The 57521-nt window shown below is 62.3% G+C and carries 52 protein-coding genes and 1 pseudogene (2 of these 53 cut by a window edge); 24 read left to right on the forward strand and 29 right to left on the reverse strand.

What is annotated here, in order from left to right; all coding sequences use genetic code 11:
- The 6 genes from B2Y33_RS04565 to mreB form a co-directional block, all read right to left on the reverse strand.
- On the reverse strand, window positions 1-475 hold the start of the coding sequence (locus B2Y33_RS04565; protein WP_206405470.1) for a YhdP family protein. The gene continues 3335 nt to the left of window position 1, outside the view; only the first 475 of its 3810 coding nucleotides appear in the window; it begins with the start codon at window positions 473-475; its stop codon lies beyond the left edge, outside the window.
- Window positions 476-557: 82 nt separating this feature from the next.
- Entirely contained in the window at window positions 558-2015 is a 1458-nt protein-coding gene (rng, locus tag B2Y33_RS04570) for a ribonuclease G (RefSeq protein WP_027913731.1), read from the reverse strand.
- A gap of 55 nt (window positions 2016-2070) precedes the next feature.
- Window positions 2071-2700, reverse strand: coding sequence for a Maf family protein (locus B2Y33_RS04575; RefSeq protein ID WP_027913730.1), 630 nt, complete (start codon window positions 2698-2700; stop codon window positions 2071-2073).
- Between the two features lie 33 nt (window positions 2701-2733).
- Window positions 2734-3222: a rod shape-determining protein MreD gene (gene mreD / locus B2Y33_RS04580; protein WP_027913729.1), complete on the reverse strand. Its 489-nt coding sequence runs from the start codon at window positions 3220-3222 to the stop codon at window positions 2734-2736.
- On the reverse strand, window positions 3222-4250 hold the full coding sequence (gene mreC / locus B2Y33_RS04585; protein WP_376743995.1) for a rod shape-determining protein MreC: 1029 nt from the start codon (window positions 4248-4250) through the stop codon (window positions 3222-3224). The genes mreD and mreC overlap by 1 nt, the downstream gene beginning before the upstream one ends.
- Window positions 4251-4474: 224 nt before the next feature.
- On the reverse strand, window positions 4475-5512 hold the full coding sequence (gene mreB / locus B2Y33_RS04590; protein WP_003255163.1) for a rod shape-determining protein MreB: 1038 nt from the start codon (window positions 5510-5512) through the stop codon (window positions 4475-4477).
- Between the two features lie 206 nt (window positions 5513-5718).
- Here mreB and gatC point away from each other — a divergent pair, with 206 nt between their 5' ends.
- From gatC to B2Y33_RS04615, 5 genes are all read left to right on the forward strand, one after another.
- A complete protein-coding gene (gene gatC / locus B2Y33_RS04595; RefSeq protein ID WP_023533299.1) occupies window positions 5719-6006 on the forward strand; it encodes an Asp-tRNA(Asn)/Glu-tRNA(Gln) amidotransferase subunit GatC in 288 nt (95 codons plus the stop codon).
- 15 nt (window positions 6007-6021) lie between these two features.
- Window positions 6022-7473 (forward strand): Asp-tRNA(Asn)/Glu-tRNA(Gln) amidotransferase subunit GatA, encoded by a 1452-nt coding sequence (gene gatA, locus B2Y33_RS04600; RefSeq protein WP_027913726.1) that lies wholly within the window; start codon window positions 6022-6024, stop codon window positions 7471-7473.
- An 11-nt stretch (window positions 7474-7484) separates the two neighbouring features.
- Entirely contained in the window at window positions 7485-8930 is a 1446-nt protein-coding gene (gene gatB, locus B2Y33_RS04605; protein WP_206405471.1) for an Asp-tRNA(Asn)/Glu-tRNA(Gln) amidotransferase subunit GatB, read from the forward strand.
- A 119-nt stretch (window positions 8931-9049) separates the two neighbouring features.
- Window positions 9050-9424 (forward strand): septal ring lytic transglycosylase RlpA family protein, encoded by a 375-nt coding sequence (locus B2Y33_RS04610; RefSeq protein ID WP_288632773.1) that lies wholly within the window; start codon window positions 9050-9052, stop codon window positions 9422-9424.
- A 59-nt stretch (window positions 9425-9483) separates the two neighbouring features.
- Complete coding sequence (locus B2Y33_RS04615; RefSeq protein ID WP_028687044.1) at window positions 9484-10527, forward strand: calcium/sodium antiporter; 1044 nt, start codon at window positions 9484-9486, stop codon at window positions 10525-10527.
- Window positions 10528-10542: 15 nt separating this feature from the next.
- Here B2Y33_RS04615 and B2Y33_RS04620 read toward each other — a convergent pair whose 3' ends face one another.
- From B2Y33_RS04620 to B2Y33_RS04635, 4 genes are all read right to left on the reverse strand, one after another.
- Entirely contained in the window at window positions 10543-11904 is a 1362-nt protein-coding gene (locus B2Y33_RS04620; RefSeq protein WP_027913723.1) for an amino acid permease, read from the reverse strand.
- A 50-nt stretch (window positions 11905-11954) separates the two neighbouring features.
- Window positions 11955-12896, reverse strand: a complete 942-nt coding sequence (locus B2Y33_RS04625; protein WP_027913722.1) for an AEC family transporter — start codon at window positions 12894-12896, stop codon at window positions 11955-11957.
- A 216-nt stretch (window positions 12897-13112) separates the two neighbouring features.
- Entirely contained in the window at window positions 13113-13673 is a 561-nt protein-coding gene (locus tag B2Y33_RS04630) for a response regulator transcription factor (RefSeq protein ID WP_027913721.1), read from the reverse strand.
- Window positions 13673-14929 (reverse strand): ATP-binding protein, encoded by a 1257-nt coding sequence (locus B2Y33_RS04635; RefSeq protein ID WP_027913720.1) that lies wholly within the window; start codon window positions 14927-14929, stop codon window positions 13673-13675. Before B2Y33_RS04635 ends, B2Y33_RS04630 begins: the two co-directional genes overlap by 1 nt.
- A gap of 201 nt (window positions 14930-15130) precedes the next feature.
- Here B2Y33_RS04635 and B2Y33_RS04640 point away from each other — a divergent pair, with 201 nt between their 5' ends.
- From B2Y33_RS04640 to B2Y33_RS04680, 9 genes and pseudogenes are all read left to right on the forward strand, one after another.
- Complete coding sequence (locus B2Y33_RS04640; RefSeq protein ID WP_027913719.1) at window positions 15131-15847, forward strand: SIMPL domain-containing protein; 717 nt, start codon at window positions 15131-15133, stop codon at window positions 15845-15847.
- Window positions 15848-16221: 374 nt separating this feature from the next.
- Window positions 16222-17847 (forward strand): ABC transporter substrate-binding protein, encoded by a 1626-nt coding sequence (locus B2Y33_RS04645; RefSeq protein ID WP_206405472.1) that lies wholly within the window; start codon window positions 16222-16224, stop codon window positions 17845-17847.
- A gap of 138 nt (window positions 17848-17985) precedes the next feature.
- Window positions 17986-19577 (forward strand): annotated as a pseudogene (locus B2Y33_RS04650) (ABC transporter substrate-binding protein).
- A gap of 170 nt (window positions 19578-19747) precedes the next feature.
- The gene (locus B2Y33_RS04655) at window positions 19748-21127 is read left to right on the forward strand and encodes an OprD family porin (protein WP_027913716.1); all 1380 of its coding nucleotides are present in this window, start codon (window positions 19748-19750) and stop codon (window positions 21125-21127) included.
- A gap of 69 nt (window positions 21128-21196) precedes the next feature.
- Window positions 21197-22807: an ABC transporter substrate-binding protein gene (locus B2Y33_RS04660; protein ID WP_206405473.1), complete on the forward strand. Its 1611-nt coding sequence runs from the start codon at window positions 21197-21199 to the stop codon at window positions 22805-22807.
- Window positions 22808-22895: 88 nt separating this feature from the next.
- Window positions 22896-23906, forward strand: coding sequence for an ABC transporter permease subunit (locus B2Y33_RS04665; protein WP_206405474.1), 1011 nt, complete (start codon window positions 22896-22898; stop codon window positions 23904-23906).
- Between the two features lie 9 nt (window positions 23907-23915).
- Complete coding sequence (locus tag B2Y33_RS04670) at window positions 23916-24842, forward strand: ABC transporter permease subunit (protein WP_027913713.1); 927 nt, start codon at window positions 23916-23918, stop codon at window positions 24840-24842.
- A gap of 11 nt (window positions 24843-24853) precedes the next feature.
- The gene (locus B2Y33_RS04675; protein ID WP_027913712.1) at window positions 24854-25822 is read left to right on the forward strand and encodes an ABC transporter ATP-binding protein; all 969 of its coding nucleotides are present in this window, start codon (window positions 24854-24856) and stop codon (window positions 25820-25822) included.
- Window positions 25822-26790, forward strand: a complete 969-nt coding sequence (locus tag B2Y33_RS04680) for a peptide ABC transporter ATP-binding protein (RefSeq protein WP_206405475.1) — start codon at window positions 25822-25824, stop codon at window positions 26788-26790. Before B2Y33_RS04675 ends, B2Y33_RS04680 begins: the two co-directional genes overlap by 1 nt.
- A 221-nt stretch (window positions 26791-27011) precedes the next feature.
- On the opposite strand, the gene B2Y33_RS04685 is transcribed toward B2Y33_RS04680, so the two are convergent.
- Window positions 27012-27911 (reverse strand): hypothetical protein, encoded by a 900-nt coding sequence (locus tag B2Y33_RS04685; RefSeq protein ID WP_206405476.1) that lies wholly within the window; start codon window positions 27909-27911, stop codon window positions 27012-27014.
- Between the two features lie 210 nt (window positions 27912-28121).
- Between B2Y33_RS04685 and B2Y33_RS04690 the strand changes: the two genes are divergently transcribed.
- The 4 genes from B2Y33_RS04690 (at window position 28122) to B2Y33_RS04705 (ending at window position 31893) form a co-directional block, all read left to right on the forward strand.
- Entirely contained in the window at window positions 28122-28922 is an 801-nt protein-coding gene (locus B2Y33_RS04690) for a helix-turn-helix domain-containing protein (RefSeq protein WP_027913709.1), read from the forward strand.
- 63 nt (window positions 28923-28985) lie between these two features.
- On the forward strand, window positions 28986-30392 hold the full coding sequence (locus tag B2Y33_RS04695) for an NAD(P)/FAD-dependent oxidoreductase (RefSeq protein WP_206405477.1): 1407 nt from the start codon (window positions 28986-28988) through the stop codon (window positions 30390-30392).
- Window positions 30393-30420: 28 nt separating this feature from the next.
- The gene (locus tag B2Y33_RS04700) at window positions 30421-30762 is read left to right on the forward strand and encodes a cupin domain-containing protein (protein WP_028687039.1); all 342 of its coding nucleotides are present in this window, start codon (window positions 30421-30423) and stop codon (window positions 30760-30762) included.
- 51 nt (window positions 30763-30813) lie between these two features.
- A complete protein-coding gene (locus B2Y33_RS04705; protein ID WP_027913706.1) occupies window positions 30814-31893 on the forward strand; it encodes a polyamine ABC transporter substrate-binding protein in 1080 nt (359 codons plus the stop codon).
- A 109-nt stretch (window positions 31894-32002) separates the two neighbouring features.
- Here the strand turns inward: B2Y33_RS04705 and B2Y33_RS04710 are convergent, their stop codons facing one another.
- On the reverse strand, window positions 32003-33586 hold the full coding sequence (locus tag B2Y33_RS04710; RefSeq protein ID WP_181073669.1) for a peptide chain release factor 3: 1584 nt from the start codon (window positions 33584-33586) through the stop codon (window positions 32003-32005).
- Window positions 33587-33678: 92 nt separating this feature from the next.
- The gene (locus tag B2Y33_RS04715) at window positions 33679-34254 is read right to left on the reverse strand and encodes a hypothetical protein (RefSeq protein WP_206405478.1); all 576 of its coding nucleotides are present in this window, start codon (window positions 34252-34254) and stop codon (window positions 33679-33681) included.
- A 360-nt stretch (window positions 34255-34614) separates the two neighbouring features.
- Here B2Y33_RS04715 and B2Y33_RS04720 point away from each other — a divergent pair, with 360 nt between their 5' ends.
- The 6 genes from B2Y33_RS04720 (at window position 34615) to B2Y33_RS04745 (ending at window position 42430) form a co-directional block, all read left to right on the forward strand.
- Entirely contained in the window at window positions 34615-35328 is a 714-nt protein-coding gene (locus tag B2Y33_RS04720; RefSeq protein WP_027913703.1) for an ABC transporter permease, read from the forward strand.
- Window positions 35329-35341: 13 nt separating this feature from the next.
- Window positions 35342-36253 (forward strand): glycine betaine ABC transporter substrate-binding protein, encoded by a 912-nt coding sequence (locus tag B2Y33_RS04725; protein WP_027913702.1) that lies wholly within the window; start codon window positions 35342-35344, stop codon window positions 36251-36253.
- Window positions 36250-36903, forward strand: coding sequence for an ABC transporter permease (locus tag B2Y33_RS04730; RefSeq protein WP_027913701.1), 654 nt, complete (start codon window positions 36250-36252; stop codon window positions 36901-36903). The genes B2Y33_RS04725 and B2Y33_RS04730 overlap by 4 nt, the downstream gene beginning before the upstream one ends.
- Window positions 36900-38057, forward strand: coding sequence for a betaine/proline/choline family ABC transporter ATP-binding protein (locus tag B2Y33_RS04735; protein WP_027913700.1), 1158 nt, complete (start codon window positions 36900-36902; stop codon window positions 38055-38057). Before B2Y33_RS04730 ends, B2Y33_RS04735 begins: the two co-directional genes overlap by 4 nt.
- 469 nt (window positions 38058-38526) lie before the next feature.
- The gene (locus tag B2Y33_RS04740) at window positions 38527-39690 is read left to right on the forward strand and encodes a type III PLP-dependent enzyme (protein WP_023533340.1); all 1164 of its coding nucleotides are present in this window, start codon (window positions 38527-38529) and stop codon (window positions 39688-39690) included.
- Between the two features lie 190 nt (window positions 39691-39880).
- A complete protein-coding gene (locus tag B2Y33_RS04745) occupies window positions 39881-42430 on the forward strand; it encodes a PepSY domain-containing protein (protein ID WP_206405479.1) in 2550 nt (849 codons plus the stop codon).
- A 50-nt stretch (window positions 42431-42480) separates the two neighbouring features.
- Here B2Y33_RS04745 and B2Y33_RS04750 read toward each other — a convergent pair whose 3' ends face one another.
- From B2Y33_RS04750 to hscB, 16 genes are all read right to left on the reverse strand, one after another.
- Window positions 42481-43272: an amidohydrolase gene (locus B2Y33_RS04750; protein ID WP_027913698.1), complete on the reverse strand. Its 792-nt coding sequence runs from the start codon at window positions 43270-43272 to the stop codon at window positions 42481-42483.
- Complete coding sequence (locus tag B2Y33_RS04755; protein ID WP_206405480.1) at window positions 43260-44408, reverse strand: pyridoxal phosphate-dependent aminotransferase; 1149 nt, start codon at window positions 44406-44408, stop codon at window positions 43260-43262. Before B2Y33_RS04755 ends, B2Y33_RS04750 begins: the two co-directional genes overlap by 13 nt.
- Window positions 44409-44540: 132 nt before the next feature.
- Window positions 44541-45095: a hypothetical protein gene (locus B2Y33_RS04760; RefSeq protein WP_027913696.1), complete on the reverse strand. Its 555-nt coding sequence runs from the start codon at window positions 45093-45095 to the stop codon at window positions 44541-44543.
- Window positions 45096-45362: 267 nt separating this feature from the next.
- The gene (gene der / locus B2Y33_RS04765) at window positions 45363-46826 is read right to left on the reverse strand and encodes a ribosome biogenesis GTPase Der (protein ID WP_023533412.1); all 1464 of its coding nucleotides are present in this window, start codon (window positions 46824-46826) and stop codon (window positions 45363-45365) included.
- 115 nt (window positions 46827-46941) lie between these two features.
- Window positions 46942-48084 (reverse strand): outer membrane protein assembly factor BamB, encoded by a 1143-nt coding sequence (gene bamB, locus B2Y33_RS04770; RefSeq protein ID WP_027913695.1) that lies wholly within the window; start codon window positions 48082-48084, stop codon window positions 46942-46944.
- The gene (locus B2Y33_RS04775; RefSeq protein WP_027913694.1) at window positions 48085-48726 is read right to left on the reverse strand and encodes a tetratricopeptide repeat protein; all 642 of its coding nucleotides are present in this window, start codon (window positions 48724-48726) and stop codon (window positions 48085-48087) included.
- Between the two features lie 39 nt (window positions 48727-48765).
- Window positions 48766-50055, reverse strand: coding sequence for a histidine--tRNA ligase (gene hisS / locus B2Y33_RS04780; protein WP_028687033.1), 1290 nt, complete (start codon window positions 50053-50055; stop codon window positions 48766-48768).
- A 25-nt stretch (window positions 50056-50080) separates the two neighbouring features.
- A complete protein-coding gene (ispG, locus tag B2Y33_RS04785; protein ID WP_023533296.1) occupies window positions 50081-51190 on the reverse strand; it encodes a flavodoxin-dependent (E)-4-hydroxy-3-methylbut-2-enyl-diphosphate synthase in 1110 nt (369 codons plus the stop codon).
- A gap of 3 nt (window positions 51191-51193) precedes the next feature.
- Window positions 51194-52198 (reverse strand): RodZ domain-containing protein, encoded by a 1005-nt coding sequence (locus B2Y33_RS04790; RefSeq protein ID WP_028687032.1) that lies wholly within the window; start codon window positions 52196-52198, stop codon window positions 51194-51196.
- On the reverse strand, window positions 52195-52956 hold the full coding sequence (pilW, locus tag B2Y33_RS04795) for a type IV pilus biogenesis/stability protein PilW (protein ID WP_027913691.1): 762 nt from the start codon (window positions 52954-52956) through the stop codon (window positions 52195-52197). The genes B2Y33_RS04790 and pilW overlap by 4 nt, the downstream gene beginning before the upstream one ends.
- A gap of 13 nt (window positions 52957-52969) precedes the next feature.
- The gene (gene rlmN / locus B2Y33_RS04800) at window positions 52970-54115 is read right to left on the reverse strand and encodes a 23S rRNA (adenine(2503)-C(2))-methyltransferase RlmN (protein WP_027913690.1); all 1146 of its coding nucleotides are present in this window, start codon (window positions 54113-54115) and stop codon (window positions 52970-52972) included.
- Between the two features lie 28 nt (window positions 54116-54143).
- Window positions 54144-54569, reverse strand: a complete 426-nt coding sequence (gene ndk / locus B2Y33_RS04805; RefSeq protein ID WP_023533373.1) for a nucleoside-diphosphate kinase — start codon at window positions 54567-54569, stop codon at window positions 54144-54146.
- A gap of 88 nt (window positions 54570-54657) precedes the next feature.
- The gene (iscX, locus tag B2Y33_RS04810; RefSeq protein WP_023533289.1) at window positions 54658-54858 is read right to left on the reverse strand and encodes a Fe-S cluster assembly protein IscX; all 201 of its coding nucleotides are present in this window, start codon (window positions 54856-54858) and stop codon (window positions 54658-54660) included.
- Window positions 54859-54868: 10 nt separating this feature from the next.
- Window positions 54869-55210, reverse strand: a complete 342-nt coding sequence (gene fdx, locus B2Y33_RS04815) for an ISC system 2Fe-2S type ferredoxin (protein WP_027913689.1) — start codon at window positions 55208-55210, stop codon at window positions 54869-54871.
- A 3-nt stretch (window positions 55211-55213) separates the two neighbouring features.
- Entirely contained in the window at window positions 55214-57079 is a 1866-nt protein-coding gene (hscA, locus tag B2Y33_RS04820) for a Fe-S protein assembly chaperone HscA (RefSeq protein WP_027913688.1), read from the reverse strand.
- Window positions 57080-57121: 42 nt separating this feature from the next.
- Window positions 57122-57521: the 3' portion of a co-chaperone HscB gene (gene hscB / locus B2Y33_RS04825; protein ID WP_027913687.1), read on the reverse strand. Its footprint extends 122 nt past the window's final position; the window shows 400 of its 522 coding nt (coding positions 123-522); the start codon falls outside the window, past its right edge; the stop codon is at window positions 57122-57124.

Genomic DNA, 57521 nt, shown 5'->3' on the forward strand with positions numbered 1-57521 from the left:
CAAGCCGGCGCAGGTCCTTGAGCAATTGCTCGGGCTGCAAGGGTGCGTCGTCCTGCTTGGGCAGGCCCTCGAGCTTCCACTTGCCGGCTTCATCCTCTCGGGCGATCAGTTGCAGGCCAGCCAGCTGGATGCGCGCCAGGCGCACTTCACCTGCGACCAGGCTGCCCCAGACATCCGGCACCACGGTGACGTCATCGAGCCGCAAGGCCGTGCCGCCTTCACCGATTTGCAGGTCGCGTACGGTCAGCACCGGCGACAGCCTGCTCCAGCGGCCCTGAAGCGCGCCAATGTGCACCGGCACACCCAGCGCTCCGGCGACCTTGGCCTGCACCGTGCTGCGGTACTCGGCCGCCAGCGGCACCAAGGCCCGGCCAAGGCTGGCGTACAGCGCCACTGCGATGACCAGCAACGCGCAAGCCCCCAGCCCCCAACGGGTCAGGACACTCAGAACGCGGCTTAGACGTCCCATGGCCATGGCCCTCCAGGTCGTATATGCATAATGGCCCGTGGTGCCGTTTTCGCCATGCCGATCGAACCGGGTCGGGTTTCAGCAGGCCTCAGAGCAGCACCACGTCATACTGCTCTTGCGAATACATCGACTCGACCTGGAAGCGAATGGTTCGCCCGATGAAGGCCTCGAGTTCAGCCACGTTGCCAGACTCTTCGTCCAACAGGCGATCGACCACCTTCTGATTGGCCAGCACGCGATAGCCTTCCGCCTGGTAGGCGCGGGCTTCACGCAGGATTTCGCGAAAGATCTCGTAACAGATGGTTTCGGGCGTTTTGAGCTTGCCTCGCCCCTGGCAAGCCTGGCACGGTTCGCACAACACCTGCTCAAGGCTCTCCCGGGTGCGCTTGCGGGTCATCTGCACCAAGCCCAACTCGGTGATGCCGATGATGTTGGTCTTGGCGTGGTCGCGCTCCAGCTGTTTTTCCAGCGTTCGCAGCACCTGACGCTGGTGATCTTCGTCTTCCATGTCGATGAAGTCGATGATGATGATGCCGCCGATGTTGCGCAGCCGCAGTTGCCGGGCAATGGCGGTGGCGGCCTCCAGGTTGGTCTTGAAGATGGTTTCTTCCAGGTTGCGGTGACCCACGAAGGCGCCGGTGTTGACGTCGATGGTGGTCATCGCCTCGGCCGGATCCACCACCAGGTAGCCACCCGACTTCAACGGTACCTTGCGATCCAGGGCGCGCTGAATTTCATCCTCGACACCGTACAGGTCGAAGATGGGCCGTTCGCCTGGGTAGTGTTCCAGACGGTCGGCGATTTCAGGCATCAGCTCTTGCACGAACTGCGTGGTGCGCTGGAAGGTTTCCCGCGAGTCGATGCGGATTTTTTCGATCTTCGGGTTGACCAGGTCGCGCAGGGTACGCAGCGCCAGGCCCAGGTCTTCGTAGATGACCAGGGGTGCGCCACAGGTCTTGATCTGCGCCCCGATCTGCTCCCACAACCGCCGCAGGTAGCGAATATCCTGCAGGATCTCCTCAACCCGCGCGCCTTCGGCGGCGGTGCGCAGAATGAAGCCGCCAGCGCCTTGTATGTTCTCGCTGTCCACGCAATCACTGACCACGCGCTTGAGGCGTTCACGCTCGGCCTCGTCCTCGATCTTGAGCGAAATGCCCACGTGGCTGCTACGCGGCATGTAGACCAGGTAGCGGGACGGGATCGACAACTGGGTGGTCAGCCGCGCGCCTTTGCTGCCGATGGGGTCTTTGGTGACCTGTACCACCAGGGCCTGGCCTTCATGGACCAGGGCGGTGATGTTTTCCACGGCCGAGCCTTCGCGCTGCGAAATCTCCGAGGCATGGATGAACGCTGCCCGTTCCAGCCCGATGTCCACGAACGCCGCCTGCATGCCAGGCAGCACCCTGACCACCTTGCCCTTGTAGATATTGCCGACGATGCCGCGACGCTGGGTGCGCTCGACGTGCACTTCCTGCAGTACCCCGTTTTCCACCACCGCCACGCGTGACTCCATCGGGGTGATGTTGATCAGGATCTCTTCGCTCATGGCAGGTTCTCGTCCAGGGTCTTGTTCTAATGATGGATGGCGCAAACGGTGCTGGCTACTGCGGGCGCGTCACCTCAGGTTCCGAGGCCGCCTGTTGCCAGCAAGCGATGCCGAAGCGCTCGAGCAACTGTGCCGTTTCGCTCAATGGCAGGCCGACCACGGCCGAATAGCTGCCAATCAGCCCGGTGACGAATACCGCGCCCAGCCCTTGAATCGCATAGCCGCCCGCCTTGTCTGCCGGCTCGCCGCTGGCCCAGTAGCGCTGCGCTTCCTGCTGGTGGATGTCGCGAAAGCGGACGGTGCTGCTGACACACAAGCTCTCGACACGCGTGCCGTCATCGAGCGCCACGGCCGTCAATACCTGGTGTTCGCGGCCGGACAACCGGGCCAGCATGCCCAAGGCGTCGTCACGGTGCTCGGGTTTGCCCAGAATATGGCCGTCAAGCACGACGGCCGTGTCAGCGCCCAACACCACAGCGCCCTCGTTCGCGGTCTCGGCCGGTTCGAGACGGGCACGACCCGCTGCAGCCTTGGCTTTGGCCAGGCGCTGCACATACACCTCGGCGCTTTCGCCAGGCAGCGGGGTTTCATCGATGGGCGCGCTGGCAACCCTGAAGCGTACGCCGATCTGCGTCAACAGCTCGCGTCGACGTGGAGAGCCGGAAGCCAGGTATAGCGGGGTCATTCGGACATCTCCCTGTCAGCGGCCACCAAGCCGTCAATTGATGTGCAAGCGTCGGCGAAGGTCGCGCAAGGCAAAGCTGATCCACGGCCAGAGCAGCGCGCTGATCACGGCCGACCAGACCAGCGCCAGGGTAGGCAGGCGATTACCGGTCAAGGCACTGAGCCACAGCTGGAGCAACTGTGCAATGCCGAAGACCACCAGGATGATCAGGCTTTGCTGCCACATGGGGAACATGCGCAGGCGCTGTTGCAGCGACAGCACCAGGAATGTGATCAGGGTGAGGATCAACGCGTTCTGCCCCAACAGGGTGCCGTACAGCACGTCCTCGGCCAGGCCAAGCATGAACGCTGTGGCCATGCCGACCTTGTGCGGCACGTTCAAGGTCCAGAACGACACCAGCAACGCCAGCCACATAGGCCGAAAGACTTCCATGAACTGCGGCATGGGCGAGACACTGAGCAGCAGGCCAACGGCAAATGTCAGCCAGATGACCCAACCATTGTTGCGGCGCGATGCGGCCATCACTGCCTCCGGGATTGAGTGGGCGCAGCGGGCGCTGCGGCCGGGCTTGCGGACTGTGCAGCTGGCGCTGTGGCGGGCGTACTGGACTGGGTGGCAGGCGCAGGGGTTACGGCAGGCGCGCCGTTTGCAGGGGTACCGTTTGCGGGAGTGCCGTTTGCAGGCGCACCTTGACCGGTCGTACCAGCACCCTGAGCAGGAACCCTCTCGCCTTTGCGGTCTGCTTCTTCCTGGGCAATCGCGGCATCGGTGGCGCGCTGCTCGGGCGTACGCCGGTCGCTGAACACCAGCAGCATGTAACGGCTACGGTTGAGCGCCGCGGTGGGGATGGCGCGCACAATGGCGAATGGCTGGCCGGAGTCGTGGATCACCTCGTTGACGGTGGCCACGGGATAACCGGCGGGGAAGCGTTGGCCCATGCCGGAGCTGACCAGCAGGTCGCCTTCCTTGATGTCCGCCGTATCGGCCACGTGGCGCAACTCGAGGCGCTCCGGGTTGCCGGCACCGCTGGCAATGGCGCGCAAACCGTTGCGGTTGACCTGCACGGGAATGCTGTGGGTGGTATCGGTGAGCAGCAAGACCCGAGAGGTATAGGGCATCAGTTCGACCACCTGCCCCATCAGGCCGCGAGCGTCGAGCACCGGTTGACCGAGAAACACGCCATCGCGCTCACCCTTGTTGATCAGTATGCGGTGTGTGAAGGGGTTGGGATCGACGCCGATCAATTCGGCAACTTCGACCTTTTCGTCAACCAGCGCCGAGGAATTGAGCAGCTCACGCAGGCGCACGTTCTGCTCGGTCAACGCCGCCAGCTTCTGCAGGCGACCTTGCAGCAGCAGGGCCTCGGTCTTGAGTTTCTCGTTCTCGGCAATCAGCTCGTTGCGGCTGCCGAACTGGCCCGCCACCCCTTGCCAGGCGCGTTGCGGCAAGTCGGTGATCCAGTACGATTCCATGAGCACCAGGCCCATCTGGCTGCGAACGGGCTTGAGCAGGTCAAAGCGCGCGTCGACGACCATCAACGCGACCGACATCACCACCAGGACGAGCAGGCGAACGCCCAGCGACGGGCCCTTGGAGAAAAGCGGTTTAATGGGCCGTTCCTCGTGGACGACTCAGGAAGTCATTGGACATGGGACAAGGCACCAGCCTGGTTACGAATTGACGGATGAGGCGCCCGGACGGGCACCGGCCAGCACATACAGGTAGCACTGTGCGTGCTACCTGTAAACCGGGGCTCACGAGCCGCGAGGACGAATCACTCGCTCGAGAGCAGGTCCATTGCGTGCTTGTCCATCATTTCCAGGGCTCGACCGCCGCCGCGGGCGACACAGGTCAACGGGTCTTCGGCGACGATGACCGGCAGCCCGGTTTCCTGGGCCAGCAGCTTGTCCAGGTCACGCAGCAGTGCGCCGCCGCCGGTCAACACCAGGCCACGTTCGGCGATGTCGGAAGCCAGTTCGGGTGGCGACTGCTCCAGGGCGCTCTTGACCGCCTGAACGATGGTCGCCAGCGACTCCTGCAGCGCTTCGAGCACTTCGTTGGAGTTCAGGGTGAACGCACGCGGTACGCCTTCGGCAAGGTTACGGCCGCGAACGTCGACTTCGCGCACTTCACCGCCCGGGTAGGCAGTACCGATTTCCTGCTTGATGCGCTCGGCGGTGGATTCGCCGATCAGGCTGCCGTAGTTACGGCGCACGTAGGTCACGATGGCTTCGTCGAAGCGGTCACCACCGACACGCACCGATTCGGCATAGACCACCCCGTTGAGCGAGATCAACGCGATTTCGGTGGTACCACCGCCGATGTCGACGACCATGGAGCCACGGGCCTCTTCGACCGGCAGGCCGGCACCGATGGCGGCCGCCATGGGTTCTTCGATCAGGAACACTTCGCGGGCACCTGCTCCCAGGGCCGACTCGCGAATGGCGCGGCGCTCAACCTGGGTGGACTTGCACGGCACGCAGATCAGCACTCGAGGGCTGGGCTGCAGGAAGCTGTTCTCATGAACCTTGTTGATAAAGTATTGCAACATTTTTTCGCAGACGCTGAAGTCGGCGATCACGCCGTCCTTCATCGGACGAATGGCTGCGATGTTGCCAGGCGTACGGCCCAGCATGCGTTTGGCTTCGGTACCGACGGCGACGACGCTTTTCTGATTGCCATGGGTACGGATGGCAACAACCGAGGGCTCATTCAGGACGATACCGCGCTCACGCACGTAAATTAGGGTGTTGGCAGTACCCAGGTCGATGGACAGATCGCTGGAAAACATGCCACGCAGTTTCTTGAACATGGGAAAGTGACCCTGGGGAAAGCGTGGGTAAAAAAGTGCGGCAAACTCTAACAATGGCAGGGATTTTGGGCAAGGAGCCAATATGTTAAATTGGCTGTTTTTCCGAGCATGCCAGCCGATGATCGCGGCTATTGGACCGCCAAAAAGCTGACATGTTCCTCATTGCGGACACTGAATCCGTTCTTTCTATCCTTCTGGAGATCCCCATGGCGCTTGAACGCTGCGACGTGGAAAAGATCGCCCATCTGGCCCGACTGGGCCTAAATGATGGCGAACTGCCACGCATTACCGACGCCTTGAACAGCATCCTCGGGTTGGTCGACCAGATGCAAGCGGTGGACACCGCCGGCATCGAACCCCTGGCTCACCCCCTTGAGGCCAGCCAGCGCCTGCGCCCCGACCAGGTCACCGAGCACAACCAGCGTGACGCCTATCAGGCCGTCGCCCCACAGACCGAAAACGGTCTGTACCTGGTTCCGAAAGTCATCGAGTAAGGGATAGAGCCTGCCATGCATCAATTGACCCTGGCCGAGATCGCCCGCGGACTCGCCGACAAGTCGTTTTCCTCCGAAGAGCTGACCGGCGCCCTGCTGGCCCGTATCAAGCAGCTCGACCCACAGCTCAACAGCTTCATCACCGTGACCGACGAGCTGGCCCTGGGCCAGGCACGTGCTGCCGATGCCCGCCGCGCCGCTGGCGAAGGCGGGGCGTTGCTGGGCGCGCCCATTGCCCACAAGGACCTGTTCTGCACCCAGGGCGTGCGCACCAGCTGCGCGTCGAAGATGCTCGACACCTTCAAGGCGCCCTATGACGCCACCGTGGTGGCCAAGCTCGCCGAAGCTGGCATGGTCACGCTGGGCAAGACCAACATGGACGAGTTCGCCATGGGCTCGGCCAACGAATCGAGCCACTACGGCGCGGTGAAAAACCCCTGGAATCTCGAGCACGTACCCGGTGGCTCGTCGGGCGGCTCGGCCGCTGCCGTGGCAGCGCGCCTGCTGCCGGTGACCACCGGCACCGACACCGGCGGCTCGATCCGTCAGCCGGCCGCACTGACCAACCTCACCGGCCTCAAGCCCACCTATGGCCGCGTCTCGCGCTGGGGCATGATCGCCTATGCCTCGAGCCTGGACCAGGGCGGCCCCCTGGCCCGCACGGCCGAGGACTGCGCGCTGCTGCTGCAAGGCATGGCCGGCTTCGACGCCAAGGATTCGACCAGCATCGAGGAGCCGGTTCCCGACTACAGCGCCACCCTGGGTGATTCGCTGCAAGGGTTGCGTATCGGTCTGCCGAAAGAGTACTTCGGGGCTGGCCTGGACCCGCGCATCGCCGACCTCGTGCAGGCCAGCGTCAAGGAGCTGGAAAAGCTCGGCGCGGTGGTCAAGGAAATCAGCCTGCCGAACATGCAACACGCCATCCCGGCGTACTACGTGATCGCTCCGGCAGAAGCGTCCTCGAACCTGTCGCGTTTCGACGGTGTTCGCTTCGGTCATCGCTGCGAGGCGCCCAAGGACCTGACCGACCTGTACAAGCGTTCCCGCGGCGAAGGCTTCGGCGCCGAAGTGCAGCGCCGGATCATGGTCGGTACCTACGCCCTGTCGGCGGGCTACTATGACGCGTACTACGTGAAGGCCCAGCAAATTCGCCGCCTGATCAAGAACGACTTCATGGCTGCCTTCAAGGATGTCGACCTGATTCTCGGCCCGACCACGCCCAACCCGGCCTGGAAACTGGGCGCCAAGAGCAGCGATCCGGTCGCCGCCTACCTCGAGGACGTCTACACCATCACGGCCAACCTCGCGGGCCTGCCAGGCCTGTCGATGCCAGCCGGCTTCGTCGATGGCCTGCCGGTAGGCGTGCAGTTGCTGGCGCCTTACTTCCAGGAAGGCCGCCTGCTCAACGTAGCCCATCGCTACCAGCAGGTGACCGACTGGCACACCCGCGCCCCTAACGGCTTCTGAGGAACAGACACATGCAATGGGAAGTTGTGATCGGGCTGGAAATTCACTCTCAGCTCGCCACCCAGTCGAAAATCTTTTCCGGTAGTGCCACCACGTTTGGCTCGGAACCCAACACCCAGGCGAGCCTAGTCGACCTGGGCATGCCAGGTGTGCTGCCGGTCCTGAACCAGGAAGCGGTGCGCATGGCGTGCATGTTCGGCCTGGCCATCGATGCCGAGATCGGCAAGCGCAACGTGTTCGCGCGCAAGAACTACTTCTACCCCGACCTGCCCAAGGGCTATCAGATCAGCCAGATGGACCTGCCGATTGTGGGCAAGGGCCACCTGGACATCGCGCTGGAAGACGGCACCATCAAGCGCATCGGCGTGACCCGTGCCCACCTGGAAGAAGATGCGGGCAAGAGCCTGCACGAAGATTTCAGCGGCTCCACCGGCATCGACCTGAACCGTGCCGGCACCCCGCTGCTGGAAATCGTGTCCGAGCCCGACATGCGCAGCGCCAAGGAAGCGGTGGCCTATGTCAAGGCCATCCATGCGCTGGTGCGCTACCTGGGCATCTGCGACGGCAACATGGCCGAAGGATCACTGCGCTGCGACTGCAACGTGTCGATCCGGCCCAAGGGCCAGACCGAGTTCGGCACTCGCTGCGAGATCAAGAACGTCAACTCGTTCCGCTTCATCGAGCGCGCGATCAACAGCGAGATCCAGCGCCAGATCGACTTGATCGAGGACGGCGGCAAGGTGGTTCAGGAAACGCGCCTGTACGATCCGAACAAGGACGAGACCCGCTCCATGCGCAGCAAGGAGGAAGCCAACGACTACCGTTACTTCCCCGACCCGGACCTGCTGCCGGTGGTCATCGAGGACAGCTTCCTGGAAACCGTGCGCGCCGGCTTGCCGGAACTGCCCACCCAGAAAGTCGAGCGCTTCCAGAGCCAGTACGGACTGTCGGCATACGATGCCAACGTTTTGGCATCGAGCCGTGAACAGGCCGACTACTTCGAGGAGGTGGTCAAGCTCGGGGGCGACGCCAAAATGGCCGCCAACTGGGTCATGGTCGAGCTGGGCAGCCTGCTCAACAAGCTGGGCATCGAGATTGACCAGGCCCCGGTCACCGCCGCGCAACTGGGCGGCATGCTGGTGCGCATCCGCGACAACACCATCAGCGGCAAGATCGCCAAGACCGTGTTCGAGGCCATGGCGGCAGGTGAAGGCGACGCCGACACCATCATCGAAAGCCGCGGCCTCAAGCAGGTCACCGACAGCGGCGCCATCGAGTCGATGCTCGACGAGGTGTTGGCGGCCAACGCCGAACAGGTCGAACAGTACCGCGCCGCCGACGAGGCCAAGCGCGGCAAAATGTTCGGTTTCTTCGTCGGCCAAGCCATGAAAGCTTCCAAGGGCAAGGCCAACCCTGGGCAGGTGAATCAGCTGCTCAAGGCCAAGCTCGAAGGCTGACCGCACCCTTCAGCGGGGGCTCGCCCTCGCTGACAGACCAGCCGAGGTTGACCAGGACACAGGTCCACCTCGGCTTGTCCCGCGCCCGGCCAAATGCCCCGGCGCACCGGAGTACCTGTATGTTCAAACGTTCTTTGGCCAGCTTGGCCCTCTTTTCCTGTCTGGCAGGCTGCGCCAGCCATGACATCGACCCGCGAGGTTATGACCGCACGGGTACTGCCTCCTACTACGGCGCCCGCCATCACGGCAAACGCACCGCCAGCGGCGAGGCGTTCAATCAGCATGGCCTGACGGCGGCTCATCGCAACCTGCCGTGCGGCAGCCGGGTGCTGGTGACCAACCTGGCCAATCGGCGCAGCGTGGTGGTCCGCATCAACGACCGCGGCCCGCACGCCCGCAGCCGGCTGATCGACCTGTCTCGGGCTGCCGCTGAAAAAATCGGCATGGTGCGTAGCGGAACGGCGCGCGTGCGAGTACAAGGTCTTAGTGACTGACGACCAGGAGCTTTACCATTTTCGATCTGGCCACCCTCCCCACGTTCAGCCTGCTGCAGCTGGGCATCGCTTTGCTGCTGCTGGTCGCAGGCGCCGAACTGCTGGTACGGGCTGCACTGCGCCTGGCGCAACGCCTCCACGTGCGGCCGCTGATCATCGGGCTGAGCCTGGTGGCATTCGGCAGCACTGCCCCCCAGTTGACCCTCAGCCTGCAGGCCGCCTACCAAGGCGCACCGGACGTTGCCGTGGGCAGCGTCATCGGCAGCAACATCTTCAATGTGCTGGCCATTCTTGGCCTGGCAGCGCTGGTCATTCCCCTTCGCGTGTCTCGCCAGCTGGTACGCCTGGATATTCCGCTGATGATCCTGGCCAGCGCCCTGGTCTACGGGTTGGCTGCCAATGGCTATCTGGGCCGCGTTGAAGGCGTATTGCTGCTGATGGGGCTGGTGGGTTACCTGGCCATGCTCTGGCACCAGTCCCGTCACTACGCACGCACCTACCCTGCCCCGCCATCGGTGCCACAAAGCCCGGCACGCTTCTGGTGCGGGACGTTACTGTTGGTGATGGCAGGCCTGGCCCTGCTGAGCCTGGCCGGTCATCTGCTGCTCGACGCTGCCGTGGAAGTGGCCACTGACCTGGGCCTGTCCGAGCGCGTCATCGGCCTTACGGTGGTCGCCATCTGCACGTCGTTGCCGGAACTGGCAGCAGCCCTGATCGCTGCCTTGCGCGGTGAACGCGAGATCGCCGTGGGCACGGTGATCGGCAGCAACCTGTTCAACCTGTTGGGCGTATTGGGCCTGACCGCCGTGGTGACCCCCGAGCCCCTGTCGATTTCGCCCAATGCGCTGGATTTCGACCTGCCCGTCATGCTGGGTGTGGCCGCGTTGAGCTTGCCGGTGTTCTATTCAGGCTATCGCATCACCCGGGCCGAAGGGCTGGTGTTCCTGTGCCTGTACCTGGCCTACGGCCTGCACATCGCCGCGTTCACCATGGGCATGCCCCTGGCCGGGCGCCTGGAGCGCCTGATGCTGCTCTACGTATTGCCCGTGCTGGCGGTTGTCTTGGTGTACACCACGGTGCGCGCCTGGCGCCGCCAGCATTGAGCACCCCAAGTCAGATCAGCGGCTGGCCTGACGGGCCTTCTTCAATTTGAAGGCTACCCAGAGCAGCAGGATCCAGCCGGGGATCAGCATCACCGAGATGCGAATGGGCGGCGTCAGGTACATCACCACCAGGATAAGCACGATGAAGGCCAGGCACAGGTAGTTGGTGAACGGATGGCCCAGGCTCTGGTAGAACGGCTGTACCCCTGCCGCGCGCTTGGCCTTGCGGAACTTGAGGTGGGTGATGCTGATGCTGGCCCAGTTGATCACCAGCGCCGACACCGCCAGTGCCATCAGCAGGCCAAAGGCTTCGCCGGGCATCAGGTAGTTGATCACCACACACAGGCCCGTGGCCAGGGCAGAAATGCCTAAAGCTGCCAGGGGTACACCGCTGCGGCTGACCTTCAGCAGTTGACGCGGGGCGTCACCTTGGCTAGCCAGGCCGAACAGCATGCGACTGTTGGCGTACACGCAGCTGTTGTAGACCGACAGCGCCGCTGTCAGGACCACGATGTTGAGGATGGTCGCGACCAGGTCGCTGTCCAGCTCATGGAAGATCATCACAAATGGACTGCCGCCTTGTACCACCTTCTGCCAGGGGTACAACGAAAGCAGCACCGCCAGCGCGCCGATGTAGAAGATCAGGATCCGGTAGACCACCTGGTTGGTGGCCTTGGGAATGCTCTGGCGCGGATTGTCGGCTTCGGCGGCCGTGATGCCTACCAGTTCCAGGCCACCGAACGAAAACATGATCACGGCCAGGGCCATGACCAGGCCGCTCACGCCATTGGGGAAGAACCCGCCGTATTGCCACAGGTTGGCCACGCTGGCGTCCGGGCCGCCGTTACCGGTGCTGAGCAACCAGGCGCCGAAACCTATCATGCTGACGATGGCCACGACTTTTACCAAGGCGAACCAGAACTCCATCTCGCCATAGACCTTCACCTGGGTGAGGTTGATCAGGTTGATCACCACAAAGAAGATCGCGGCCGTGGCCCAGGTTGGAAAGTCAGGCCACCAGTACTGGACATAGATACCCACCGCCGTCAGCTCGGCCATGCCGACCAACACGTAGACCACCCAGTAGTTCCAGCCAGACACGAAGCCTGCGAACTCGCTCCAGTACTGGTGGGCAAAATGGCTGAAGCTACCGGCCACCGGCTCTTCGACGACCATTTCCCCGAGCTGGCGCATGATCAGGAACGCCATTAGGCCAGCAATGGCATAGCCCAGCAAAACGGAGGGGCCGGCCAGCTGGATGGTCTGGGCAATGCCCAGGAACAACCCCGTGCCGATGGCGCCGCCGAGCGCGATCAGCTGGATGTGACGATTCTTCAGCCCGCGCTGTAACCGCTCGGGCGTGCTCTGGTCTTGCATGAAGTGTCCTTTCGCTCAGTGAGGCAATGCTGTTGTTTGCAGTCAAGGATCTAGATCCATCCGCCCCACTGCAAGATGAAAATACCAATGTTGGTGGTGATCGCGGCCATCAGCGTGGTAATCACGATGATTGACGCGGCCAGTTCATGGTTGCCGTTGGCCGCACGCGCCATCACGTAGCTGGCCGCTGCGGTGGGGCTGCCGATGTAGAGAAACAGGATGCCCAGTTCGGCCCCGCGAAAACCACAAAGCCACGCACCCAGGGTCCCAACGAGTGGCAGCCAGGCCATTTTCACCAGGCTGGCGTCCACGGCCAACCTGCCGCTGTCGCGCAGGGCCGTCAGCGACAGGGTGCCGCCAATGCAGATCAGGGCAAGGGGTAAGGTCATCTGCGCCAGGTAGTCACCGGAGGTGAGCAGCCAATTCGGCAAAGGGACCTGGCCGTAGGCCATGGGAATGGCGACCAGCACGCTGAGAATCAGTGGATTTTTCAGGATGCTTTTGAGGATGCTCCACGGGTCGGACTTCAGGTCGGGGCTGTAGACCGCCAGCACGATGGCAGACAACGAGTTGTACAACAGGATCACCAACCCAGCCAGTACCGCACCCAGTGAGATGCCATAGTCGCCGTACAAGCTTGCGGCCAGCGCCAGGCCAATCACCCCGTTGTTGCCGCGAAAGGCGCCTTGGGTGTAGATACCACGGTCGGCCCACGGGCTGCGCCAGACGGCCATGCCCCAGGCGATGGCAAATCCGGCCAGGGTGGCCACCGTGAAATAGATCATGATCCCTGGCCGGACCGCCGCCGCCAGGTCGGCATGATAGATGCCCAGAAACAGCAAGGCCGGCATGCAGACGTTGAACACCAGTTGCGAAGCGACCTTGTTGAAGTTGTCGTCGATCAGGTGGATACGGCGAAGCAACACGCCCAGAAACAGCATGGCGAAAACGGGCGCCGTGATGTTCAGCGTCTGGATGAGAAGGGCAAGCATGGGCGCACGATCCTGAAAGGGGGTTGCCGTTAGGGGGCTAATGATACGCCAACGGCCAGGATTTGCGGGCATTGTGCGGTGATGGGAGCGCAACCGTGCCCTGCCGGGGCACTGGACCGGCCGCGATGGGCTGCGCAGCAGCCCCAGGTGTCAGCTGCGCAGCGCATGTTGTCGGGGCCGCTACCTCGCGGCAACAGGCCGCGCCTACAGCACGATTCAGCGCCGAACTGGCCGCTTCTGCAATTTGCGCTGCAGTGTCCGGCGGTGCATGCCTAGCGCGCGTGCGGTCGCCGAGATGTTGCCCTCGTGCTCGTTCAGCACGCGCTGGATGTGTTCCCATTGCAGACGGTCCACGGACATGGGGTTTTCCGGCACCAGGGTGTCCAGGTCGGTATGCTCGGACAACAGGGCCGCCAGCACGTCGTCAGCGTCAGCCGGTTTGCACAGGTAGTTGCAGGCGCCGCGCTTGACCGCTTCCACGGCCGTGGCGATGCTCGAGTACCCGGTCAGGATGACGACCCGCATTTCCGGGTCCAGCTCCAGCAGCTTGGGCAGCAGCACCAGGCCCGAATCCCCTTCCATTTTCAGGTCGAGCGTGGCGTAGTCCGGCAGGTCTTGCTGGGCCAGGATCAAACCTTCTTCTGCCGAGCTGGCGGTGCTTACCCGAAAGCCCCTGCGGCTCATGGCCCGGGCCATCACCCGGGTGAAGGTAGCATCGTCGTCCACCAACAGCAGGTGCGGCAGCTCTTCGGTTTCAACCTGGGTTTCTTCACTCATCATGCTTCTCCTCGCGTGCCATAGGGCAGGCGCAATTCGGTCAGGGTGCCACCTTGTTCATGACTATAGAGTTTCACTGAGCCACCCGCACGGGTGACGCTGGCCTTGCTCAGGAACAGGCCCAGGCCGAAGCCCTTGCCCTTGGTGGTAATGAAAGGTTTGCCAATGGCCTCGGCGATGGCCGGCGGTACGCCAGGGCCATGGTCGCGAATGCTGATGACGATGTCCTGGTGATCCCAGTCCAGGCGCACCTCCAGGTCATCAGGACAGGCGTCGGCGGCGTTGTTCAACAAGTTGAGCAGTGCCTGGGTCAGGTCAGGCGGCGGCGTCAACCGAGGGACGAGCCCATCACGCAGGCGCTGGAAGCGGTAACTGGCTTCCGGGCGCATGAGGTGCCAGCGGTTGAGGGCCTCGTCGAGCCAGACGGTGACCTCCTGCTCGACAATGGCCAGGCGGCGATTGGCCTCGGCGGCGCGAACCAGCTGTTGCAGTGTTTCTTTGCACAGTTTGACCTGGTCCTGAAGAATCTGCAGGTCTTCCTGCAGCAGCGGATCAGTATGGTCCTGGCGCATCTCGTTGAGCAACACGCTCATCGTCGCCAGCGGCGTACCCAGCTCGTGGGCCGCGCCCGCCGCCTGGGTGGCCACGGCCAGCAATTGCTCATCGCGCAGGCTTTCTTCGCGCCGCTCCGAGCGCAGGTGTTCCTGGCGCCGAAGCTCCTCGGCCATGCGCGCGGCAAAGAAGGTGATCACCGCCGCGGCCAGCGCAATGCTCAGCCACATGCCGTAGACCTGCATCTTGTCCCGTGCCAGCGGCAGGCCCTCAAGCGGGTAGAACTGCACCAGCAGCAGGCTGTAGGCCGTCAGCGCGATGCCCGACAGAATCAGCGAATACAGCCAGGGCAGCGTCACCGCCGCGATCGCCAGCGGCACCAGGTAGTAGGACACGAAAGGGTTGGTCGAGCCGCCGGAGTAGTACAGCAGAGCGCTGTGTATCAACAGGTCGCACGCCAGTTGCAGGGCATATTCGAGTTCGGTGACCGGCAGCGACAGGCGCAGGCGCAGCGCCGTGAAGGCGCACAGCAGCGAGGACAAGGCCAGGGTGCCGGCCAGCGACAGCCAGGGCAGTGGCAGCAGCTCGGTCCAGTAGGCCACGCCGACCGAGCCGGCCTGGGCGGCCAAAACCAGGACGCGAATAACGGTCAGTCGCCAGAGGTTCTGGCGCGTAGCGGACAGCGGTTGTGCGGCGGCGAGCATGAGCTCTCCTGATGAGTGCTCCAGAAAATCGGCTGGAGTATACCGAAGCGGGGCATGCTGCTGCAGTGATGCGGCAAAGCGCCACACTTTGTCACAGCTTCATGGGGCCAGCGCTGAACCCACTACACTGTTCCCGGTCTGATGGGCCATGCGTGGAATGGATGGCCACACCCCACGCTTTCATCTGCCAAGGAGCACCTTATGCTAATCCAACGTCGCGGCGCTGCCCTTCTCTTGTCCTGCGGTTTGCTGGCCAGCTTGCCAGCGCTGGCCGCCGATGAGCCGCGCTTCAATCAGGTGTCACTGCGCGCCGAAGTGAGCAAGGAAGTGGCACGCGACCTGATGGTCGTGACCCTCTACAGCGAAGCGCAGAACACCGACCCGGGCAAGCTTGCCAAGCAGATCACCGAGACCATGAACAAGGCTGTGCAGCAGTCGCGCCAGGTCAAGGACGTCAAGATCAGCCAGGGCAGCCGCAACAGCTACCCGGTGTACGACACCAAAGGCCAGAAAATCACCGGCTGGCGCGAGCGTGCCGAGCTGCGGCTCGAAAGCGCGGACTTCCCGGCGCTTTCACAGCTCACCGCCGAGCTGCTGCAAGACCTGAAAATGGGCGGCATGGACTTCTCCATCGCACCGGCAACCCGCAAGTCCAGCGAAGACGCGCTGCTCAAGGAAGCCGTCGACGCATTCAAGGCGCGCGCCCAATTGGCCACCGAAGCCCTGGGCGGCAGTGGTTACAAGGTGGTCAGCCTCAACCTGAACAGCAGCGGCTATCCACGGCCTTACCTGCGCAGTGCACCGATGGCGATGAAGGCCATGGCAGCAGACGAAGCTGCGCCAGCGCCGGACATCGAGGCGGGCACCAGCGAAGTGAGCATGAACGCCGATGGCTTGATCGAAGTGCAGATGCCTTGACGGCGAGGTGGCAGGGGCAGGCCCCAGGCCAGCCCCTGACCAGCAACTGATGCCCTGGCGCCTTGACTGCCCCGTCAGGGCTTTTCACCCTGCCCTGAAGGAAGGCCTGCATTTTAAGAGATTTCCTACACCCTCTTAAGCCTTTCCCGACATCCTCATCCAATCAGTAATATTCAGCAAAAAGCCACCATTCTGCCCTCGCAAACGTTTAACTCCGCCAAAAGTTACATCGATGCGACATTCATGTACTGCCGTGCCACTTTTCAAGTCCCGACTAACCTTGTGCATATTGCATTGGGCCCACCCCTGCATAAGTATCCGCAGGTCGGCTCACGAGGCCGCCCTCTCTGAACAATGACAACAATGAGGCCAACATGCTCAAACATGCAGTCATTCCGTTCCTGCTAGGCGCAGGTTTGCTCACTGGCGCGCCGTCGGCCTTCGCCGCTTCGAACCTGGTGTTCTGTTCAGAAGGCAGCCCGGCCGGTTTCGACCCGGGGCAATACACCACCGGTACCGATTTCGACGCCTCGGCCGAAACGGTCTTCAACCGGTTGACTCAGTTCGAGCGGGGCGGCACTGCGGTCATCCCGGGGCTGGCAACGCGCTGGGAGGTCGCGGAAGATGGCAAGACCTACACCTTCCACCTGCGCGAAGGCGTGAAGTTCCACACCACCGACTACTTCAAGCCCACCCGCCCGTTCAATGTAGACGACGTGCTGTTCACGTTCAACCGCATGCTCGACAAGGACCATCCATTCCGCAAGGCCTACCCCACCGAGTTCCCGTACTTCACTGATATGGGCATGGACAAGAACATCGCCGGGATCGAGAAACTGGACGAGCACACGGTCAAGTTCACCCTCAACGACGTCGACGCCGCCTTCATCCAGAACCTGGCCATGAGCTTCGCGTCCATCCAGTCCGCCGAGTACGCCGACCAGTTGCTCAAGAACGGCAAGGCCGCCGACATCAACCAGAAGCCGATCGGCACTGGCCCGTTCGTGTTCAGCAAGTACCAGAAGGACGCGCAGATCCGCTTCAAGGGCAACAAGGACTACTGGAAACCCGAGGACGTGAAGATCGACAACCTGATCTTCGCCATCACCACCGATGCTTCGGTGCGCATGCAGAAACTCAAGAAGAACGAGTGCCAGGTCACGCTGTTCCCGCGTCCGGCCGATATCGCGCCGCTCAAGCAGGACTCCAAGCTGCAGATGCCCCAGCAAGCGGGCTTCAACCTGGGCTACATCGCCTACAACGTGATGGACCAGGTCAAGGGCAGCAACCAGCCCAACCCCATGGCCCAGCTCAAGGTGCGCCAGGCGCTGGACATGGCCGTGGACAAGCAGAAAATCATCGAGTCGGTGTACCAGGGGGCGGGCCAGCTGGCGGTCAATGCCATGCCGCCGACCCAGTGGTCGTATGACAGCAGCATCAAGGACGCTCCCCACGACCCCGACAAGGCCCGCCAGTTGCTCAAGGAAGCCGGCATCAAGGACGGCACTGAAATCACCCTGTGGGCCATGCCGGTCCAGCGGCCGTACAACCCCAACGCCAAACTGATGGCCGAGATGCTCCAGGCAGACTGGGCCAAGATCGGCATCAAGGCCAAGATCGTCAGCTATGAGTGGGGCGAGTACATCAAGCGCTCCAAGGCGGGCGAACAAGGCGCCATGCTCATTGGCTGGAGCGGGGACAATGGCGACCCTGACAACTGGCTGGGCACCTTGTATGGCTGCGACGCCATCGACGGCAACAACTTCTCCAAGTGGTGCTACAAGCCCTACGATGACCTGATCAAGCAGGCCAAGGCCACCTCCGACCAGGCCAAGCGCACCGAGCTTTATCAGAAAGCCCAGCACATCCTCAAGGAGCAGGTGCCGATCACCCCGATCGCCCACTCCACCGTCTACCAGCCCATGAGTGCCAAGGTGAAGGACTTCAAGATCAGTCCATTTGCCCTCAACGCGTTCTACGGCGTCAGCGTCGACAAATAGCCTGAGGGCTGCGCCCGCCTGACGGGCGCCTGACCCACCCCATTCATACCCAGTCGTCCCGCTGCCAAGCGTGCGGGACAGGCGAACTGTTGCCGCGATTCGTGCCCGGAGCCGGCCCAGCACCCAAAAGGACTTAGCATGCGCCACGTGACCCGACTTTCTACACTGCTCGCCCTGGCCCTGGTCGGCCAGACGCCAGCCGTGATGGCCAACAACTTGGTGTTCTGCTCCGAAGGCAGCCCGGCCGGTTTCGATACGGCCCAATACACCACCGCCACCGACAATGACGCGGCCCAGCCGATCTATAACCGCCTGGTGGAGTTCGAGCGCGGCGGCACGGCGGTACACCCTGCCCTGGCCACCCGCTGGGAAGTCACCGAGGACGGCCTGCGCTACACCTTTCACCTGCGCGAAGGCGTGAGCTTTCACAGCAACAAGGCCTTCACCCCCAGCCGGCCCTTCAACGCAGACGACGTGCTGTTCACCTTCAACCGCATGCTCGACAGGCAGCACCCGTTTCGCAAGGCCTACCCCACCGAGTTTCCCTACTTCGTCAGCATGGGCCTGGACAAGAACATCGCAGGCGTCGAAAAGACCGACCCGTTCACCGTGGTGTTCACGCTGCACACCGTAGACGCCGCGTTCATCCAGAACCTGGCCATGAGCTTTGCCTCGATCCTGTCCGCCGAATACGCCGAGCAGTTGCTTAAAACCGGCCGCCCTAGCGACATCAACCAGCAACCGATAGGCACCGGCCCGTTCGTGTTCCAGCGCTACCAGAAAGACTCGCAGATCCGCTACAAGGCCAACCGTGCCTACTGGGCGCCCGAGCAGGTGAAGCACGACAACCTGGTGTTCTCGATCAATGTCGATCCGTCGGTGCGCATCCAGAAACTGCGCCGCAACGAGTGCCAGGTCACCCTGCATCCGCGGCCGGCCGACCTGCCAGGGCTCAAGCAGGACACGAACGTGCAGGTCTTGCAGCAAGCAGGGTTCAACCTGGGCTATATCGCCTACAACACCCAGCACCCGCCATTCGATCGGCTTGAGGTGCGCCAGGCCATGGACATGGCAGTCAACAAGCAGGCCATCCTGCAGGCGGTCTACCAGGCGCAGGACAACGGGCGGTCAACGCCATGCCGCCCACCCAGTGGTCCTACGACACTAGCATCACCGATGCACCGCACGACCCGGAAAAAGCCCGCCAGCTGCTCGAACAGGCCGGGGTCAAGCCTGGCACCGAAATCACTCTGTGGGCCATGCCGGTGCAACGCCCCTACAACCCCAACGCCAAGCTGATGGCCGAAATGCTCCAGGCCGATTGGAGCAAGCTGGGCTTGAAGGTGCGCATCGTCAGCTACGAATGGGGCGAATACATCAAGCGCCTCAAGAGCGGCGAGCACGATGTGGCGCTGATCGGCTGGACCGGTGACAACGGCGACCCCGACAACTGGCTGGGTACGCTGTACAGCTGCGACGCCATTGGCAGCAACAACTATTCGCAATGGTGCGACCCGCAGTACGACAGCCTGGTCAAGCAAGCCAAGCAGGTTACCGACCAAGCTCAGCGCACCACGCTCTATCAGCAAGCCCAGCAGCGGCTCAAGCAGCAGGTGCCGATCACGCCAGTGGCCCACTCCACTGTCAATCAGCCCCTGAGCACCCGAGTGTCTGGGTTCAAGGTCAGCCCGTTCGGGCGCAACGAGTTTTCCGGCGTCAGCGTCGATTAGCACCGACTGGCAGGCAGGGCGCGCAGGGGGGGGAGACCCGCGCGCCATGCCTACCCATCGCCCGCTTAAGCCTCGGTGATCCCGGGGCGCCCCAGGCAACACGGCAACACGGCAACACCCACCCGGCCCACAAGGCCGGCAATAACTAGAAATGAAAAGGAGCTTCTATCGTGAGACTGTTCAATTCGAGCGCACTGGCGTTAGCCATAGGTGCAGCAACCACCACCGTCCACGCCGATCCACAGAGCCAGGCCTACTTGCCGCTCACCCTCGCAGCCGAAAGCGCCCAGGCGCAGGCCAAGGGTTTCGTCGATGGCCAGAGCCTGGGCGGGACGACGCGCAACTGGTACGCCCGCGAACGCGCCACCCGCGCACCGCTGTGGCGCTACTACAAGAGCGACGGCACCCGTCACCCGACCCACACCCGTGAAAACTGGGTGCAAGGCACCATCCTCAACTACACCTCGGGCTTTACCCAGGGCACGGTGGGCTTTGCCGTGGAGGCAGCCGGCTATAACGCCATCGCCCTGCAGCAGGACCGCGAAGCGATCGCAGGTCCCAACAACCGTACCCTGACCCACAGCGACGGCGACGCCATCGGCCAGTGGAGCAAACTGGGGCTGGGCAACGTCAAGGCGCGTCTTTCCAATACCACCCTGACCCTCGGTCGCCAGGCCGTCGATACCCCGATGATCGCCTTTATCGGTAACCGCGCCCTGCCCTCCAGTTTTCAGGGCGCATTCCTGCACAGCGCTGAATTCGACAACCTGACGTTCGACCTGGGTACCTTCGACCGGGTCTCGCCCCGTACCGAGCAGAGCCTGAGCAAGTTCCGCAGCGAATACGGTGCGGCCGGGGTGGAAACGGACCGCGCCAGCACGGTCGGTATCAACTACCAGCCCCTCAAGAGCCTGACCACCAGCCTGTATGCCACCAAGGTCGACGATTTCTGGAACCAGTACTACTTCGGCGCCAATCACATGTTCGGCGACAGCGCCGTGCTCAGCCTGTCCACGGGCCTCAACTACTACAAGACCGTGGACGCCGGCAGCCGCAAGATGGGCGAAATCGACAACGACACCTACAGCCTGTCGCTGGGCCTGACCCATCAGGCGCACACCCTCACCGCCGCCTGGCAGCAGGTCAATGGCAACGAGTATTTCGACTACCTCCACGAAACCAACGGCATCTACCTGGCCAACTCGCTGCTGTCGGACTTCAACGGCCCGAACGAGAAATCGCTGCAGTTATCCTATGTGCTCAACATGGCTTACTACGGCGTGCCAGGGCTGAAATTCAACCTGTACAACGCCCGGGGCTGGGGCATCGACGGCACCCATTACCGCGGTAGCGCCTATGACGTCCAGGGCCTCGATGGCGAGACCCATTACGAGTGGGGTATCGGCACCAGCTACGCCGTACAGAGCGGACCGCTCAAGGACACCAGCATCCGCGCCACCTACACCACACACCGCGCAAGCAAGGCACAGGGCGATGGCAGCCTGAACGAATTCAGGCTCGTGACCACCATCCCGTTCAACATCCTCTGACCGGCCGCCCGGCCCGCTTGCCAGCGGGTCGGGCGTCAGGCTGGAGCACAACGCAGGGAGAATTGATCCATGCACGCTGTGACCAAGAAGACATCGGCGCTGCGGCTGTTGCTGGCAACGCTGCTTTTGGGCAGTACATCCCAGCTGGCCGCCAAGCCGCTGGTGGTGTGCACCGAGGCCAGCCCCGAAGGGTTCGATGTGGTGCAATACACCACGGCGGTAACGTTCGACGCGGCGGCCGAAACCCTCTTCAACCGCCTGGTGGACTTCAAGCCCGGCACCACGGATGTCCAACCGGCCCTGGCCGAGCGTTGGGACATCTCCGCCGACGGCCTGACCTATACCTTCCACCTTCGCCGAGGGGTCAAGTTCCACACCACCGACTATTTCAAGCCCAGCCGCGACCTGAACGCCGACGATGTGCTGTGGAGCTTGCGCCGCCAGCTTGACCCGAGCCACCCCTGGCACGACAAGACCAGCATCGGCTACCCCTACTTCGAGAGCATGGCCTTCAATTCGTTGCTCAAGTCGGTGGACAAGACCGACGACTACACCGTGGTGATCACCTTGACCCGGCCAGAGGCGCCTTTGCTGCGCGACATGGCCATGGGCTTCACGTCCATCTACTCCGCCGAGTACGGCGATCAGTTGTTGGCAGCCGGCAAGACGGCAGAGCTCAACAGCAAGCCAATCGGCACAGGGCCGTTCATTTTCCAGCGCTACAACAAGGATGCCCAGGTCCGCTTCAAGCCCAACCCGGACTACTTCCGGGGCAAGCCGCCCGCCGATGCCCTGATTTTCGCCATCGCCACCGACAGTAATGTTCGCCTGCAAAAGTTGCGCGCCAACGAGTGCCAGGTTGCGTTGTACCCCAAACCGGACGATGTACCGTCGATCGTGGCGGACCCGCGCCTGAAGGTCGCCCAGACCGAAGCGCTGGTGACCGGTTACATCGCCATGAACACCCAGCATCCGTACCTGAGTGATGTACGCGTGCGCAAGGCGATCAACATGGCCTTCGACCGCCAGACCCACGTCGACCAGCTATTCGGCAAAGGCAACGCGCTGGTGGGCGTCAACCCGTATCCCCCTTCGATGATCGGCTACAACACCGACACCCAGAACCCGCCACGCGATCTCGACCAGGCGCGTGCGCTGCTAAAACAAGCCGGTGTCCCCCAGGGCACGGTCATTACCCTGTTCACCCGCAATGGCGGCGGCCCGACTAACCCGAACCCGCGACTGTCCGCCGAGATGCTTCAGGCCGACCTGGCGCAGATCGGCCTGAACCTGGATATCCGTGTCATGGAGTGGGCCGAAATGCTGCGCCGTGCCAAGAAAGGCGAGGCGGACCTGGTGTCCAGTGGCTGGGCCGGCGACAACGGCGACCCGGACAACTTTCTCACCCCCCTGCTCAGTTGCGAGGCGGCTAGTAATGGCGAGAACTATGCACGCTGGTGCAACTCGAAATTCCAGGCATTGATCACACGCGCCCGCGAGGTGAGCGACAACGAGGAGCGTGCCAGGCTCTATAGCGAGGCATTGACGGTGTACGATGAGGACCAGCCCTGGATCAGCATGGCCCACCCCAAGGTGTTCACGGCCATGCGTGAGAACGTGGAGGGCTACGTGATCAGCCCCTTGACCAGCAACAACTTCGCTACCACCCGAGTGAAGTAGAACAACAACGACCGCCGTTGCCCTGTGGGCAGCGGCGGCACTGCCGTGGCAGGTACCTGCCATGCGGCCTGATGAGGTAACTGCGACCATGTTGAGTTTTATTGCCCGGCGCTTGGGCCTGTTGATCCCGACCTTTTTCGGCATCACCTTGCTGACCTTCGCGCTGATACGCCTGATCCCCGGTGACCCGGTGGAAGTGATGATGGGCGAACGCAGGGTCGACCCGGAAATGCACGCCCAGGCCATGGAGCGGCTGGGCCTGAACAAACCGTTGCCGGCCCAGTACCTGGACTACATCGGCAAGCTGGCCCAGGGCGACCTGGGCGAGTCGCTGCGCACGCGCGAGAGCGTATGGAGCGAGTTCACCACCTTGTTCCCGGCCACCCTGGAACTGGCCATGGCCGCCTTGCTGTTCGCCGGCGTGGTCGGCTTGCTGGCCGGGGTGATCGCCGCGCTCAAGCGCGGGTCGCTGTTCGACCATGGGGTGATGGGGATTTCGCTGGCGGGCTACTCGATGCCGATCTTCTGGTGGGGCCTGATCCTGATCATGTTCTTCTCGGTGACCCTGGGCTGGACCCCGGTATCCGGGCGCATCGACCTGCTCTATGACATCGAGCCCAAGACCGGTTTCATGCTCATCGACACCCTGCTCAGCGACGAAGAGGGTTCGTTCAAGGATGCCGTGATGCACCTGATTCTGCCGGCCATCGTACTGGGTACCATCCCGCTGGCGGTGATCGCACGCATGACGCGTTCCTCCATGCTCGAAGTGTTGCGCGAGGACTACATCCGCACGGCGCGCGCCAAGGGGCTGTCCCCGGCCCGGGTCGTGTTCATGCACGGCTTGCGCAACGCCCTGATTCCCGTCCTGACCGTGTTCGGCCTGCAGGTCGGCACCTTGCTGGCCGGTGCGGTGTTGACCGAAACCATTTTCTCCTGGCCGGGCATCGGCAAATGGCTGATCGAAGCCATCGGCGCCCGTGACTACCCCGTGGTCCAGAACGGCATTCTGTTGATTGCCTGCCTGGTGATCCTGGTCAACTTCGTCGTGGACATTCTCTACGGCCTGGCCAATCCACGCATCCGTCATCAGCGCTGAGGCCCCGTCATGACCAACCCGACTGCAAAAACCCTGTCCCCGGTCAGCCCGGTGGACCAGAGCCTTCTCTACCCCTCGCCCTACAAGGAATTCTGGCAGGCCTTCGCGCGCAACAAGGGCGCGGTGATGGGCCTGGCGTTCATGTGCGTGGTGGTGTTCTGCGCGCTGTTCGCGCCCTGGGTCGCGCCCCACGACCCCAGCGAGCAGTACCGCGACTTTCTGCTCACCCCCCCGGTGTGGCTGGAGGGTGGCACTTGGCAGTTCATCCTGGGCACCGATGAGCTTGGCCGCGACCTGCTCTCGCGCTTGATCCAAGGGGCGCGCCTGTCCTTGCTGATTGGCTTGTCCTCGGTGGTGATATCGTTGATCCCCGGCATTCTGCTCGGGTTGCTGGCGGGCTTCTTCCCGCACTTCGTCGGCCCTTCGATCATGCGCCTGATGGACGTGATGCTGGCCCTGCCCTCGCTGCTGCTGGCCGTCGCCATCGTCGCCATCCTCGGCCCTGGCCTGATCAACACCGTGATCGCCATTGCCATCGTCTCGCTGCCCTCCTACGTGCGCCTGACCCGCGCCGCCGTGATGGGCGAGCTGAACCGCGACTACGTCACCGCTGCCCGGCTGGCAGGCGCTGGGCTGGGGCGCCTGATGTTCGTGACCGTGCTGCCCAACTGCATGGCGCCGCTGATCGTGCAGGCCACCTTGAGCTTTTCCTCGGCCATTCTCGACGCCGCCGCCCTGGGCTTCCTGGGCCTTGGTGTGCAACCCCCGACGCCGGAGTGGGGCACCATGCTGGCCTCGGCCAGGGATTACATCGAGCGCGCCTGGTGGGTGGTGAGCCTGCCGGGCCTGACCATCCTGCTCAGCGTACTGGCGATCAACCTGATGGGTGATGGCCTGCGCGATGCGCTCGACCCTAAACTCAAGAACGCCGCCTGAGGAGCACACCCATGTCTTTGTTGCAGATCAACAACCTCAACGTGCGTTTTGGCGACGCGGACGCCGTGCCAGTGGTGGACGGGCTGGACTTACAGGTTCAAGCCGGCGAAATCCTGGCCATCGTCGGCGAGTCCGGCTCGGGCAAATCGGTGACCATGATGGCCCTGATGGGCCTGGTCGAGGCCCCTGGCCGGATCACGGCCGATGCCATGACATTCGACGGTACCGACATGCTCACCCTCAGCGGCCGGCAACGGCGCAAGGTGGTCGGCAAGGACATCGCCATGGTCTTCCAAGACCCCATGACGGCCCTGAACCCCAGCTACACCGTGGGTTATCAGATCGAAGAAGTCCTGCGTCAACACCTGGGCCTCAAGGGCAAGGCGGCGCGGCAACGGGCCCTGGAACTGCTGCAGAAGGTCGAGATCCCGGCCGCCGAAAGCCGCCTGGACGCTTATCCGCATCAACTGTCCGGCGGCATGAGCCAACGGGTGGCCATCGCCATGGCCATCGCCGGTGAGCCGAAGCTGCTGATCGCCGATGAGCCGACCACGGCGCTGGACGTGACCATCCAGGCGCAGATCATGGAGCTGCTGGTCAACCTGCAGCAGGAGCGCAACATGGCCCTGATCCTGATCACCCATGACCTGGCGGTAGTGGCCGAGACCGCGCGCCGGGTGTGCGTGATGTATGCAGGGCAGGCCGTGGAGGTGGGCCAGGTGCCAGAGCTGTTCGACGTCCCTGCCCACCCCTATACCGAAGCCCTGCTGGCGGCGATTCCCGAACACAGCCTGGGTGCCGAGCGCTTGGCTACCCTGCCTGGCATCGTCCCGGGCCGCTATGACCGGCCAACGGGTTGCCTGCTGTCACCGCGTTGCCCTTATGTGCAGGACAACTGCCGACACCAGCGCCCGGCCCTGGACCCCAAGGCCCAGAGCCTGGCCCGTTGTTTCTACCCACTGAACCAGGAGGTGGCGTGATGGCCGTCGTTCTATCGGCCCGGGACCTGACCCGGCATTACGAAGTCTCCCGCGGGTTGTTCAAGGGCCATGCGCTGGTGCGCGCGCTCAATGGCGTTTCGTTCGAACTGGAGGCGGGCAAGACGTTGGCGGTAGTCGGTGAGTCCGGTTGCGGCAAGTCGACCCTGGCCCGCGCCCTGACCCTGATCGAGCAGCCCACCTCAGGCTCGCTGCAGATTGCAGGTACCGAGGTCACCGGAGCCAGCAAGGCCGCGCGCAAGCAACTGCGCCGGGACGTGCAGATGGTCTTCCAGAGCCCTTACGCCTCGCTCAACCCGCGGCAGAAGATCGGTGACCAGCTGGCCGAGCCTTTGCTGATCAACACCGCGCTGAGCAAGGCGCAGCGCCGTGATAGGGTGCAGAAGATGATGGAGCAGGTGGGGCTGCGCCCGGAGCATTACCAGCGCTATCCGCACATGTTCTCCGGTGGGCAGCGTCAGCGTATCGCGCTGGCACGGGCCATGATGTTGCAGCCCAAGGTGTTGGTGGCCGACGAGCCGACATCTGCACTGGATGTGTCCATCCAGGCCCAGGTGCTGAACTTGTTCATGGACATGCAGCAGCAGTACGGTACCGGTTATGTATTCATCTCCCACAACCTGGCGGTAGTACGTCACGTGGCTGACGATGTGCTGGTCATGTACTTGGGCAGGCCGGCGGAGATGGGGCCCAAAGCCGATATCTACGAAAAGCCGCTGCATCCGTACACCCAGGCTCTATTGTCTGCCACACCCGCTATTCATCCAGACCCGTCCAAGCCGCGCATCCGCATTGCCGGTGAGCTGCCCAACCCGCTCAACCCGCCGGATGGCTGCGCTTTTCACAAACGCTGCCCCTACGCGACCGATCGCTGCGCCAATGAGGTGCCGGCGTTCAGGCAAGTGGAGACCCGGCAGGTGGCTTGTCATTATGCGGAGCAGTTTCTTTAACGAAGGTACGGCGCGGTCGGTCGGGCGGGCCGCCACGACCGCTCCGAATTCACTCACCATCAGAAGCGACGCAAGGCAGCAGACCGACAAATGAGACATAAACGAAAAGGGCCGCTAAGCGGCCCTTTTCGTCAGTGCATGAACAGTGCAATCAGAATGATGACTGGAATCGGTACACCCAGCATCCATAGCAATATCGAGCGCATGTTCGTTCTCCTTACTTAGCGTTGAATGGTGCGGTGAGCGACGTAGTCGCCTTCGAGCCACTGAACCTGGTCGCGACGACGACCACCGTACAGCGCGGCCAGGCTGGCGAAGAAGGCGCCGCACAGCAGGGCCACGAAGGTCCACAGGGCAGTCCAGGCAGCCACTTTGGCAGCGGTGTCTGCAGCATGCTTGGCATCGGTTTTCAGTTGCTGAACCTGAGCCATGACCTGATCGACGCGAGCTTCGGCTTCCGGTTGGGAAAGGCGGGTGCGCTGGGCAACCAGCTGCGCCAGGTAGGCACGGTCTTCAGGTGCCAGGGCGCCGTCACCGGCAAAGCCTTTGGCCAGGATGCGAGCGGCAACACCGTTGGCCGCATCATCGCTGACAGGCGCCGGGCCCTCGCCACGGAACAGGCCGTCGACGAAGTAGTCCAGGGACTCATCCGAGGCATTGGAAGCGGCAGCGCCACCGGCAGCGGCGGTCATGCCGGCCGCTTGAGTGGCTGCACTGGCACCAGCGCCCACGATGTTGCCGGCTGTGCCCAGTACCAGCATGGCCGTTACCAGGGTAGCCACGGCCCACGACAGGAAGCCGTGTGCAGTGTCGCGGAAATACACCTCGTCGCCGTGCAGATTGGCCCATTTCACGCGCAGACGGCCGGCAATGTAGCCGCCCATGCCCGAAGCGATGATCTGGGTCAGCAGCAACCAGACAATGGTAGAGATGCCCAGGGCTTTCGCACTGGCCCCTTCATCTGCCCACGGCGAGGTCGCGGCAAAGCCGAGCCCTGCACCGAGTACCACCAGAAGGAGGGAGATGGCAGCAGCACCGGCTGCGCCAGCAAAGATTGCTGCCCAGGAAACACCTGAGCGGCTTTGTGTATCGACAACGGGATAGTCGGCAGATGAGATCATGATGTGGTCGCCTGTGTTGTTAGCGAGAAGTCCATTCGCGCATTAAACGTTGCAGCGGCTGTGCCAGTTGCCGTAAAAAATCACGCCCTTTGAAATCAACAACTTACAAAAACAGGTTAATTATTGACCGTGCAAAATGCGCGAATCGGCCTGTAGCGTCAGGTGTTCTGCATTCTTGTCGCCACGCCAGGGAAAGGGCATGATCCGTCCATGACCCTGCCCGATGGCCCGTCCCAGACACCGATTACCGCCGACACCGTGATGCGCTACCACCTGTGCTGGAAGCATCGTGATCTCGATGGCGTGATGGCGCTGTACCACCCCGACATTCAATACCACGACTTCTTTCAGAACCGTGTGCTGGGCCATGCCGAGCTGCGTACGTACGTGGGCGCCTGCCTGCCCCATGCCGCCGGCGAGGACATCGTGCACAGCGACCGTATCCGCGTCGATGGCTGCACGGCGTATATTCAGTACCAAGTCACCGTGCAGGGCGGGGACGGCCTGGTGGCGTTCCAGTCCAGCGAGGCGATCACGGTCAAGGACGGTCTGATCTGGCAGGTCAATGAATACGCCACACTCGTGCGTCAGCACAGCGCAAGCAGCACCAGTCGCACCTCACGGCCCGCCACCAGCCGGCTTGGGCTGTCCCCGCGCCAGTTGTCTACCATGGCGCAAGACCTTGAGCACTACTTCCAGCGACATCGTCCGTACCTGGATCCTGACTTGAGTTTGCAACAGGTCGCCCAGGCCAGCGGTTACAGCCGCAATCAGATTTCCTACTTGCTGAACCAGGTGCTGGGTCAGCGTTTTTACCGCTACGTCAACCAAGCCCGCCTTCAGCACCTGATGACGATCCTGGCGAATGACAGCGGCCAGACGTCCATCGATGACCTGGCGTTCAACGCCGGTTTCAACTCGCTGTCCGCGTTCTACAAATGCTTCCGCGAGCATACCGGGCTGACGCCAAAAGCCTATCTCAAACAGATTTCCTCGCGTGCACGCACGTAAGACAACCGCTGGCGTTGGCCACTAGCATCGCTCCATCACCTGATCGCTTGTGGAGCCCGGCCCATGCAGCCTCTGCGTACACTCAGCTTGTGGATGGACCAGCTGCAAGAGCCGCTGTGCGCGCGCCCTGCCCTGCGTGAAAATGTCGAGGCCGACGTCTGCATCATCGGCGCTGGCTACACAGGCCTGTGGACCGCTTACTACCTCAAGCGCCAGGCACCGCACCTCAATGTCGTGGTAATCGAGGCCAACATCGCAGGGTTTGGCGCCTCGGGGCGCAATGGCGGGTGGTTGATGGGCAATTTGCTGGGTGAAGATCGCCTGTTGGCCAGCCTGTCGCCGGTTCAGCGCCGCGCCAGCATCGAGCTGCTGCATGACATTCCAGACGAAGTACAGCGCGTGTTGCACCGCGAACAGCTCGATTGCGACTACCGCAAGGGCGGCGTGTTGTACTGCGCAGCCCGTTATCCCGAGCAGGAGCGAAGCCTGCGTGCCTACCTGGATCACTTGTACAACCTGGGCATGACCGAGGACGATTACCACTGGCTGCGTCCAGCGCAACTGCAGGGCCAGTTGCGTGTAAGCAATGCCTATGGGGCTATCTACAGCCCGCACACGGCCACGATTCAGCCGGCCAAGCTCGTCCGTGGCCTGGCCAGCGCAGTCGAGGCCCTGGGGGTGCCGATCTACGAAAACACACCGGCGCTGGACTGGCAACCTGGCGAAGTGACCACCCCGTTGGCACGCCTGCGGTGCAACTGGATCGTCCCGGCGGTGGAAGGCTATGCCGCCAGCTTGCCGCCGTTGGGCAAACACCAGTTGCCGGTTCAGAGCCTGATGGTCGCTACCGAGCCTTTGCCTGAGGCCATTTGGGCGCAGATCGGCCTCGACCAGGGAGAAGCCTTCAGCGAGGGCAGCCGACAGGTGACCTATGGTCAGCGCACTGCCGATGATCGGCTGGTGTTCGGTGCCCGAGGTGGCTACCGCTTCGGTGGCAGGTTGCGTGAGGACTTCAACCTCCAGGCCCATGAAATCGAGCTGCGTCGCTACCTGTTCAGCGAGCTGTTTCCCCAACTGCGCCATGTACGCATCACCCATTCGTGGGGTGGCAACCTGGGTATGGCGCGGCGCTTCCAGCCGCACATGCTGTGCGACCGCCAGCGGGGTATCGCGTTGGCCGGTGGCTACGGCGGTGAAGGCGTAGGCGCGACCAACCTGGGTGGTCGCACCCTGGCTGCACTTATCCTGAATCAGCAGAACGCACTCACCGGGCAGCCTTGGGTACATGACAACAGGCCGCTATCGAGCCTGGCCAGCTGGCCTCCGGAGCCCAGCCGCTGGCTGGGGTACAACGCCATCATCCAGAGTTTCGTCCACGAGGACCGTACCCTGGCCAACCCCGCGACACCGCCATGGAGACGGCACCTGGCCAGCAAACTGGCAGATTTCATGGAAGGTTTCATGCACTGATTCTTCACCCAAACAGGACCGACCTTTCATGAGCATCACTCAGTTCAAACGGGCAGACAGCGCCGTTTTGCAGTCCAGCAGCCCTGTCGCCGTACCGCTCGGCCAACCCGTGGCGGTGACATCGACCACGAGCGTGCAACGCAGCGATGGCGTGGAGACGGGAATCTGGGAATGCACCCCAGGGCGCTGGCGACGGCAAATCACGCAACAGGAGTTCTGCCACTTCATCAAGGGGCGCTGCACCTTCACCCCTGACGATGGCGAGCCCCTGGTCATAGAAGCCGGAGACGCATTGATGCTACCGGCCAACAGCACTGGCACCTGGGATATCCAGGAAACCGTGCGCAAGACCTACGTACTTATCTTCTGATCCGCTGATCGCCTGCCTTCGATAACAACACACAAAGCAAGGTAACCCGATATGCGCACGCTTATCATCGCCCCCTTGATGCTGGCCGCCAGCGTGGCCAGCGCGGCAGAAACCGTCAAGATCTACAACTGGTCCAGTTACATCGCGCCCGACACCTTGAAGCAGTTCCAGCAAGCCACCGGCATCGTGCCCACCTACGACGTCTATGACAGCAACGAGACCCTCGATGGCAAGTTGATGACCGGCAATTCCGGCTACGACGTGGTGTTTCCCTCCAACCATTTCATGGCCCGGCAAATCCAGGGCAAAGCCCTCAAGCGCCTGGACAAGTCGCAGTTGCCCAACTGGAAGAACCTCAACCCAGTGCTGCTCAAGGCCCTGGAGGGCAATGACCCAGGCAACCAGTACGGGTTCCCGTACCTCTGGGGCAGCACGGGCATCGGCTACAACATCGACAAGGTCAAAGCCGTATTAGGCGACGACGCGCCGGTCGACTCCTGGGACCTGATCTTCAAGCCGCAGTACATGAGCAAGCTCAAAGGTTGTGGCGTGGCGGTGCTGGACAATGGCCCCGAGTTGCTACCCATCGCCTTGCATTACCTGGGGCTGCCCCACCATAGCCAGAACCCGGCCGACTACGACAAGGCCAAGGCGCTGCTGATGCAGGTGCGGCCGTACATCAGCTATTTCCATTCATCCAAGTACACGGCGGACCTGGCCAATGGCGACGTCTGCGTGGTGGTCGGGTTCTCGGGGGACGTGCTCCAGGCAAAGAATCGCGCCGAGGAGGCCCATAACGGGGTCAAGGTCGGCTACTCGATACCCAAGGAGGGGGCGCCGATGTGGTTCGACATGGTGGCCATGCCCGCCGATGCGCCGGATGAAAAGGCCGGGTATGCCTACATGAACTACCTGCTGGAGCCGCAGGTAATGGCCGCCATCAGCAATCATGTGCAATACGCCAACGCCAACCTGCAAGCCGATGCGCTGGTTGACCCGGCGCTCAAGGCCAACACCATGATCTATCCGAGCGAAGCGGTGATGGGCAAGTTGTACGCGCTAGAAGCGATGCCGGCCAAGATAGACCGCATCAGGACGCGTATCTGGACCAGTGTGAAGGCGGGCAACTGATGCCTGCGCCTGCGAAAGTGGCAGGAAATGGTTGAGGTGAGCGAGGCGAACGTCGGGCCGCCCTGCTCGCGCAAGGGCCCGGCCAGCGAAGTGGCCGGGCCTTTTACGCTCAGTGGTGCTCGCGCGTGGCGCGGAACTTGACGTCAGGCCAGCGCTCTTCCATCAGCGACAGGTTGACCCGGGTGGGCGCCAGGTAGGTCAGGTGCCCGCCACCATCGATGGCCAGGTTCTCCATGGCCTTGTTCTGGAATTCCTCCAGCTTCTTCTTGTCGTCGCAGGCGATCCAGCGCGCCGACCACACGGTGATGGGCTCGTAGGCACACTCGACCTTGTATTCTTCCTTCAGGCGGCTGGCAACCACGTCGAACTGCAGCACACCGACCGCACCGAGGATGATGTCGTTGCTGCGCTCGGGGAAGAACACCTGGGTAGCACCTTCTTCGGCCAGCTGCTGCAGGCCCTGACGCAACTGCTTGGATTTCAGCGGGTCTTTCAGGCGCACGCGGCGGAACAGTTCCGGGGCGAAGTGCGGGATGCCGGTAAAGCCCAGCGCCTCGCCTTCGGTGAAGGTGTCACCGATCTGGATGGTGCCGTGGTTGTGCAAACCGATGATGTCGCCGGCGTAGGCTTCTTCGAGCTGCTCACGCTCGGACGAGAAGAAGGTCAGCGCATCGCCGATGCGAAGGTCCTTGTTCAGCCGCACGTGGCGCATTTTCATGCCCTTTTCGTACTTGCCCGAGCAGATGCGCATGAAGGCGATACGGTCCCGGTGTTTCGGGTCCATGTTCGCCTGGATCTTGAACACGAAGCCGGTGAATTTCTCTTCCACGGGCTCGACGGTACGCTCGCGGGCAACACGGCCCAGCGGGCGCGGCGCCCAGTCGACGACGGCATCGAGCACGTGGTCGACACCGAAGTTGCCCAGTGCGGTACCGAAGAACACAGGGGTCAGTTGACCGTTGATGAATTCGTCCTGGTCGAACTCGTGGCAAGCGCCCTGCACCAGCTCCAGCTGCTCGACGAACGCGTCGTACTGGTCGCCCAGGTGGGCGCGGGCTTCGTCCGAGTCCAGATTGCGAATGATCTTGGCTTCGGTGCGCTCGTGGCCGTGGCCGGGCGTGTAGACGATGATGTAGTCACCGGTCAGGTGGTACACGCCCTTGAAGTCACGGTAACACCCGATAGGCCAGGTAATCGGTGCGGCCTTGATCTTCAGAACGGCTTCGATTTCGTCGAGCAGTTCGATCGGGTCGCGAATGTCGCGGTCGAGCTTGTTGATGAAGCTGACGATGGGCGTGTCGCGCAGGCGGCATACGTCCATCAGGGCAATGGTACGCGGCTCTACACCTTTACCGCCGTCGAGCACCATCAGCGCCGAGTCCACCGCGGTGAGGGTGCGATAGGTGTCTTCGGAGAAGTCTTCGTGCCCGGGGGTGTCGAGCAGGTTGATCATGTGCTCTCGGTACGGGAACTGCATCACCGAAGTGGTGATGGAGATGCCGCGCTGCTTCTCCATTTCCATCCAGTCGGAGGTGGCGTGGCGGTCGGACTTGCGCGACTTCACGGTGCCGGCGACGGAGATGGCCTTGCCCATCAGCAACAGCTTCTCGGTGATGGTGGTCTTACCGGCGTCGGGGTGGGAAATGATTGCGAAAGTGCGGCGCTTCGCGACTTCGGCGGCCTGGTTGGTCATGGGAAATCGCCTGACTGGGGGATTTGAAAGGGGCGATATCATACCTGAACTCTGGCGTCAGGCCAAAACCTGCCGCCACGCGCTGGCCCGCCTCAATGATCGTCCATGAGCTCCTGGCCGACATGCAGAATGTCCAGTTCCAGGTCCATGGGCTGTCCACCCTCATTGACCACATAGGCAAACCAGTGACCTGCCACCGTTTCCTTGCGATAGGCCTGAAGCGGTATGTTCGAGCGGGTATGGATACGGCCACGAATCGTCTGCCCTGGTTCGACGATGGATGTCATGCTCCGCCACTCGCCACCCTTGTCCATCTGCATGAACTTCCACAATGTTTGCTCGCCGGGAGGTGCGGCATAGAGGCCGGCGTAGCCATTGTTGCTGCAGTCGAGGTGGCAATTGGCAGACTGAAAATCCCGCCCCGTCTTTCGGCTCCAAGACTGGATGTCGTAGTAAGGACGGCCAATCGCGGCGTCGAACAGGCAACGGAACATGAACATGTGTGGCGACTTTGTCACCAGAGAGGTGACGATCATCCAGTCATCGGCGGCGCGTGCGGCCTGTTGGCCGCGCTCGACCAATTTAGCGCAGTCCAGATACCCCGGCGCGTCCAGGGACAGACAACGTACCTGGGCGATGAACGATCGGTCATAACTGTAATTCAGCATGGCATGGGATCTGTGCAAGATTGAACAAAAACGACTTTTTTCCAGTTCGCTACAGCCCAGTATTGAAGAGGCCTATGAGCGTAATGAGCACCTGGAAACAATGACTTGCGAGCTGCGCAGGGCTGGCCAAATGCTTCCCCAGATGGGAACCTTGGTGCCTTAGGAGACGTCCATTGCCCTGAGTTGCACCTCGACTCAGGGCTGGATTCATCAGCATCTTCGATGCCCGACGGGGCTCGACTCATTGCATGAACGCTCAGCTTCAACGGCATCATGCTGCTACTCGCGAACACACCACCGCTGCCCTCGAGGGCTGGCCATGAAGAAGTGTGCTCGCCGACGACAAGAAGGAGTCCACCTGTGGCGACACGCTACGGAAAAGGGCTGTTGGGATGGGCCGCCGTGCTCGTCATCCTGGCCCTGCTGGTCCATTGGATCGGCCTCGACACGATCGCGCGCTACCGCGACGATCTGACGTTCTACCTGCAAGCGCACCTGGTTCTGGTGCTGGCTTCGATGGCGGCGGCATTGGCCGTGGGCATCCCCGCCGGCATTGCCTTGAGTCGACCGCACAGGGTCGACAAAGCCGAGCGGTTCATGCAGTTCTTCAACATTGGCAACACCATCCCTCCCTTGGCCGTACTGGCCATCGCCCTGAGCGTGCTAGGCATCGGCGCAGGGCCTGCCATTTTCGCCCTGTTCCTCGCCTCCCTACTGCCCATCGTGCGCAACACCTACGAAGGGCTGAAAAACGTTCCCGCCTCGCTCAAGGAAGCCGCTACCGGCATCGGCATGACGCCGCGCCAGCAGTTATGGCAGGTCGAGCTGCCCAACGCCGTGCCCATCATCGTCGGCGGCGTGCGTGTGGCGCTGGCACTGAACGTGGGCACCGCCCCGCTCGCCTTCCTGATCGGTGCCAACAGCCTGGGCAGCCTGATCTTCCCCGGCATCGCCCTGAACAACCAGCCCCAGCTTTTGCTGGGCGCCGCTTGCACGGCACTGCTGGCATTGCTGCTGGACGCACTGGTGACGTTCGCCAGCAAGCGCTGGCTGGAACGTGGCCTGGCCCAATAACCCGAGGAAAACCATGAAGAACGCAATCGCCTTGCTCCTGGGCGCGGTCCTGCTGTCGGCAGGTTTTGCCCAGGCGGCAGACAAACCGTTGATCCGTATCGGCGCCCGGGTATTCACCGAACAGACCGTGCTCGCCGAAATTACTGCCCAATACCTGCGCGCCCATGGCTTCGATGTGCGCGTCACTGGCGGCCTTGGCAGCAGCCTGGCACGTCAGGCGCAGGAAACCGGGCAGCTTGACCTGATGTGGGAATACACCGGGGTCTCGCTGGTGTCCTACAACCATGTCGAAGAACGCATGCCCAGCGCGGCGGCCACCTATGCCAGGGTCAAGGCTCTGGACGCCGAAAAGGGACTGGTCTGGCTCAAGCCTTCCAAGTTCAGCAACACCTATGCATTGGCTTTGCCTAGCGAAGTGGCCAAAGCCTACCCACAGGTCAACACCATCAGCCAGTTGAACCAGGTGTTGATGGACGAGCAGGCGCGCAAGCACGTGGTTGCGCTGGACACCGAGTTCGCCAACCGGCCCGACGGCCTGGATGGCCTGCAGGCGCGGTATGGCATGCAGCTGGGGCGCGCCAACATCCGCCAGATGGATGCAGGCCTGGTCTACACCGCGCTGCGCAATGCCCAGGTGTTCGCAGGCCTGGTGTACACCACCGATGGCCGGCTCAACGCGTTCAAGCTCAAGCTGCTCGAAGACGACAAGCACTACTTCCCGGATTACACGGCAGGCCCGGTGGTGCGCAAGGCCGTACTCGACGCTCACCCGCAGTTGGCCAGCCTGCTCGCGCCTCTGGCCGAGCAATTGGACGACGAGACCATGCGCCAGCTCAACGCCAAGGTCGATGTGCAGCATCAAAGCCCCTCCTCGGTCGCGGCCGACTTCCTGCGAGAACATCCCTTGAAGGAGGTGACGCCATGACATTGCTCGACACTTTCGCGCACCTGGACTGGGCCCTGGTGCTGCAGCTGACCTGGCAGCACATCATGTTGGTGGGCGTGGCCGTGGGCCTGGCCATCCTGATCGGGGTGCCGCTGGGCATCGTCATGACCCGCTTCCCGTTCCTGGCCGGGCCCGTGCAGGCCAGCGCCACGGTACTGCTGACCATCCCGTCGATCGCCCTGTTCGGGCTGCTGTTGCCGTTTTACTCCACGTTCGGCCAGGGCCTGGGCCCGCTGCCTGCCATCACGGCGGTGTTTCTCTATTCCCTGCTGCCGATCCTGCGCAACACCTACTTGGCGCTGACCAACGTCGAGCCCGGTATTCGCGAGGCTGCCCGGGGCATTGGCATGACCTTCGGCCAACGCCTGCGCATGGTCGAGTTGCCCATCGCGGTACCGGTGATTCTCGCCGGCGTGCGTACGGCCGTGGTGATGAACATCGGCGTAATGACCATCGCCGCCACCATCGGAGCCGGTGGCCTGGGCGTCCTCATCCTCACCTCCATCAGCCGCAGCGACATGTCGATGCTGCTGGTCGGCGCCGTGCTGGTCAGCCTGCTGGCGATCATCGCCGACCTGCTTCTGCAAACCCTGCAACGTGCCCTGACTCCAGAAGGAATGCGCTCATGATCGAACTGAAAAACCTCAGCAAGACCTTCAACGTCAACGGCAAGGACGTCAAGGCCGTGGACGCGGTCAGCCTCACGGTCAATGAAGGCGAAATCTGCGTGTTCCTGGGCCCGTCAGGGTGCGGCAAGAGCACCACCCTGAAGATGATCAACCGCCTGATCACACCCACCTCGGGGCAGGTGTTCATCAATGGCGAAGACACCAGCGGGCTGGACGAGGTCAGCCTGCGTCGTCACATCGGCTATGTGATCCAGCAGATCGGCCTGTTCCCGAACATGACCATCGAGGAGAACATCACCGTCGTCCCTCGCCTGCTCGGGTGGGACAAGCAGCGCTGCGCCGAGCGCGCCCGGGAGCTGATGCACATGATCAAGCTCGAACCCAAGCAGTACCTGCAGCGCTACCCCCGGGAACTCTCCGGGGGTCAGCAGCAGCGGATCGGTGTGATCCGCGCCTTGGCAGCCGACGCCCCGGTGCTGTTGATGGACGAACCGTTCGGCGCCGTGGACCCCATCAACCGGGAGATGATCCAGAACGAATTCTTCGAGATGCAGCGGGCCTTGAACAAGACCGTGATCATGGTCAGCCATGACATCGACGAGGCCATCAAGCTGGGCGACAAGATTGCCATCTTCCGTGCGGGCAAGCTGTTGCAGCTGGATCACCCGGACACCTTGCTGGCGCACCCGGCCGATGACTTCGTAAGCAACTTCGTCGGCCAGGACAGCACCCTGAAGCGGCTGCTGCTGGTACGTGCCGAAGATGCAGCTGACAATGCCCCGGCGGTGAGCCCGCAGACCCCAGTGCATGATGCGCTGGAGCTGCTGGATGAACATGATCGCCGCTACGTGGTGGTGACCGATGCCGCGAACAAGGCGCTTGGCTATGTGCGCCGACGCGACATGCACCGCCAGCAAGGCACGTGCGCCGACTTCCTACGGCCGTTCAACGCCACGGCGGCGCACGATGAGAACCTGCGTATCTTGTTGTCGCGCATGTACGAGTTCAACCGCGCCTGGCTCCCAGTACTGGACGCCGAGCAGGTGTTCCTGGGCGAGGTCACCCAGGAGTCGATTGCAGCCTACCTGAGTTCGGGCCGCTCGCGCGGAGCGAAATCCACCATCGTCTCGCCCGCCGAGATGGTGACGTCCTAAAAGCCTCTCATCGCAAAAAAAGACGTGACGAGGGCGGACGGAACATAAAATTCACGGACCGTTTTCTGAACGCCCGTACCAGGCTCGGGTGGCCATAAATATGAACACCCGAGCCTACCTTTCGCACCTCTCGATGAGCTCCAAAAGCACGTCGTGCCCATGCAGAGGGGCTTGGGTTTAAGCCCCCTGCTCAGGGCTATTCCACAATTCTTTACGTCTGAAGCGCACTGGGGAACATCAGCCGCTCACATGGGTCGTTTATCCCAGGCGTGGCAGCTCGATCATCGCCGATTCATCAGGGATTGCCTGTTGATTCTGCCGAGTTCACGCCCTAAAGTGCGCGCCGAACGTCCATGCTGGAAACGATCCATCCGGCTCAAGTACTGAGTAGGCGAACCAAAGTGGGGATACGGAGGACGTTCAGTTTGCAGCCACTTAAATTTTCAGTTTGCCCATGGAGTCCCTGAGCATGTCGATCCAGGTCGAAGACTATTTCGCACGCGACACCTTCCAGAAAATGAAGGCGTTTGCCGACAAACAGGAAACGCCGTTCGTACTCATCGATACCCAGATGATCAGCAAGGCTTATGACGACCTGCGCGCCGGGTTCGAATTCGCCAAGGTGTACTACGCCGTCAAGGCCAACCCAGCCGTCGAGATCATCGACCTGCTCAAGGACAAGGGCTCGAACTTCGACATCGCCTCCATCTACGAGCTGGACAAAGTGATGAACCAGGGTGTCAGCGCCGACCGCATCAGCTACGGCAACACCATCAAGAAATCCAAGGACATTCGCTACTTCTACGAGAAGGGCGTGCGCCTGTACGCCACCGACTCCGAGGCAGACCTGCGCAACATCGCCAAGGCCGCTCCAGGCTCGAAAGTGTACGTGCGTATCCTGACCGAAGGCTCCACCACCGCTGACTGGCCGCTGTCGCGCAAGTTCGGTTGCCAGACCGACATGGCCATGGACCTGTTGATCCTCGCCCGCGACCTGGGCCTGGTGCCCTATGGCATCTCCTTCCACGTGGGCTCGCAACAGCGCGACATCAGCGTGTGGGACGCCGCCATCGCCAAGGTGAAGGTGATCTTCGAACGGCTCAAGGAAGAAGACGGCATCGAACTGAAGCTGATCAACATGGGCGGCGGCTTCCCGGCCAACTACATTACCCGCACCAACAGCTTGGAAACCTATGCCGAAGAGATCATTCGCTTCCTCAAGGAAGACTTCGGTGACGACTTGCCGGAAATCATCCTGGAGCCGGGCCGTTCGCTGATTGCCAACGCCGGCATCCTGGTTAGCGAAGTGGTGTTGGTGGCACGCAAGTCGCGCACGGCCGTCGAGCGCTGGATCTACACCGACGTCGGCAAGTTCTCGGGCCTGATCGAAACCATGGACGAGTCCATCAAGTTCCCGATCTGGACCGAGAAAAAGGGCGAAACCGAGGAAGTGGTCATCGCCGGGCCTACCTGTGACAGCGCCGACATCATGTACGAGCACTACAAGTATGGTCTGCCGCTGAACCTGGCCATTGGCGATCGCCTGTACTGGCTGTCGACCGGTGCCTACACCACCAGCTACAGCGCGGTGGAGTTCAATGGGTTCCCGCCGCTCAAAGCCTTCTACCTGTAATCCATGACGGGGCCCAAAGGCCCCGTTTTCATGTCTGCGCAATAAAGCCGACCGCACGTTGGTCACCGGCGCTACACCTCCCGCCACTCACCTTGTGAATGTGAACGAATCTCAATTGCCGCGTGCTGGAGCTTCCATTAACATCCGCCAGCGCGACGCAGGGTGCGGCGGCGATACAAGGTGATCGAAGGTGTTGAAGAAGACGCTGTTCCAGCTGCATTGGTTATTCGGCATCACGGCCGGGCTGGTTCTTGCAGTGATGGGTATCACCGGGGCGCTCTATTCGTTTCAGGACGAACTGCTGGGCGCGTTCAATGCCGATGTGCTGCGCGTGGAGGTACGCCCTGAGGGCGTGCTGCCGCCTGCTGAACTGGTGCGGCGGGTCGAGGCCCAGCAACACGACAAGGTCGCCATGCTGTGGGTCGACGTCCGTGAAGGCGAAGCTGCCAGGATCTTCTTCACACCAGCACCGGGCGAGCGGCGCGGCCCGTTGCGCTACGCAGATCCGTATACGGGCCAGTTGCTGGGCGAGGTGTCGGGGCAAGGCTTCTTCACCCTCATGCTCACGCTTCACCGCTTTCTGGCCATGGGCGACACGGGCAAGCAGATCACCGGTGCCTCGACGCTGCTGTTGGTGTTCTTCTGCCTGTCGGGCCTGTACCTGCGTTGGCCGCGCAATGCCACGAACTGGCGAACCTGGCTGACGCTGGATTGGGCCAAGAAAGGCCGCGCGTTCAACTGGGACCTGCACGCCGTGGCAGGCACTTGGTGCCTGCTCTTCTACCTGCTATTTGCCCTGACGGGCCTGTTCTGGTCCTACGAATGGTACCGCGAAGGCCTGAACCGGCTACTGGCCGATCCGCCGGTCGCTGGGCAGCCACAGGCGCAAAAAGCCCGGCGCCACGGGGCTGCGCCCATCGACCCAAACGCACCGGCGCTGAACGTCGACTACGACGCCCTCTGGGCCAGCCTGCGCAACGCCGCGGGTCCAGGCCTTGCCAGCTACAACCTGCGCCTGCCCCCAGTTGGCGGTCAACCTGCCAACGTGTTCTACCTGCTCGATGACGCCGACCACCCCAGGGCATTCGACACCTTGGTCCTGGACCCTGCCAATGGCAAGGTTAGCCGTCACGAACGCTACAGTGACAAGTCACTCAAGGCCCAATTGCTCCAGAGCGTGTACGCGCTGCATGTCGGCGAATACTTTGGCCTGGTTGGACGCATCGTTCTGACCTTGGCCAGCCTGGCCATGCCAATCTTCTTCGTCACGGGCTGGCTGCTCTACCTGGATCGACGACGCAAGAAACGTCAGGTTCGGGCTGCCCGCCGCCACGTGACCTGCGATGAGGTCAACAGCGAGAGCTGGCTGATCGGCTACGCCAGCCAGAGTGGTACGGCCGAGCGACTGGCCTGGCACAGCGCCGGGCAACTGCAAGCGGCGGGTTTGCCGGTGCAGGTCAGGGCATTGGGTACGTTGTGTGAAGACGATCTGCGTCAGGCACGCCGTGCGCTGTTCGTCGTCAGCACCTTCGGGGATGCAGACGCCCCTGACAGCGCGCGAGGCTTTGAGCGCAACGTGCTGGGTCAGCCTTTGTCCTTGCAGACGCTCAGCTATGCCCTGCTGGCGCTGGGTGATCGTCAATACCCACAGTTCTGCGGATTCGCCCGCAGGCTTCAGACGTGGTTGACCGACCGGGGTGCTCGCTGTGCGTTCAGCCCCATAGAGGTGGACAACGTCGATCAGGCAGCCCTTCAGCAGTGGCATCAGGCGCTGGCGCTTCTGACCGGCACCGCGCCGGTATCCGCTTGGCAAGCTCCCCGTTTTGGCAACTGGTCGCTGATACGCCGTGAATTGCTCAACCCTGGCAGCCAGGGCCATCCGGTCTACCTGCTTGGTCTGCAAGCACAGGCGCCTGCCGTGTGGGAAGCTGGCGACCTCGTGGAGATTCTGCCGCTCAACGGTCGGCCGAGGGTCGATGCCTTCATCAAAAGCCTGGGGCTGGAGGCGGACACGCAGGTGCAGGTCGAAGGGGTGGTAGAAACGCTTGCCCAAGCACTTGCCGGCCGTCAGTTACCTGCCGTCGGTGAGCATCTGGTCGGGCTGCATGCCCAGGCGGTGGTGGACGCACTGGTGCCCCTCGGCAGCCGCGACTATTCCATCGCGTCAATTGCCAGTGATGGCGTGCTGGAGCTGATCGTGCGCCAGGAGCGCCATCCAAGCGGCGAGGTGGGCGTAGGCTCTGGTTGGCTGACGAAGTACCTGCCGCTCGACGGCACGCTGAGCCTGAGGCTAAGGCGCAACAGCGGCTTCCATGCGCCCCAGGGTAACGTGCCGATCATTCTGATCGGCAACGGCACGGGCCTGGCCGGCCTGCGCAGTCTGCTACGGGCTCGCGTCGCCGCGGGCGAGCGGCGTAACTGGTTGCTGTACGGCGAACGCAACCGTGCTCATGATTTTCTGTGTGGCCAGGAGCTGCAAGGGTTGCTCGCCGCTGGCGATCTGGCACGGCTGGACCTGGCGTTCTCTCGCGACCAGGCTGAAAAAATCTACGTGCAGGATGTGTTGTTGCAGCAGGCGGTATTGTTCAAACGCTGGATGGATGAAGGGGCCTGCGTATACGTCTGCGGCAGCCTGCAGGGCATGGCCGCGGGTGTCGATGCGGCACTCGCAGGCCTGCTTGGGGACGCTGCGGTGCAACGGCTGATCGAAGAGGGGCGCTACCGGCGGGATGTGTACTGACCGGCAGCCAGGCGGCTTTCTGGCATTGATCTTCCGGAACCTCGCCGCAATCAGTGCAGCTCGAAGGTATCGGCGTCCAGGTTGGCCGGGAACTTGGCTCTATAGGCAGCGAGATCCGAGGCACTCAATACCACAGTGAACACGCCATCTGCCTCTCCAGCGCTGAGCAAGCTCTCGCCCTGAAAATCCAGTACCTGGCTATCACCGCTGTACGCGAAACTCTTGCCGTCAGTGCCCACCCGGTTCACAGCCGCGACATAGCACAGGTTTTCGATCCCTCGCGCCGGAAGCAGACGGTTCCAGTGCAGGCGACGTGCTGCCGGCCAGTTGGCCGTGTACAACAGCAGGTCGGTGTCCGTGGCATCCCGGCTCCAGACTGGGAAGCGCAGGTCGTAGCAGATGAGCGGGCGAATACGCCATCCCTTGAGCTCGAACTGCACCTGACGCTCGCCCGGCGTGTAGTGCTCATGCTCACCAGCCATGCGGAACAGATGACGCTTGTCGTAGTGCAGGATCTCGCCATCTGGCCTTGCCCAGAGCAGGCGGTTACGGTGACTGCCATCGGCCGCCTGAATGATCACGCTGCCCGTGACCACGGCATTGCACTTTTTCGCCTGAGCCTTGAGCCATTTGTACGTCGGGCCATTCTCCGGCTCGGCGAGGCTCTTGGACTGCATGGAAAACCCGGTGGTGAACATTTCCGGCAAGATCACCAGGTCCACCTCGCCCACCTGCTCGAGCAGCACATCGAAATGGGCGAAGTTGGCTTCCCGGTCGTGCCAGGCAAGTGTGGTCTGCACCAGGGCCAGCCTGAGGTCAGGCAGCGTACTCAGATCGCGCATAGTTTCTCCGCCGCCTGACGCAGCGTCTCCTCTCGTTTGGCAAAGCACAGGCGCAGCAGTCGCTGACCGGGAACAGGTTGCTGGTAGAACACCGAGATCGGGATGGTGGCCACGCCATGCTCGCGGGTCAACCACGTCGCCATCTGCACGTCATCGAGGTCCGGTCGGATGTGCGAATAGTCAACCAACTGAAAGTAAGTGCCGGCTGTGGGGGTGAAGCTGAATCGCGAATCCTGCAACAAGCCGCAACACAGGTCGCGCTTGACTTGATAGAAAGCCGGTAACGCATCGACATGTTCCGGATGCTCGGCCATGAAGTCAGCCAGGGCGTACTGCAACGGGGTCACGCCGCAAAAGTTGACGTATTGATGCACCTTGCGCAGTTCGCCGGTGAGGGCCGGCGGTGCGATGACATAGCCCGTCTTCCAACCGGTGACGTGGTACGTCTTGCCAAAGGAGCTGACCACGAATGCACGTCTGTAGAGCTGCTCGTGAGCCAGTACGCACGCATGCTTCACGTCGTCGTAGACCAGGTGTTCGTAGACTTCATCGCTGAGTACGTAGATGTCTCGATCGGCGATCAGCTGGGCCAGCTGATCCAGATCCTTGCTGGAAAGCAAGGCACCGCTGGGGTTATGGGGCGAGTTGAGCACGACCAGACGTGTGCGTGGCGTAAGGGCGTCCGCGAGCTGCTGCCAATCGATGGAAAAATCGCCAGGGTCCAGTTGCAGATGCACGCACCGGCCACCGGCCAGCGCCACCGAGGGCGCGTAGCTGTCGTAGCAGGGGTCGAAGATGATGACCTCGTCCCCTGGCTGCACGACAGCCTGGATAGCGCAGAAGATCGCCTCCGTCGCGCCGGGCGTAATCGTCACTTCATGGTCGGGGTCCACCGTGACACCGTAGAGCCGCTTGACCTTGATGGTCACCTGCTGGCGTAAGGCTGCAAGGCCCGACATGGGCGCGTATTGATTGTGGCCTGCCATGACATGCCGGCCCACCGACTCGAGCAGGGCTTGGGGCCCGTTGAAATCCGGGAAACCCTGCGAAAGGTTCAGCGCACCGGTCTGGGCGGCGAGCTCTGACATGGTGGTGAAGATGGTCGTGCCGACGTTCGGCAATTTGCTGGGGATCATGGCGCCCTTGCTCCTGGTGCAGCCGGCACGGAAAGAAAGCACGAGCATAGCGGATCGTTTCGTCGGGAAGAAGCCAGTCAAGGCGTGAGTCGCACGTCACAGGCTTTCTCGACGATTACTGTCGGGGCTAGTTCAACCTTCTGCTGGAGCGACGAACTCCAGTATGAAGGTCGCTGCGGGCGCCACGTCCTTGGTATGGTAGCGCAACCTGTCGCTTGGCTGGCTCTCCCAAACGGGTACCTTCTTCGTAGCATTGGGCGTGAGGCCGAACCAAGTCCAGCCTACGGGGACTTCTTTGTAGCCCACGAGCACACGATCGTGGGCTGAGACGTAGCGGGCATCGAGGGTTTGCAATTGAACCTGGTTAACATTGGGCTCGCCGTCAACGTTTCCAGCCAGGTGACTGATTTGCAGAGCAGGACCGGGTGTGCCCAGCTCTTCGCCCGACGCATGAAGCACGCGCCCACCACGTCCAGTGACCTGCTTGCCTGCTGACGTTCGAAACTCAAAAGCCACACCCCCCTCGAGCGATGGGTGGGCGAGCATTCCGATGTCGAAGCACTCGGGCGTATCCAGCGATCCTGCTACCTGCAGTTCATTCAAATGATTGACGATGATTGCATAACGCTCGCCGTCCTCAAGCAGATAGAGCTTGCCTTTGGTTTTTTTTAAGTAAATATCGTTCATGACGTTCCCTCCATTGATCTAACACATCATTCACACGTACGTGAATAGCCAACGCCCCCCGCGCGGGGAGCACGGACTGAGCGCCTTGTGCACCACACGCACACAAACTACCGGTGCAATGTGGAGAGCGGCATAGATCAATGTTTCCTCCCGAGCTTGGCTGCATGGCCGCACTCGCGAGGAAACAGGAACACAGGTGCGGCGCTAGAAATGCGCAGCACGGCGGGCGAGGACCTGTACAGACACTGTAACGGGTTCGGCAGGCGCCTATCGCTTATCGCGGCGTTTCTTCTCGGCTTTCTTGTGGTGCGACATCAAGCGACGTTTCTTGTTGACCTGGCGGTCTGTGAGGGTGTTCTTCTTGCCCTCGTAGGGGTTTTCACCGCCTTTGTACTCGATGCGAATCGGCGTGCCGACCAGCTTGAGCACGCGACGGTAAGTGTTTTCCAGGTAACGCGAGTACGACTTGGGAATGCTGTCGGTTTGGTTGCCGTGGATCACGATCAGCGGCGGGTTGGCCCCGCCCAGGTGCGCATAACGCAGCTTGATGCGACGGCCATTGACCAGCGGCGGCTGGTGCTCGCTGACGGCGTCTTCGAGGATCTGCGTCAGGCGGCTGGTTGGCCAGCGGGTCACAGCTGAGGTGAACGCGGCCTGCACCGATTTGTACAGGTTGCCCACGCCCGTGCCGTGCAGGGCGGAAATGAAGTGGATATCGGCGAAATCGACGAAGAACAGCCGGCGCTCCAGCTCGGTCTTCACATAGGCACGCTCACCCGGCTCCATGCCATCCCACTTGTTCAGGGCGATGACGATGGCGCGGCCAGCTTCCAGAGCAAAGCCCAGCAAGTTCAGGTCGTGATCGACCACCCCTTCGCGAGCATCCATGACGAAGATCACCACGTTGGCGTCCTTGATCGCCTGCAGCGTCTTCACGACCGAGAACTTTTCGACTTCCTCGTGGATCTTGCCGCGCTTGCGCACACCGGCGGTGTCGATGAAGGTGTACTTGTCACCATCACGCTCGAAGGGAATGTAGATACTGTCGCGCGTCGTACCCGGCTCGTCGTAGACCACCACACGCTCTTCACCGAGCATGCGGTTGACCAGGGTCGACTTGCCGACGTTGGGGCGACCAATGATGGCAATCTTGATGCCATCCTTTTCGCTTGGGCCAGGGATGCGAACGGCCTCTTCGCCTTCGGCGACATCCTGGTCCAGGGCTTCTTCTTCGGCATCGCGCGGCAAGTGACCGAGTACGGCCTCCATCAACGCGTTGATGCCTCGACCCTGGGAGCCTGCCACCGGAATGGCATTGCCCATGCCCATTGGCGAGAACTCAGCGCGAGCGACGTCAGCGTCGATGTTGTCGATCTTGTTGGCGACCAGAATCGCCGCCTTGTTGCGCTTGCGCAGGTGCTCGGCAATCATCTGGTCTGCCGCTGTCATGCCCGCTCGGGCATCGACCAGGAACAGCACATAGTCGGCTTCTTCGATGGCCATGAGCGACTGCTCGGCCATTTTTTCGTCCATGCCCACTTCATCACCGGTGATGCCACCGGTGTCGATGAGGATGAAGGAGCGACCCTGCCAGCTGGCATCACCATACTGGCGATCACGGGTCAGGCCCGACAGGTCACCCACGATGGCATCGCGGGTCTTGGTCAGGCGGTTGAACATGGTGGATTTGCCGACGTTCGGACGGCCCACCAGGGCGATTACGGGAACCATTCGGCTCTCCACTCTTGAATTCTTGAAAATACAAAGGCCGCTGCAAGGCAGCGGCCGGAGTTCGGGCGGCGTATCCTACGCCGCAGCCTGAAGCCGCACGGCTTCAAGCATAGCTTCAGCGGATGGTCAGTGCCTCGAGCTTGCCGCTGTTGCCGAAGACATAGATGGTGTCACCCACCACCAATGGCCGTGCACGCAGGCCACTGCTGTCGACACGCTCACGGCCAACGAAGCGACCGTCGACTTGGCTGAGCAGGTGCAGGTAGCCTTCGAAGTCGCCTACTGCCACGTAGCTGCTGTACACCTCGGGGGCGGTCAGCTGGCGGCGGGCCATGGCATCGTTGGACCACAGGGCGCTGGAGGAACGCTCATCGACGCTTTCCACGGTACCCGAGGCTTCGCTCACGTAAACGTTGCCAAAGCCCTGGGCGACCCCGACGTAGCTGGAAGCATCACGCTGCCAGAGCACGCGGCCACTTTCCAGATCCAGGCCCGCAACGCGCCCCTGGTAGGTGCTGACGTACAGGGTACCACCCGAGAGCAGCAAGCCGCCGTCGATGTCGACGACACGCTCAAGCTCGGAACGGCCCTGGGGGATCGCCACACGGCTTTCCCATACAGGTACGCCATTGCTGATGTCGACTGCCACGACCTTACCGGTGGACAGGCCAGCAACCGCCAGGCGGTTAGTCACGATCGGCGCGCCGGTGCCGCGCAGGGTCAGTACCGCCGGGGTGCTTTCATAAATCCAGCGACGATCACCGGTAGCAGCATCCAGGCCGATCAGGCGATCATCCTGGGTCTGCACCACTACCACATCACCGTTGTTGGCCGGGGGCGCCAGCACTTCGCTGGTCACCCGGGCGCGCCAGCGCTCCTCGCCGGTGCTCGAATCCAGGGCAATCACTTCACCCTTGAGGGTGCCGAGCATCACCAGACCGTAGCCTACGCCGACCGCGCCAGAAACCGGCAGGTCAAGGTCCTTGTTCCACACCACGTTGCCCGTGATGCGGTCCAGGGCATAGACATCGCCGGTGACGTCGGAGGCATAGATCCGGTCGTTCTCGATGGCCGGCACGAGGGTGTTGTAGGTTTCACCCTGACCGTCACCGATGGAGCGGCTCCACTGCTTCTTGAGCACCACTTCCTCGGTGAACTTGGTCAGTTCGGCAGGAGGCAATTCCTTCTTGCTGTTGCTGCTGCACCCTGCGGCCAATACCGCCAAGGTCAGCACTGCTGCTTGTTTCCAACCGATCACTTACGCGTCCCCTCTGGCCAGATCATCGAGCTTCAACTGCAAGCCACCCACTGCCGCCTCGTCGGACAACGCAGCCTTGGCCTTTTCGTAAGCACCGTGCGCGTCATCAGCGCGGCCCAGCTGTACCAGCAGGTCCCCTTTCAACTCCTCGCGACTGGCGAGGAAGGCTTTCTCGGCATCCCCGTCAAGCAACTTGAGGGCATCCTCGGCCTTGTTCTGGGCGGCCAGCACACGGGCCAGACGCTGGCGTGCGATCTCGCCAAGGGTGGCGTCTGCCGGCTTGTCCAGCACAGCCTTGAGTTCGCCAGCGGCATCGTCGAGCTTGCCGCTCTCGACCGCTACCTTGGCCACGAACAGGCTGCCGTACTGGGCATAGGCAGTGCCGCCGAACTCGCTCTTGAGCTTGCCGGCCAGTTCCGCAACCCGGGTGGCGTCCGGCTGACCCGTAGGCGTGAGGCTGGTTTCCAGTAGCGCCTGATACAACTGCGAGGCACCTTGCGACTGGTTGTTCTGGTACTTGTGCCAGGTGTTCCAGCCCAGCACTACCACGCCGGCGAGCAACGCACCGGTCAGCAGCGGCTTGCCGTTACGGTTCCACCAGTCCTTGACCCCTGCCAGGTCATCATCATCGGTACTCGACACCCCAATACTCCTTTTCGCCTATTCGCTCGTTGAACCGCGTTACGCCTGCGCGATCGCGGTTTCCAGGTGCCCTGCAAGGGCATCCCAGGCAATGTTCTGTTGTTCGCCCTGACCACGCAGGGGTTTGAAGCCGACTTCCTGTTTGGCCAACTCATCATCGCCAAGAATCAAGGCGAACAGCGCGCCGCTCTTGTCGGCTTTCTTGAACTGGCTTTTGAAACTGCCCCCGCCCGCATTCACGGCCAGACGCAGGCCCGGCAGACGGTCACGCACCGCTTCGGACAGACGCAGGCCCGCCAACTCGGCCTGCTCACCAAAAGCGCAGAGGTAGACATCGACCTGACGGCTGATGGAGTCCGGTACCTTGCCAAGGGTTTCAAGCAGCAGAATCAGGCGCTCGATACCCATGGCAAAGCCAACGCCAGGTGTAGGCTTGCCGCCCATTTGCTCCACCAGCCCATCGTAGCGGCCGCCGGCACACACCGTACCCTGGGCACCAAGCTTGTCGGTGACCCACTCGAAGACGGTCTTGCTGTAGTAGTCCAGCCCCCGCACCAGCTTGGTGTTGAGCACGAATGGAATGCCGGCAGCGTCCAGGCGGGCCTTCAGGCCTGCGAAGTGCGCACGGGATTCTTCGTCCAGGTAATCTTCGAGCTTCGGCGCATCGACCAGCACCGCCTGGGTGTTGGTGTCCTTGCTGTCGAGGATGCGCAGCGGATTGCTCTTGAGGCGGCGCTGGCTGTCCTCGTCCAGTTGCTCCAGGCGCGCGGACAGGAACTCCACCAACGCGTCGCGGTAGCGGGCGCGCGCTTGGCTGGTGCCAAGGCTGTTGAGTTCGAGCTTGACCGCATCCTGAATGCCCAGCAAGCCCCACAGGCGCCAGGTCAGCATGATCAACTCGGCATCGATATCCGGGCCATCGAGGTTGAACACCTCCACACCGATCTGGTGGAACTGCCGGTAGCGGCCCTTCTGGGGACGCTCGTGGCGGAACATCTGCCCGATGTACCACAGCTTCTGCACCTGGCCATTGCCGGTGATGCCATGCTCCAGCACCGCGCGAACACAGGCCGCAGTCCCTTCCGGACGCAGTGTGAGCGAGTCACCGTTGCGGTCTTCGAAGGTGTACATTTCCTTTTCGACGATATCGGTCACTTCACCGATCGAGCGCTTGAACAGCTCGGTGAACTCCACGATGGGCGTGCGGATCTGGCTGTACCCGTAGGTGTCCAGCAGGCCGGCAACGGTACCCTCGAAATAGCGCCACAATGGCGACTGCTCGGGCAGGATGTCGTTCATGCCACGGATGGCTTGCAGCGATTTGCTCACGAATGATCCTTACGAATTCTGTGTATCAGCCACGGGCGATCAACGCCGCGTCGGCTTCGACCTTCTCGGCCGCTTTCTGACGGATGAGTCTTTCGAGATCATCGACCAGGTTGTCGTTGGTCAGTTTCTGCGCCGGTTTACCGTCGATGTAGACCAGGTTGGGCGTACCACCGGTCAGGCCGACATGCGCTTCCTTGGCCTCCCCCGGGCCATTGACCACACAGCCGATGACGGCCACGTCCAGCGGCACCAGCAGGTCCTCGAGGCGCCCTTCGAGCTCGTTCATGGTTTTTACCACATCGAAATTCTGCCGCGAGCAGCTCGGGCAGGCGATGAAGTTGATGCCTCGGGAACGCAAGTGCAGGGACTTGAGGATGTCATAGCCTACCTTGACCTCCTCCACCGGGTCTGCCGCCAGCGAAATGCGGATGGTATCGCCAATGCCTTCGGCCAGCAGCATACCTAGGCCAACGGCAGATTTCACCGTACCCGAGCGCAGGCCACCGGCTTCGGTGATTCCCAGGTGCAGGGGTTGCACGATCTGCCGTGCCAGCAGGCGATAGGCCTCGACGGCCATGAACACGTCCGACGCCTTGACGCTGACCTTGAAATCCTGGAAGTCGAGACGATCGAGGTGTTCCACATGGCGCAGCGCCGATTCGACCAGCGCTGCGGGCGTAGGCTCGCCGTACTTTTTCTGCAGGTCCTTTTCCAGTGAGCCTGCGTTGACGCCGATACGGATTGGAATACCACGGTCGCGAGCGGCGTCAACGACAGCCCTGACCCGGTCTTCACGGCCGATATTGCCAGGGTTGATGCGCAGGCAGTCCACACCCAACTCGGCCACGCGCAGGGCAATCTTGTAGTCGAAGTGAATGTCGGCGACCAGCGGCACGCTGACCTGCTGCTTGATGCGGCCGAAGGCTTCGGCGGCGTCCATGTCAGGTACCGACACGCGAACGATGTCCACACCGGCATCGACCAGACGCTGGATCTGCCCCACCGTGGCGGCGACATCATTGGTATCGGTGTTGGTCATGCTCTGCACTGCAATGGGCGCATCACCGCCCACCGGCACATTGCCGACCCATATCTTGCGGGATTCGCGACGTTTGATCGGGGATTGGCCGTGCATGAATTACTGTCCCAACTTCAGGCGAGCGGTTTCGCCACTGGTGAACGGGGCAACGTCGACGGCCTGGCCGTTGTAGCTGACCTTGGCGCCACGGGCAAAGCCCAGACGTACCGCAAACGGCGGCTTGCCAGTCAGCTCGAGGTTGTCCCCCTTGCGCTTGATGCCGCTGAACAACACCTTGCCGTTGCCATCGGAAACCTGGGTCCAGCAATCGGCGACGAACTCAATCGCGACCTTGCCGCTGCCTGCTGGCACGGCGGCGGGCTCGGCGGCGGCTGCACTGGTTGCAGGGGCGGCTGCCGCCGGCGCGCTGGCAACAGGGGTAGCGTTGGCCGGCGCCGGCTGCGGCGTCGCAGTGCCCGTTACCGGAGCAGAGCCGGCTGCAGGCGTGTCGGTAGCCGCTGCCTGCCCGGTACTTGCAGCCTGCTGCTCGTCGGTACCCTGGGCCAACGGCAGGGGGGCGCTCTCAGGTTGCTGGGCGGCAGAGACGGCCTGGTCTTCGGGTTCGTCAAGCGGGTGAATCTGGGTGGTGCCGTCGGCGCTTTCGACCTCGACGTGCTCAAGGGCGATGCTGGAGAGGTCTTTGCCGCGCAGACTGCCCTGGTCCTGCCACCAGACGAAACCGCCACCCACGACCGCCAGCAGCAGCAACAGGCTGACCCCGCGCAGAATATTGTGGGACAACCGGGAAGGCTCTTCGATACGCCCCAGCGAATGTACGTCGCTGCCCTTGGCGTGGGTGCCGGTGTAGCGATCGAAGGCTTCGACCAGGGCAGCCTGGTCCAGCTCCATCAACTTGGCGTAGGCGCGGATGTAGCCACGGGCGAAGGTATGCCCGGGCAGCTTGTCGAAGGCGCCGGTTTCCACATGGTTGAGCGAGCTGACAGTAAGATTGAGCTTGCGGGCCACCTCGGCTTGGGACCAGTCCCGTTTCTCACGGGCCAGGCGCAACAGCTCACCAGGGTTCTGGCCAGGCGCTACAGCTACTTCGGGATGCGCGGCGTTCATCGTTGCTCCGACAGGTATTGCTGATATTCCGGCGTACCGGGATAAAGTCGTTGTAATTGCTGCCCCAACTCGGCCACCGTCCCTTGCTCGTCGAACACCTTGGCAAGGCGGCTACCCAGCAGCAGGCTCCGGGCATCGTGGCCACTCAACCGGCTGAAACGATCGTAGTAATCCCGGGCCGGCACATAATGCCTGTTTTCGTAGGACAACTCAGCCATTTCCAGCAACGCTTGTGGCTGTCGCTGGTTAAGCTGCAATGCTTTTTGCAAATGGGCGTGCGCCTGATCGCGCTGGCCGAGCCTCAAGGCTGTCAGGCCAAGGTTTTCATAAACCCGTGATCGCTCAGGATACAGGGTATCGGCGCTGGCAAGGCGAAACATCTGCTGCGCTTCGGCAAACCGCCCTTGAGCATAAAGGAAACTGCCGTAATTGTTGCGAATTCGCGTGGTGCTGGCACCCGCCCCAAGCGCTTGCTTGAAATGGCGCTCGGCCAATACAGGCTCGCCTTCGGCCTGGTAGACCAATGCCAAGGCGGCATGGGCGTCGGCATCGTCGCCATCCAGCGCCAGCGCCTTTGACAAGGGCGTCTTGGCCTGGCCCAGCATCCCCTGTTGCAGGTAGCCGAGCCCCAGCTGCACATACGCCCGCCCGGCCTCGACCCTGCGCTGCTCAGCCACCTGCGCATCGCTGCCTGCGCCTGACATGCAGCCGGCGAGCAGCGAAAGCGCAATGATCGGCAGCGCAGCGCGCACGTTCATAGGCCAGTTCCGGTCAGTGGGCGGCCGGGCTGTCCGGGCGCTCGGCGTCTGCCGACAGCTGCCGGACGGCGATGTAACGTTCGCTGCGCCGGGTGCGGTCATTGACCTGCCCCACCAGCTGGCCGCAAGCCGCATCGATGTCATCACCACGGGTGGTGCGCGTCGTCACGTTGTAGCCACCGTGGTGCAGCAGGTCTTGGAAACGACGAATGGCGTTGTTGCTGGGGCGCTCGTAGCCGGAGTGCGGGAACGGATTGAATGGAATCAGGTTGATCTTGCACGGCACGTCGCGCAGCAGCTCGATCATCTGCGCCGCATGCTCGGGCTGGTCGTTGACGTCCTTGAGCAGGGTGTACTCGATGGTGAGCACCCGCTTGCCGCCCAGGGTCGCCATGTAGCCCATGCATGCGTCGAGCAGCATCTTGAGCGGGTACTTCTTGTTGATCGGTACCAGTTTGTTGCGCAACTCGTCATTGGGTGCATGCAATGACAAAGCCAGCGACACATCGATGTGCTTGGCCAACTCGTCGATCATCGGCACGACGCCCGAGGTGGACAGGGTGACGCGACGCTTGGAGATGCCATAGCCCAGATCTTCCATCATGATCTTCATGGCGGCGATGACATTGTCGAAATTGAGCAGGGGTTCGCCCATGCCCATCATGACCACGTTGGTGATGGCGCGGTCGATTTTGGCAGGCACGGTCCCGAAGGATTTGTTCGCAAGCCACACCTGGCCGATCACTTCGGCGGCGGTGAGGTTGCTGTTGAAGCCTTGTTTGCCGGTGGAGCAGAAGCTGCAGTCCAGGGCACAACCGGCTTGCGACGACACGCACAGGGTGCCGCGATCGTCGGTGGGAATATAGACGGTTTCGACGCAGCTGCCGGAGGCAACGCGGATCACCCACTTGCGGGTGCCGTCTGCGGAAATGTCTTCGCTGACCACTTCCGGTGGACGAATTTCGGCAACGGCCTCGAGCTTTTCACGCAAGACCTTGCCGACGTTCGTCATGGCGGCGAAATCATCGACGCCAAAGTGGTGAATCCATTTCATCACCTGACCGGCGCGGAAGCGCTTCTCTCCGATGGAATCGAAGAATTGTTCCATTTCCTGCAGGGTCAGACCCAGCAGGTTGATTTTGTCAGTCGATGTCGTCATGGATTCACCCTCACCCGTAAGCTTTCGCTTAGCGAGTGGTTACCTCGGTAGCAGCGAAGAAGTAAGCGATTTCGCGAGCAGCAGCAGCTTCGGAGTCCGAACCGTGAACGGCGTTGGCGTCGATGGACTCGGCGAAGTCGGCGCGGATGGTGCCGGCAGCGGCTTCTTTAGGGTTGGTAGCGCCCATCAGCTCACGGTTCTTGGCAATGGCGTTCTCGCCTTCCAGGACCTGAACGACAACCGGACCGGAAGTCATGAAGGCAACCAGGTCACCGAAGAAGCCGCGCTCGCTGTGCTCGGCGTAGAAGCCTTCGGCCTCGGCCTTGGACAGTTGCTTGATTTTCGAGGCAACGATTTTCAGGCCGGCTTCTTCGAAGCGAGTGGTGATCTTGCCGATGACGTTCTTGGCAACAGCGTCAGGCTTGATGATGGAGAAAGTACGTTGAACAGCCATGGAAAACTCCAGAATATGAGTGTTACGAAAAATTAAACCCGCGAATTATACGCGGGTTCCAGGGGATTGCCTAACCTGCGGTGCGTGTTCAGTCGGCTTCGTCGATCCAGGCCGCCTGGATGGCCTCGAGCACCTTCTCGCCGGCGCGCGAAGGATCGTCACTGAAGCCAGGCAATGCCACCACCCAGCGGTGCAGATCGACGAAATTCACATACCGAGGATCGACGTCCGGCTTGCTTTCTGCAAGCTCGATGGCGATATCAAGTACATCAATCCATTTCAGACTCATGTCCAGGACCTCAGTGCGGCGCTTCGGCAGCGTGGTTGAGCGAATACTTGGGGATCTCGATGGTGAGGTCCTGATCGGCCACCACCACCTGGCAACCCAGACGCGACTGCGCTTCCAGGCCCCACGCCTTGTCCAGCATGTCTTCTTCGAGCTCGTCGGCTTCCTCAAGGGAATCGAAGCCCTTGCGCACGATGCAGTGGCATGTGGTGCAGGCCTTCACACCGCCGCAGGCGCTCTCCATCTCGATGTGATGATCGTGGGCCAGCTCCAGGATATTGGTGCCGGCAGGCACCTCCACGGTCAGCCCCTCCGGGCAGAACTTCTCATGCGGCAGGAATGTCACCAGCGGCATCGATTACTCCTCGATCTCATTCAGGTTGCGCCCGGCCAGTGCGGCTTTGACCGTCGAATCAAGGCGTCGGGCGGCAAATGCGTCGGTCACGTGCGACAGACGCTTGGTCTGTTGCTCGATGGCAGCGCCATCGGTGCCCGCCAGCAAATCACGTAGTTCTTGCATCTGGAATTCAATGGCCTGGCGCTCTTCTTCACTGAGCAAGCGCTGACCGTCGGCGTCCAGGGCGCCCTGTACCGCTTCGAGCAGCCGTTCGGCGTCCACTTGGTGCTCACGCAACTGACGGGCCTGCTTGTCGGTACCAGCATGCTCGAAGGAGTCCTTGAGCATGCGCGCGATTTCGCCATCGGTCAGGCCGTAGGACGGCTTGACCTGAATGCTGGCTTCCACGCCTGATGCGAGTTCCCGGGCGGCGACGCTGAGCAGCCCGTCGGCATCGACCTGGAAGGTGACGCGAATTTTCGCTGCCCCTGCCACCATGGCCGGAATGCCGCGCAGTTCGAAGCGCGCCAGTGACCGGCAGTCGCTGATCAGTTCGCGCTCGCCCTGCAGCACATGGATCATCATGGCCGACTGGCCGTCTTTATAAGTCGTGAACTCCTGGGCGCGCGCCACCGGGATGGTGGTATTGCGCGGGATCACTTTCTCCATGAGCCCGCCCATGGTCTCCAGGCCCAGTGACAGCGGGATCACATCAAGCAGCAACAGCTCGCCGCCTTCGCGACGGTTGCCGGCCAGGGTATCGGCCTGAATGGCGGCGCCGATGGCCACGACCTGATCGGGGTCGATGGAAGTCAGCGGGCTACGACCGAACAGGGTACCGACGGCATCGCGAACACGGGGCACGCGCGTGGAACCGCCGACCATGACCACGGCGCTGACTTCATCGAGCTCGACGCCACTGTCACGTACGGCACGGCGGCAGGCCTTGAGGCTGCGGGCCACCAGCGGCTCGATCATCGCATCGAAACCGGCACGGGTGAGCTCACCCTGCCAGGCACCATGCGTGACGCCCACCACCTCGGCATCGGTCAACGCTTCCTTGGCGGCGCAAGCCGTCTGTAACAGCGCGCGCTGGGTAGCCGGGTCGAGGTCGGAGGACAAGCCAGCCTGCTCGATGATCCAGCCTGCAATGGCGTGATCGAAGTCATCGCCACCCAGGGCGGTATCGCCGCCGGTGGCCAGCACTTCGAACACGCCCGCTGTCAGGCGCAGGATGGAAATGTCGAAGGTACCGCCACCCAGGTCGTAGATGGCGACTACGCCCTCGGCGTTCTGGTCAAGGCCATAGGCCACGGCGGCGGCCGTAGGCTCGTTGAGCAGACGCAGGACGTTCAGGCCAGCCAGGCGTGCAGCATCTTTTGTGGCCTGGCGCTGGGCGTCATCGAAATAGGCCGGAACGGTGATCACCGCACCGACCAGTTCACCGCCCAATGTCGCCTCGGCGCGCTCACGCAGCACCTTGAGGATGTCCGCCGAGACCTGCACCGGGCTCTTGGGCCCTTGCACCGTATCGATGAAAGGCATGTGCGATTCGCCACCGACGAAGCGGTAGGGCAATTGCTGGCCCAACTGCTTGACGTCGGCCAGGCCGCGACCCATCAGGCGCTTGACCGACAGCACGGTGTTCAGCGGATCGCTGGAGGCAGCGTCACGCGCTGCCTGCCCGACTTCGCTGCCGCCAGCTTCGAGGTAACGCACCGCCGAAGGCAGAATCACATTACCTTGCGCATCGGGCAGGGGCTCGCTCACGCCGCTGCGCAATGCAGCGACCAGGGAATTGGTGGTGCCCAGGTCGATCCCTACCGCCAGGCGGCGCTCATGGGGCTGGGGCGTTTGACCGGGTTCGGCAATCTGCAATAGGGCCATGCTTATCTGAATACCTTAGGTGCCATCACGGGTAGCACCGGGTTAATCGTCGAGGCGCTCTTCCAGTTGGCGCACTTCTTGGGCGAGCTTGTCGAGGAATTGCATTCGGCGCATCAGGCGTTCGGCCTGCTCACGCGCATCGGCAACATCCCAGCAGGCGGCGAAATCCTCGTTGAGCGTGTCTTGAGCAGCCTTCAGGCGCTTCTTGAACACGGCCACGCCATCGAGGTCGGCTTCGTCCTGGAGGTCTTCGAGCTCCTCACGCCACTGCATCTGCTGCAGGAGGAAATCCGGGTCATGGACCGTGACCTCCTGCGGCACTTCGTGGCCACCGATCGCCAACAGGTAGCGCGCACGGCGTGGTGCACTGCGCAGCGTCTGGTAGGCGTCGTTGAGGGCAGCGGATTTCTCCAGCGCAGAGCGTTGCTCGCGCTCGGAGGCA

Origin of the sequence: Pseudomonas sp. UBA5666 (assembly GCF_002420785.1) — a bacterium.
In the GTDB taxonomy this organism is placed as follows: Bacteria; Pseudomonadota; Gammaproteobacteria; order Pseudomonadales; family Pseudomonadaceae; genus Aquipseudomonas; species Aquipseudomonas fulva.

What these genes read in the sequence shown, in the direction of transcription:
- B2Y33_RS04695 (WP_206405477.1), top strand. Translation starts at nt 28,986, where the DNA reads ATGCAGCCTCTGCGTACACTCAGCTTGTGGATGGACCAGCTGCAAGAG.
- B2Y33_RS04640 (WP_027913719.1), top strand. Translation starts at nt 15,131, where the DNA reads ATGCTAATCCAACGTCGCGGCGCTGCCCTTCTCTTGTCCTGCGGTTTG.
- B2Y33_RS04735 (WP_027913700.1), top strand. Translation starts at nt 36,900, where the DNA reads ATGATCGAACTGAAAAACCTCAGCAAGACCTTCAACGTCAACGGCAAG.
- gatA (WP_027913726.1), top strand. Translation starts at nt 6,022, where the DNA reads ATGCATCAATTGACCCTGGCCGAGATCGCCCGCGGACTCGCCGACAAG.
- mreC (WP_376743995.1), bottom strand. Translation starts at nt 4,250, where the DNA reads ATGTCGGTCGCGTTGATGGTCGTCGACGCGCGCTTTGACCTGCTCAAG.
- gatC (WP_023533299.1), top strand. Translation starts at nt 5,719, where the DNA reads ATGGCGCTTGAACGCTGCGACGTGGAAAAGATCGCCCATCTGGCCCGA.
- mreB (WP_003255163.1), bottom strand. Translation starts at nt 5,512, where the DNA reads ATGTTCAAGAAACTGCGTGGCATGTTTTCCAGCGATCTGTCCATCGAC.
- B2Y33_RS04715 (WP_206405478.1), bottom strand. Translation starts at nt 34,254, where the DNA reads ATGCTGAATTACAGTTATGACCGATCGTTCATCGCCCAGGTACGTTGT.
- B2Y33_RS04575 (WP_027913730.1), bottom strand. Translation starts at nt 2,700, where the DNA reads ATGACCCCGCTATACCTGGCTTCCGGCTCTCCACGTCGACGCGAGCTG.
- fdx (WP_027913689.1), bottom strand. Translation starts at nt 55,210, where the DNA reads ATGCCGCTGGTGACATTCCTGCCGCATGAGAAGTTCTGCCCGGAGGGG.
- B2Y33_RS04700 (WP_028687039.1), top strand. Translation starts at nt 30,421, where the DNA reads ATGAGCATCACTCAGTTCAAACGGGCAGACAGCGCCGTTTTGCAGTCC.
- B2Y33_RS04610 (WP_288632773.1), top strand. Translation starts at nt 9,050, where the DNA reads ATGTTCAAACGTTCTTTGGCCAGCTTGGCCCTCTTTTCCTGTCTGGCA.
- B2Y33_RS04630 (WP_027913721.1), bottom strand. Translation starts at nt 13,673, where the DNA reads ATGAGTGAAGAAACCCAGGTTGAAACCGAAGAGCTGCCGCACCTGCTG.
- B2Y33_RS04625 (WP_027913722.1), bottom strand. Translation starts at nt 12,896, where the DNA reads ATGCTTGCCCTTCTCATCCAGACGCTGAACATCACGGCGCCCGTTTTC.
- B2Y33_RS04670 (WP_027913713.1), top strand. Translation starts at nt 23,916, where the DNA reads ATGACCAACCCGACTGCAAAAACCCTGTCCCCGGTCAGCCCGGTGGAC.
- ispG (WP_023533296.1), bottom strand. Translation starts at nt 51,190, where the DNA reads ATGCACGGCCAATCCCCGATCAAACGTCGCGAATCCCGCAAGATATGG.
- B2Y33_RS04675 (WP_027913712.1), top strand. Translation starts at nt 24,854, where the DNA reads ATGTCTTTGTTGCAGATCAACAACCTCAACGTGCGTTTTGGCGACGCG.
- pilW (WP_027913691.1), bottom strand. Translation starts at nt 52,956, where the DNA reads ATGAACGTGCGCGCTGCGCTGCCGATCATTGCGCTTTCGCTGCTCGCC.
- B2Y33_RS04790 (WP_028687032.1), bottom strand. Translation starts at nt 52,198, where the DNA reads ATGAACGCCGCGCATCCCGAAGTAGCTGTAGCGCCTGGCCAGAACCCT.
- B2Y33_RS04710 (WP_181073669.1), bottom strand. Translation starts at nt 33,586, where the DNA reads ATGACCAACCAGGCCGCCGAAGTCGCGAAGCGCCGCACTTTCGCAATC.
- B2Y33_RS04665 (WP_206405474.1), top strand. Translation starts at nt 22,896, where the DNA reads ATGTTGAGTTTTATTGCCCGGCGCTTGGGCCTGTTGATCCCGACCTTT.
- der (WP_023533412.1), bottom strand. Translation starts at nt 46,826, where the DNA reads ATGGTTCCCGTAATCGCCCTGGTGGGCCGTCCGAACGTCGGCAAATCC.
- iscX (WP_023533289.1), bottom strand. Translation starts at nt 54,858, where the DNA reads ATGAGTCTGAAATGGATTGATGTACTTGATATCGCCATCGAGCTTGCA.
- mreD (WP_027913729.1), bottom strand. Translation starts at nt 3,222, where the DNA reads ATGGCCGCATCGCGCCGCAACAATGGTTGGGTCATCTGGCTGACATTT.
- rlmN (WP_027913690.1), bottom strand. Translation starts at nt 54,115, where the DNA reads ATGACGACATCGACTGACAAAATCAACCTGCTGGGTCTGACCCTGCAG.
- hscA (WP_027913688.1), bottom strand. Translation starts at nt 57,079, where the DNA reads ATGGCCCTATTGCAGATTGCCGAACCCGGTCAAACGCCCCAGCCCCAT.
- gatB (WP_206405471.1), top strand. Translation starts at nt 7,485, where the DNA reads ATGCAATGGGAAGTTGTGATCGGGCTGGAAATTCACTCTCAGCTCGCC.
- B2Y33_RS04635 (WP_027913720.1), bottom strand. Translation starts at nt 14,929, where the DNA reads ATGCTCGCCGCCGCACAACCGCTGTCCGCTACGCGCCAGAACCTCTGG.
- B2Y33_RS04705 (WP_027913706.1), top strand. Translation starts at nt 30,814, where the DNA reads ATGCGCACGCTTATCATCGCCCCCTTGATGCTGGCCGCCAGCGTGGCC.
- B2Y33_RS04760 (WP_027913696.1), bottom strand. Translation starts at nt 45,095, where the DNA reads ATGAACGATATTTACTTAAAAAAAACCAAAGGCAAGCTCTATCTGCTT.
- ndk (WP_023533373.1), bottom strand. Translation starts at nt 54,569, where the DNA reads ATGGCTGTTCAACGTACTTTCTCCATCATCAAGCCTGACGCTGTTGCC.
- B2Y33_RS04680 (WP_206405475.1), top strand. Translation starts at nt 25,822, where the DNA reads ATGGCCGTCGTTCTATCGGCCCGGGACCTGACCCGGCATTACGAAGTC.
- rng (WP_027913731.1), bottom strand. Translation starts at nt 2,015, where the DNA reads ATGAGCGAAGAGATCCTGATCAACATCACCCCGATGGAGTCACGCGTG.
- B2Y33_RS04730 (WP_027913701.1), top strand. Translation starts at nt 36,250, where the DNA reads ATGACATTGCTCGACACTTTCGCGCACCTGGACTGGGCCCTGGTGCTG.
- B2Y33_RS04690 (WP_027913709.1), top strand. Translation starts at nt 28,122, where the DNA reads ATGACCCTGCCCGATGGCCCGTCCCAGACACCGATTACCGCCGACACC.
- B2Y33_RS04685 (WP_206405476.1), bottom strand. Translation starts at nt 27,911, where the DNA reads ATGATCTCATCTGCCGACTATCCCGTTGTCGATACACAAAGCCGCTCA.
- B2Y33_RS04660 (WP_206405473.1), top strand. Translation starts at nt 21,197, where the DNA reads ATGCACGCTGTGACCAAGAAGACATCGGCGCTGCGGCTGTTGCTGGCA.
- B2Y33_RS04725 (WP_027913702.1), top strand. Translation starts at nt 35,342, where the DNA reads ATGAAGAACGCAATCGCCTTGCTCCTGGGCGCGGTCCTGCTGTCGGCA.
- B2Y33_RS04755 (WP_206405480.1), bottom strand. Translation starts at nt 44,408, where the DNA reads ATGATCCCCAGCAAATTGCCGAACGTCGGCACGACCATCTTCACCACC.
- B2Y33_RS04750 (WP_027913698.1), bottom strand. Translation starts at nt 43,272, where the DNA reads ATGCGCGATCTGAGTACGCTGCCTGACCTCAGGCTGGCCCTGGTGCAG.
- B2Y33_RS04740 (WP_023533340.1), top strand. Translation starts at nt 38,527, where the DNA reads ATGTCGATCCAGGTCGAAGACTATTTCGCACGCGACACCTTCCAGAAA.
- B2Y33_RS04620 (WP_027913723.1), bottom strand. Translation starts at nt 11,904, where the DNA reads ATGCAAGACCAGAGCACGCCCGAGCGGTTACAGCGCGGGCTGAAGAAT.
- B2Y33_RS04645 (WP_206405472.1), top strand. Translation starts at nt 16,222, where the DNA reads ATGCTCAAACATGCAGTCATTCCGTTCCTGCTAGGCGCAGGTTTGCTC.